Raw genomic sequence first — 55,557 nt, 5'->3', positions numbered from 1 at the left:
GCGCAACGTGCGCGGCGGCCCCCTCACCGACTGGTTCCTCGGCGGCCTCAACTACCAGATCGAGCACCACCTGTTCCCGAACATGCCGCGCCCGCACCTGCGGCTCGCCCAGCCCCTGGTGCGCGCCCACTGCCACCGGGCCGGCCTTCCGTACGCGGAAACCGGACTGATCGACTCCTACCGGCAGGCACTGAGCCACATGCACGAGGTCGGCGAACCCCTGCGGGCCGCGTCCCCGGACACCGTCGCCCGCACGGAGGCCGCGGTCTCCGGCCAGAACGCCTGAACCGGCACCGGGCGGAACCGTCGCGGCCCGGCGTACGTTGTCAGAAGCAGGAGCGGCAGCAGCCGCGGAGGAGGCGTCAAAGATGTCGAAGAGCGCGAAGGTCGCTACCGGTGGTGTCGTCGTGGGCATCGCCCTCATATGGTTCATCGGGTTCTGGCCCGCCCTGCTGGTCATGGTGGGTGTTCCCGTCGCCGCCTATCTGATGCTGGACAAGACCCAGCGCCGCAGGCTGCAGCGGATCACCCGCAAGGAGCTGGGCCGCTGACCTCCCGCACAGGCTCAAGCGGGACATCGATTCGGGCGAAGGGGAGCTCCGGCATGGGCGCAACGGTCGAGGCGGTCAGCAGCAACGGCACCTACTCGTTCACCAAGCCGAACCGCGACAGCATCACGCTGCTGGCCGGACTCGGGGTCGAGGGCGACGTCCACGCGGGAGTGACGGTCAAGCACCGCTCCCGGATGGCCCAGGACCCCACCCGGCCCAACCTGCGCCAGGTCCACCTCATCCACCGGGAACTCTTCGACGAGGTGCACGAGGAAGGCTTCGAGGTCGGGCCGGGCCAGCTCGGCGAGAACGTCACCACGCGCGGCATCGACCTCCTCGCCCTGCCCGTCGGCACACTGCTGCACCTCGGCGACGAAGCGGTGGTGGAGGTCACCGGGCTGCGCAACCCGTGCCTCCAGATCGACGACTTCCAGGGCGGACTGCTCAAGCAGGTCGTCGGCCGGGACGACGAAGGAACCATCGTGCACAAGGCCGGAATCATGAGCGTCGTCCGCACCGGCGGGACGATCCGGCCCGGCGACGCCATCGGCGTCGTGCTCCCCGCCGAACCGCACCGACCGCTCGAACGCGTCTGATTGCCACTGCGACCACCACTGCCGCAGTTGTTGCCACAGCCAGCCACAGCCACAGCCGTCGGCGCCGCGACCGGCCGTCCGTGTGCCGACGGCGTCAGGACGGTCGTACGGCCAGCTTGTCCAACGACTCCAGCAACCCGGGCAGTTCGGCGCCCCGACCCACCGGCAGGACCTCCCCCGGCTCCTCGTCCAGCAGCAGGAACGCGATGTCGTCCGTCCTGGCCACGAACGACCAGCCGGGCCCGTCGGCCCGCAGCGTCCGTGCCTCGACCGTGGCGAACGCCGACCGCACCCGGCCCGGTGGCGGCGGCTCGGCGACGTACCCGTGCAGTGCGTCGATGACCTTCCGCACCCCGGGGTGCAGCTCGCCCTCCGTGCCCTCGAACGACTCGGTGCCGCTCTCCTCGTCGAGCTGCCCGCGCCACGTCGCCCACTGCCGGCCGATCTCGTCGGCCCCCAGCCGCCGCTGCGCGGGCCCCCACTCCTCGGTGTCGGGCGGCGACAGCACCGGCCCCGCGCCCTCCACCCCGGCCTCCTCGGGCCCGGGGTCGTGCGGCGCGGGCACCCCGGGCGCGGAGACGGCGAGGGCGAGCGGCCAGCCCGGCAGCGCGGCCACCACCGAGCGCTCCGGCGGCGACAGGTCGTACTCCATGCCGCAGTCCCAGGACGCGATGGCCACCGCCACCAGCGACACGTCGTCGACGGCCACGGTCCAGCGGGCGCCGGCGCCGTCCTGACCGAAGACCAGCCCGTACCCCGTGCCGAGCGGCTCCAGACCGAGCGCCGCACACGCGGCGGGGAAGTCGTCGCCGAGCACGCTCGGGAACTGTGCAGGCGTCAGCAGGACCGCGGTGAGTACGAACAGCTCGTCGTCCCCGGCAGCTTCCGTCCCGGTCACGGCACCCTCCCCAGATGATCGGTCGTCGGCGCACCTTAACCAGCCGGTAACCGGATCGTCGAGCCCCTGGGCGGGCGGCGGACCTCCGCAGGTCGGGCCGAGGACCTCTCACGGCCCCCAGGGTCAGGCCGCGGGCAGCCCGAGCAGACTGCGGGCCACGCTCTGGGGAGGCTCGTCCCGCTCGCGGGCGAGCGCGATCACCGCCCGGCACGCCAGCTCCGTCACCCCGAACGACAGAGCCTCGGGCGAGACCCATCCGGCCGCTTCGTCACTGCGCGGCTCGTCGTCCTCCGCGCAGGCGGCCACATAGACGGCCGCCGCCTCAAAGAGGTTGTGCTGCCGCCGGGGTTCCGGCACCGCCCTGACCTCCTCCTGGCGCGGCGCCTGCAGCGACCGGACGAACCGCCTGATTCTGTTGAGCACCCGGATCACGTCCCCGTGAGCAGTGGATCGGCCGACTCTTCAAGTGTGCCCGACCACCGTAGAGTTGGGCCTCCGGCAACGCGGCAGCAGTGACGACGGGGCAGCCGCACGACACGGCAGAAGGGCGACGCGTGGTGAAGCGCTACGAGCGGCTCCGGCAGGTGCAGCAGCTCGACCCCGAGCGGGACTTCCTGCAGATCTACCGGATCACTTCCTCCTACGAGTTCCCGTGGGACTTCACCAGGGCCCTGGAGCTGGCCCTCTACCGCACCTATGCGGTCCCCGGCATCGGGCGCCTCCTCGCCGAGACCGCGGAGCTGACCGACCGCTCGCAGAAGCGCTACGACGACACCGCCCTCCTCCTGGACACCGTCGTCGAGCACGGCTTCGACAGCGAGGAGGGCCGCACCGCCGTCCGCCGCATCAACCGGATGCACCGCAGCTACGACATCAGCAACGACGACATGCGCTACGTCCTGTGCACGTTCGTCGTCACCCCCAAGCGGTGGATCGACGAGTACGGCTGGCGCAGGCTCTCCGACCACGAGGTGCGTGCCTCGGCGGCGTACTACCGCACCCTCGGCACCCACCTGGGCATCCGGGAACTCCCGCAGACGTACGAGGAGTTCGAGCGCTGCCTCGACCTCTATGAGGCGGACCACTTCGGCTGGGACGAGGGCGCCCGCAGAGTCTCCGACGCGACCCTCGACCTCATGGCCTCCTGGTACCCGGCGCCGCTGGCGCCCCTCGTCCGGGGCGCGGCCCGCGCCCTCCTCGACGACTCGCTGCTGCGGGCCTTCCGGTACGAGCGCCCGCATCCGCTGGCCCGTTCGGCGGTCCGGGGCGCCCTGCGGCTGCGCGCCCGCGCGGTACGTCTGCTGCCGCCGCGCAGCACCCCGCACTACGCCCGCCAGAACCCCGAGATCAAGGGGTATCCGAACGGCTACGAGGTCGCAGCCCTGGGCACCTTCCCGGTGCCCGGCGTGCGCGGCTGCCCGGTGCCCCACCCGCAACGCGGCACCTCGTAGCGGAATGACGGGCCCAGTCCTGGCCCGTCATTCCGCACGGGCCGCCAGTGCCAGGAACCTGCTGTCCTCGTCGACGTACGACAGCAGGCGCCAGCCCGATCCGGCCAGCAGCGGACGCAGACGGGGCTCGGCCCGCAGGTCGTCCTCGGTGATCTGCCGCCCCTGCCGCGCAGCGAGGGCGGCCCGGCCCACCGGGTGGAACAGGGCGAGCAGGCCGCCGGGGCGCACGGTGCGGGCCAGCTCGCGCAGGTTCTCCCCGGGGCGGGGGAGATGCGCGATCAGCCCCGCGGCGAACACCGCGTCCAGGGAGCCCGGCGCGACCGGCAGCCGTGCGACGTCGGCCTGCAGCAGCAGTGCGGCCGACCCGCGCCCCGCGCGGGCGGCCTCGTCCAGCATCTCCCGGGTCAGATCGGCGCCCAGCACCGTTCCGGTCGGCCCCACCGCCCTCCTCAGGTACGGCAGCGCCCGCCCCGTACCGCAGCCCGCGTCCAGCACGGCGTCGCCCGGCCGCAGCCTCAAAGAGGCGACGGCAGCCTCGTACGCGGGACCGTCGTCCGGGAAACGCGCGTCCCAACGGGCGGCGCGGACACCGAAGAACTCCTGAACCTGCATGTGGTCATCGGTCATGACCACATGATCTCCCGCATCCCGTCCGCCCGGGCTCGCGCGGACAGCGGTGGTGCACCGCAGCAGTGGCACGGCCTTCCGCGCGCACGTTCGGGCCCGCCCCGATCGAGCGTGGCAACCTTCCCGCCACATTGCGCCGGCTTTCGAAACCGGCGGCGGGATCGCACCCCGGCGGGGCTACCGTCCGGAATCCACGGGGCACACCGCACCGCACCGCAGCACCGCCGGAGCCGGAGAAAGCCACGGATGATCGAGCATCAGAGGGCCGCCGAGGGCAGCACCCAGTGGTACGACGCCGACGCGGGCCCACTCGTACGTCCCTACGCGCAGTCCGGCGTGCGCGCCGCCCCGGGCCTGGCGGGCGCGCCCCTCGACCTCGTCGCCCAAGTCACCGCCGTGACCGGCGCCGGTGAACCGGACCCCGCGCTGCTCGGTCGCGCCCACCACACCCTGCTCACGCTCTGCCGCACCGGCCCCCGGACCGTCGCGGAACTCGCCGTGGCGGCGGACCTGCCCACCGGTGTCGTACGCACCCTCCTGAACGACCTCCTCGCAGCGGGCCAGTTGGTGCTGAACGGTCCCGCGCGCCCCGCCGGCCCGCCCGCGGAACTGCCCCTGCAGGAAGTGATCGAAGGCCTGCGCGCCCTGTGAAGCCGCACCACCGCCTGGACGCGGTCCGGGGCGTCCGACCGGGTCCAGGCGGTGCGGATCCCGACCCCAGCCCGACTGCCGAAAGAAGTCCCCCATGTTTCCCGAGGTCCCCGAGGGCTCCGAGCAGAACGACGGCCCCGACAGCCCCGCCGCTCCCGACCGTGCCGTCGCTCCCGACCATGCCCCCGTCGACGACGCCGGAGCCGTCGAGGAGGAGGACAGCGCGCCCCTGGCGCTGAAGATACTGGTGGCGGGCGGTTTCGGAGTCGGCAAGACCACCCTGGTCGGCTCCGTCAGCGAGATACGCCCGCTGCGCACCGAGGAACTGCTCAGCGAGGCGGGGGAGTCGGTGGACGACACCGCCGGAGTCCACCGCAAGGCCGCGACGACCGTCGCCATGGACTTCGGCCGCATCACCATCCGGTCCGGGCTGTCGCTCTACCTGTTCGGCACCCCGGGTCAGGACCGCTTCTGGTTCCTGTGGGACGACCTCTCGCAGGGCGCGCTGGGCGCCGTCGTCATCGCCGACACCCGCAGGCTCGCCGACAGCTTCTTCGCGGTGGACTACTTCGAGGACCGCCGCATCCCCTTCGTCGTCGCGGTCAACTGCTTCGCCGGAGCGCAGTCCTACGGGGCGCGCGAAGTCTCCCAGGCACTCGACCTCGACCGGGGAACCCCCGTGGTGCTGTGCGACGCACGCGACCGCGACTCCGGCAAAGAGGTGCTGATCCGGCTGGTCGAGTACGCGGGGCGCGTGCACACGACGCGCATGCTCGACTCGATGGGCTGACCGGCTACTCCTCGCCGCCCCCGCCGTTCGCCGATTCCCGGGTGATCCGATCTGCTTGCCGCCACGCCGACAGTGGGTAAGGCTTGCGGGAGAACAGGGGACACGGGGAACGAATGAGCGGGGAGAGCCGAACCATGGCGCTGAACAAGGGACTTGACTGGCTGCTCGACGACCTGACGAACCGGATCCAGCACATCCGGCACGCACTGGTCCTTTCCAGCGACGGACTGGTGACCGGGGCGAGCGCAGGGCTGGAACGGGCGGACGCGGAGCATCTCGCCGCCGTCTCCTCGGGACTGCACAGCCTGGCGAAGGGATCGGGTCGGCACTTCCGGGCGGGCAAGGTGCGTCAGACGATGGTCGAATTCGACGACGGGCTCCTCTTCGTCACCGCGGCGGGCGAAGGCAGCTGTCTGTGTGTACTGAGCGCGGCCGAGGCCGACTTCGGCCAGGTCGCGTACGAGATGACGCTGCTGGTGAACAGGGTGGGCGAGCATCTCAAGGTGGCAGCGCGAAGCCCCGGTGCCTGACTGACCTGCGGAAATGCGCTCGGCCTGAGGGTTGTCCACAGGCCGAGCGCGATCCGGTCCCACCGGGCTACGGTCGTTACCGAGAGTGTTCATAACTCACGGGGAGGACCGTCATGGCCGTACAAGAAGTCCGGGAAGTGCAAGGAGTTCGGGAAGTACAAGCAGTCCAGGAAGTACAAGCAGTCCGGGAAGTTCAGGAACCTCGGCAGGTGCGGGGCGGGGCCGACCACCCCCGCCCCGCACGGCACCGTCACCGCCGTCCGCGCGGCACAGGAACTGGGACTCAGAAGAAGCGAGTTCGACCTCGCCGTGCAGCTCGGCCGCATCCGCACCGTCATGGCGGGCGAGGGCGGGCGGCGCGTCGCCCGTGAAGAGGTCGACAGGCTGCGGGAGTTGGAGGCGACCGCCACTCCGCTCAGGGAGCGGCTGCGGACGGCCGGCACCACCGAGGGGGCGGCCCTCCTGCACATCGGCAGGACCCGGTTCACCGGCCTCGCCCGCGCCGGATACCTCAGCCTGGCAAAGTTCTACCTCAACCGGTACCGGGCCGTCGTCTGGCTCTACCTCGTCGAGGAACTGACCGACTTCAAGGCCCGCCATCCCGAGCTGCTGACCGGCAACTACCCGGCGGCCATGCGCACCGCGCTCGACAGGGGAGAGGACCGGCGGGCCCGCAACTGGCGCAGCCGCCGGCTCGGCCAGCTGCTCGCACGGACCGAGAATCCGTGGGAACAGGCGGCGATCTTCAGCTCGCTCCTGGAGCAGGACGAGCTCGACCAGGTACTGGACGATCCGCGGGAAGCCGCCCGCATCGCCGGGCTCCGGTCCGGACTTGTCGCCGCCGAACCCCGCAGTCCCGCCGCCCGCGAGATCGTGCACCGCCTGCTCGTGGCGGACGAGGAGGACGAGATCAAGTGGATCAGGCTGAGCCTGGCCCTGTCACTGGAAGAGGCACGCGCACGTCTGCCCCTGCCCGGCCGGGCCACCACCGTGGCCGGTTCCTCCCGGGCCCGAGCTGCCGTTCCTGTCATGCCTGCTGTGCCTGCCGTGCGTCCCATGCCTGCTGTGCCTGCCCTGCGCACCTTGCTGTGTGCCTGGATGCCCGGCCTGAAGCGGCGGAGGCGGGCCGATGAGGCACACTGATCCACGTGTCGTCTCCTCGCCGTGTATGTCCCGTCTGCCGCCGCGAAATCGCTGTCGTCGCCGCGCGCTTCGCCCGCCACGACCCACCCGGCGCGCGTGGCACGACAGAGCTGATCTCCTGTCCTGGCTCGCGCAGCTCGGCGCCCCTCGGGTCGGCGCTGCAGCCGTCCCTGGACGGCTACGCGACACCGGAGTTCCCAGGTCAGCTGCCGCTGTTCTGACCGTCGAGGTAGGACCAGGCCCCGTCGACCCGCACGAACCTGCTCACCTCGTGCTGGCTGTCCGCGTGACCCTCGTGGACGAAATGGGCACGGAACTCCACGGTTCCCTCCTGGTGGAAGGCGGAGCCGTTCGCCGTGGACAGAATGTCGAGCCCCGTCCAGTGCTGCCCGGGGTCCAGATCCAGAGCGCTGGGCCGGGTCGTCGGATGCCAGGTCTGCAGCAGGTAGTCGGCGTTGAGGACGACGAACGCGCTGTAGCGCGAGCGCATCAGACGTTCGGCGGTCGGTGCCGCGGCGTCCCCGCGGTGGAATCGCCCGCAGCAGTCCCCGTAGGACTGCTCGCGCCCACAGGGGCAGGGGGCCGTGGCACTGGACTTCGTACGAGAACGAGGCATCTGGGACATGCCCCCATCCTCCCCCGACAGCGCCCCGCGTCTCGCACGCCCCCTCGCTCCCGCACGCCGGGGTCCGTCCGTCGGCCGCCGGGGCGCCGCTCAGAGCCCGCCGCGCAACTGCTCCCACTCCCGCCGGTCCCGCTTGGTCGGCCGCCCGGCGCCACGCTCCCGGACACCCGCACCGACGGCCTCCTTCGGCGGACGCGGGGCGCTCTTGTCCACGAAACACTCCGCGGCCGGCACCGCCCCCACCCGCTTGCGTACGAGCTGGGACACGATGACGACCCGCTCCCAGCCCTCCTGCCGCACCCGCACCTCGTCACCGACGCGCACCGACTGTGCCGGTTTGGCGCGCTCCCCGTTGATCCGTACGTGCCCGGCCCTGCAGGCGGCAGCAGCCGTCGACCGTGTCTTCATGAGCCGCACGGACCAGATCCAGCTGTCCACCCGTACGGTTCCCGCATCCGAAGCCATGCGGCCACCCTAATGCGACAGCGCCGCGCGCAGGGCGGTCAGGGAAGGCCGGGCCGCCGTGCGACAGGACGGCACCAGGTCCGCGAAGCTCAGGAACCCGTGCACCATGCCCTCCTGGACGTCCAGCCGGGCGGGGACGCCCGCGTCGCGCAGCTGCCTGGCGTACGAGATCCCCTCGTCCAGCAGCGGATCGTTGCCCGCCACCAGGACGTACGCGGCGGCGAGGCCCGAGAGGTCGTCGGCGTGCGCCACCGCACCGTACGGGATCGCCTCCTCGCGGGAGATCGTCCCGTAGTGGTGCCGGTTGAAGAACCTCATGGCGTCCGCGTCGAGGATCGGCGCCTCGGCGAAACGGGTGCGGGAAGGAGTCGGGTCCAGCGCGGTCGCCGGGTACCAGAGCAGTTGGAAGACCGGCTGCGGCAGGCCCCGGTCCCGTGCCATCAGGCAGACCGCCGCGGAGATCGACGCACCCGCGCTGTCCCCGGCGAGGGCGATGCGGCCAGGATCGCCGCCCCAGTCGGCCACGTACTCCCGCGCCCACGCGTACGCGGCGAAGCCGTCCTCCAGGGCGGCGGGGAAGGGATGCTCGGGGGACAGCCGGTAGTCGACCGAGATCACGAGGGAGCCGGTCTCCCGGGCCGTCGTCCGGCACAGGGCGTCGTGGCTGTCCAGGCCGCCGATCACGAAACCGCCGCCGTGACAGAAGACGGTGACGGGCAGCCCGGGGTCGAGCGAAGGATGATAGACGCGCACCGGAACCTCGCCGGCGGGGCCGGGGATGCTCGCGTTCACGACCTTGGGAAGTTCCGTCGTGACCGGCATGAGGGAGAGTGCGGCTGCCGCCCGCGCGCGGAAGTCCACGGGATCGAGGGACCAGTCCATCGGCGGAATCTGGTCGAGGAACTGCTGGAGTGCGGGTTCGATCGGCATGGCGTCGCTCCCTGACGGTCCGTCACTGATGCGGCGAATGTACGTGCCTCCTGCACGGAGGGGAAGGACCGTACGACAGTCAACTTCCATGGTGTGAAGGCCTTCTGGCCGGGCCACGGCTCGTCCGTCTGTTTCCCCCAGACGGCGAGCACGCGTGCACAGCGAGGACGCGCGCACGGCGAGGACGTGCACACGGCGGTGATCGGGCAGCTCACCGTTGAAATCCGGTGGCGGCTCCGGCCCCGGCCGGTGACGATCGCCGCATGCACCTCTTCCTGGCGACCGAACGACTCGCCCTGCGCCCCTTCACCGGGACCGACACGGACATCGACCACCTGCTGGCGCTCGACAACGACCCCGATGTCATGCGCTACATCAACGGCGGCCGGCCGACGACCCGCGAGGCGATCCGCACCCGGACGCTGCCCCGGCTCCTGCACGACCACCCCTGCCTCGGCACGCGCGGCTACTGGGCCGCCGAGGACAGGAGCACCGGGGCCTTCCTGGGCTGGTTCGAGTTCCGCCCGCTGGACGACCGCAGCGCCGCCGTGGTCGAACTCGGCTACCGGCTGGGCAAGGAGGCCTGGGGCAACGGTTATGCGACGGAGGGCTCACGTGCCCTGATCCACAAGGGGTTCACGGATCTGGGCGTGGCGCGGGTGACCGCCAACACCATGGCGGTCAACACGGGATCCCGCCGGGTGATGGAGAAGGCGGGCCTGACCTTCGTGCGGAACTACACCGACGACTGGCCCGAAGCCATCGAAGGCTCGGAGCACGGCGAGGTCGAGTACGAACTCACCCGCACGGAGTGGGAACGGCGTTCCTGACCGGGTCCAGGCACCGGTGCCTGGACCCGGTCAGGAACGCGGGTACCTGTGCCTGTACCGGCCAGGAACGCGTCCGGGCACCCGCCCGGAATGCGGAAGCGTGTCGGCGGATGCCTACTGGAAGCGGGGCCGGACACACTGGGGTTCCACACCGGCAGTTCCGAGCCCCCGCCGTTCTGCCCGCCGAGGAAGGTCCCACCATGATGCGCGTACGTACCGCCCCTGCCGTCGCCGCGGTCATCGTCGGCGGCAGTCTTCTGTCCGCCCCCGGCGCGTCGGCCGACCGCACACCCGAACCGGAGCGGTGCGCCGTCATCCAGCACGATCTCGACGCCTACCGCCGGGGCGAGGTCCAGTACTTCGTCGACCCGGAACCGGCCTGGCGGGCGGAGGCCGAGCGGCTCGGGTGCGACATCTGCGGTCTCTGAGTCCCTGCCCCCGCTCCGCGTCGATCCCTGCTCCGCGGCGACCTCTGCTCCGCGTCCGTCTCCGGGGCCCCGAGTCGCACGGGCCTTCGCTCAGGCCGGCAGCCGGTTGGGGTGGGACATCCGGCGGGCCGCCCGCAGCAGCCCCTGGATCTGCGGACCCGCCTGTTCGACCCCGGTCACGGGGGTGGGGAACGGCAGCCGTACGTCGCTGTGCGTGTGCGGGTACTCCAGGCGCAGCGTGAGGCCGTACCGGTCCATGGCCAGCGGCAGCGCGCGGGTCAGGGCGGCGGTCCGGGGCGCGGGCGCCAGGCGCAGCAGCAGCGGGATCAACTCGGCGTGCGAGTCCAGGAGATGGGTCAGCATCGCGGCCTCGCAGGGGGCGAGCGGGTCGGGGGAGGTGTGCTCCAGCGCGTCGAGGGTGACGTACGTGCGTCCGTCGGCGTCCTCGATGACGGCCTGCCCGAACTCCATGCAGGTGCTCTCGTCGGTCGCCGACGTGTCGTACGGGGCGGCGAGGAGGCCGGTGAGGGTGACGCGTGCGCGCACCCGGTCCCGTACCGGGGTGGGTGCGACGTCGGTGAACTCCAGCCGGACGGGGATGCGTTCGTGACCGGGGGAGTCGGGGTGGCCGGGGGAGGGGTGGGCGTCCCCGGTCGCCCCGACCGGTTCGTGGAGGTGGATGCGGCTCATCACTCCCGCACCGTCGAGCCTGCGCACCTCCGTGTGCACGCCGTCGCTGACGACCGTCATCGAGTGGGCGGCGGCCAGTACGGAGCGCACGCGTTCGGCGCTGGTCGGCTGCGGGGCGCGGGTGCGGGGCAGGCGCATGCGGAATCTCCATGAGGGCAGCGGTGAATCACCGGAGCGGGCAACTTAGGTAAGCCTAACCTAATGCATCTCTGGGGGGTATGAGGCGCCCCGTTTCGGCCGTAGTCGCGGGCGTCTGCACTCTGCCCCGCCCACCTCCGGCCCACCTCCGGCCCACCTCCGATGCGGCCCGGTGCTGCCCGGTGCTGGACGTCCCGGCGGAGCGATCGGGCTGACACCCGCTCCCATTCAGCCCGCCCCGCTGCCAGAGCGAAAAGCTATACCGGGCGGGAGCAACAGGTCTTGGACGGTGCCGACAACTGCGTGTGAGAGTGACGGAGTTCTCCCGAATTCCGGGCTGCGTGAAAGGTGTCACGTGAGTTCTCTCCGTCAGCGGATCATTCTCATCCTGCTTTGTACGACGCAATTCGTCGCCATTCTCGATTTCTCCATCACCACCGTGCCCCTGCCCGAAATTCAACGGGAGTTGGGTTTCGGGGCCGGAGGCATCCAATGGGTCGTCAACGCCTACGGCGTGGCCATCGCGGGATTCCTCCTGCTGGGCGGCAGGGCCGCCGACGTGGTCGGCAGAAGGCGCATCTTTGTCATGGGTCTGATCGTCTTCACCCTTGCCTCCCTGGTGGGCGGCTTTGCCTCCAGTCCCCTCATGCTGATCGTCACCAGGGCCTTGCAGGGGCTCGGCGCCGCACTCTTCTCACCGGCGGCCTTCTCCCTCCTGACCACCAGCCGTCCGCCGGGCAGGCAGCGGAACCGGGCGCTGGGGGCATGGGCCGCGGTGGCGGCGAGCGGATTGGCGGCCGGAGTGATTCTCGGTGGCTTCATCACCGACGCATGGGGATGGCGCTGGGTGTTGTGGCTCAACGTGCCCATCGGAATTCTGGTCGTGGCGCTGGCCCGTTTCCTGCCGGAGGGGAAGCCTTCGGCGCGCTCGGGGCCCGCACATCTGGATGTGGCCGGAGCACTGCTCGTCGCAGGCGGCGTCACCACACTCATTTACGCCTTCGCCAACAGTGAGCACATCGGCCTGGGGCACCCGGCCACCTTCGGCCTGATGGCAGTGGGAATTCTCCTGCTCGCGGTCTTCGTAAGGGTCGAGTCGAGGGCCGTCGAACCGCTGATGCCCTTGCGTCTTTTCCGGAAGCGCTCGGTGGGCGGTGCCAATCTCATTTCGCTGCTGGCCAATATCGGGCTGGGCCCCACTTTCATCATCGTCGCGCTGCACATGCAGATCGTGCTCGGCTTCACACCCCTCAGGACGGGTCTCGGGCTGCTCCCCATGGCCGTCGCGTTCCTGGTGTTCAGCGCGTGGGTGGGGCCGTCGCTGGTCGCCCGGTTCGCCACCAAACCGGTGATCGTCACGGGCCTTGTCCTGTTCACGGCGGGCCTGGTGCTGCTCGGGTTCTCGCTGCCGGGCGACGGGAGCTGGGCGGGCTCGGTCCTGCCGGGTGCGCTGCTTTCCGGGATCGGGTACGGGATCGCCTTCCCGGCGTGGACGGTCGCGGGCATCGACGAGGTCGACCCGGAGCACCACGGTCTGGCCGGTGGAATGCTGACGACCACTCAGGAGGTGGGTTCGGCCGTGGGGTTGGCGGTCGGTCTCGCGGTGGCCACCGCCGCGGTGACCGCCGGGCGGACAGTGGCGGAGGGATACGGCCGGGCGGTCCTCCTGGCAGGCGTCCTGGTGGCCGTCGGCACCGTGGTGTCCGTACTGCTCCTGCCGAACCGCCGTGGAGACGGCGCCACCACCGCCGAACCGGCATCCAAGGCCAAGGCCAAGGCCAAGGCCAAGTCCGGGCCCGTGTCCGGATCCGGACACGGATCCACGCGCGGACCTGCGTCCGGACCCGCTTCTGATCCCGCGCCCGGAGACCTTCCCGGGGCGGTCCCCGCCAAGGCCGACTGAAGCCGGCCGAGCGGGACCCTGCGCCGCGCCGCACCGCCGCAGCGAGCCGGTAGGTTACCGGCCATGACAGTTGACCTTCGGCAGTTCCGCTACTTCATCGGCGTCGCGGAAGAAGGCAACTTCACCAGGGCCTCCGTCCGGCTCAGAGTCGCCCAGCCGTCCCTCTCCCGGCAGATTCAGCAACTCGAACGGGCCCTCGGTCTCCAACTGTTGATCCGGCACCCGCACGGCGTCCGGCTGAGCCCCGCGGGTGCCGATTTCCTGGTGGACGCACGGGCCGCGGTGGCGGCTTTCGACGGAGCGGTCCGGGCGGCCAGGCTCGCGGCCCAGGGCAGGAGCGGGCGGCTCACCGTGGGATTCCTGGTGGCCGCCGGGCTCGACTTCGCACCGAACATCCTGCAGAAGTTCCAACGCGACGTCCCGGAGGTCCATGTGGAGGTCCGGGAGTTCGACTTCACCGACACCTCGGCCGGGCTGGCGGACCGCACCACCGACGCCGCCTTCATCCGCCTCCCGCAGGACGCCCCCGGCCTCGCCCACGTGGTGCTCGCCCGCGAGCGGCTGGTGGCCGCCGTGCCGATCGGCCACCGGCTCGCTCAGCGCGACGAGGTCATGGTCGACGACCTGCTGGACGAGGCACTGGTCGCCTCGCCGGTCAAGGGGCCCTGGCGGGACTTCTGGCTGCTCAACGACCGGCGCGGAGGCGCCGCCGAGCTGGTCGGCGCCGAAGCGGCCTCGTTCGAGAGCGAGTTGCAGGCGGTGGCGGCGGGAAGGGGCGTCAGCATCACGACCGAGGGAGCACGCCGCTTCTACAACAGACCCGATGTGAGGTTCGTCAGCATCGCCGACGCACCGGTGTCCACCGTCGCCCTGGCCTGGCGCTCCGACAACGAATCCGCCACTCTGCGGCAGTTCGTGGCGGTCGCCCAGGGGACGATCCGCCCGTGATCCCCCTCCGGGTTCTCCACCGGTAGAAGGCAGAAGTGGCAGTAACCACTCGAAAGGAGCAGGAACTACTCGAACCGCTCGGTGTCGCCCGCCCCACGGCGGACGATCTCCGCCTCGCCGCTCGAAAAGTCCACGACCGTGGTCGGTACGGTGCCGCAGTCGCCGGAGTCGATCACGGCATCCACCTCGTGGTCGAGGCGCTCCTTGATCTCCCAGCCCTGCGTCATCGGCTCCGCCTGGTCGGGCAGCAGCAGGGTGCTCGACAGCAGCGGCTCACCGAGCTCGGCGAGCAGGGCCTGCGCGGCGACATGGTCGGGGATGCGCACTCCGACCGTCTTCTTCTTCGGGTGCAGGAGCTGCCGCGGCACCTCCTTCGTCGCGGGCAGAATGAACGTGTAGCTGCCCGGCGTCGCGGCCTTGATGGCACGGAACACCTTGTTGTCGAGCTGCACGAACTGGCCCAGCTGGGCGAAGTCATGACACACGAGGGTGAAGTGGTGCCGGTCGTCGAGATTGCGGATCGACCGGATCCGGTTGATCCCGTCCCGGCTGCCGAGCTGACATCCCAGCGCGTAGCAGGAGTCCGTCGGGTACGCGACGAGCGCACCGGAACGGATGCTCTCGGCCACGCTCTTGATGGTCCGGGGCTGGGGGTTTTCGGGGTGCACATCGAAGTACTTCGCCATCCGCGGAGTCTAGGCGATCAGGACCCCCGCACCCGTCCGCCCGGCCGTGCAGTCACCTGTCGGCCCAGCCGTGCAGTCACCCGTCGGCCCGGCCGTGCAGTCACTTGTCGGCCCGGCCGTGCAGTCGCCCGTCGGCCCGGCCGTGCGGTCTCTCGTCGGCCCCGCCGTGCGGTCACCCGACCGGATCCTGCCCCACCCCCTCCGCACCGCCGCCGCCCATCGAGCTGACCATCGACAGATTGCTCACCAGCAGGCCGCCGTCGACCGGGAGCGTCACCCCGGTGACCCAGGACGCGTCCGCCGAAGCGAGGAAGGCGACGGCCGCGGCGATGTCGTCCGGCTCGCCGACACGCCCCAACGGGTAGTGCCCGGCGGCGCGTTCGAGCACGCCAGGACGGTCGTCCCAGACACTGGTGCGTACGGTGCCGGGCTCGACGAGATTGACGCGCACACCGCGCGGGGCGCACTCGACGGCCAGGGTGCGGGTCAGCGAGGCGAGTCCGGCCTTCGCGGCGCTGTACGCGTGGTTGCCGAAGTGCTGCTCCGCGTTGACCGAGCCGATGCTGACGATCGCACCCCGCCCGCCGGCCGCCGCCAGATGCGGGAGGCAGGCGCGGACACAGCGGTACGCGCCGTGCAGGGTGACCTCGAAGTCCTCGTACCAAGGGCCGTCCTCGGCCTTCTCGAAGCGGGAGGGGTCCGGATGGCACGAGTAGGCGTTGTTCACCAGGATGTCGAGACCGCCGAAGGACTCCACGGCCCTGTCCACGGCCGCCTCCACCGAAGCCCGGTCGACGACGTCGCACGGCTGGGCCACCGCGACCCCGCCACTGTCGCGGATGCCCTCGGCCACCTGTGCCGCACGGGACGCGTCCCGGTCCGTGACGAGCACCCGCGCGCCTTCTGCCGCCAACCGGCGGGCGATCGCAGCGCCGATGCCCTGACCGGCGCCGGTGACCAGTGCGGCGTATCCGTCGAATCGTGTCATGCGCACACCCTAGGGCCGCTGGGTCCGTCCTGGGCGGCGCCCGAACCACCCGCTGCAGCACGGGCGTTGACCGGCTCCGGTCCCTCCCGCCGAACCGGCCGCCCGTGGGATGCTGCCCGGCATGGGTGATCGTGAGCACCACATTTCAGCCGTACGCAGTAGTGAGGTACGCAGCAGCTACGACGCCGTGGCCGAGGAGTACGCGAACCGGCTGCACGAGGAACTCGACGGCAAGCCGCTGGACCGGGCGCTCCTCACCGCGCTCCTGGAACAGACGGAGCGGGGGGCCACGGTCGCCGACCTGGGCTGCGGGCCAGGACACGTGGCGGCCTGGCTCGCCGGGCACGGTGCGCGCACCGTGGGCATCGACCTGTCCGCAGGCATGGTCGAGGCCGGGCGGCGCAGGTTCCCCCAAGTGGAGTTCCGCGAAGGCGACCTCCGCGAACTCCCGGCCAAGGACGCCGAGTTCGCCTCGGCCGTTGCCCTCTACACGATCATCCACCTCGACCCCGGCGACCTGCCCCGTGCCTTCGACGAGATGTGCAGGACGCTGCGCCCCGCCGGTCTGCTCCTGCTCTCCTTCCACGTCGGCGAAGAGGTCCGGCACATGGACGAGTGGTGGGGGCACGGCGTGAACCTCGACTTCCGGTTCCTCGACCCCGCGCACATCGCCCCGCTCCTCGAAGCAGCCGGATTCACCGTCGAGATGCGGATGGAACGCACCCACTACGCCCACGAGGCCGAGACCCGCCGGTGCTACTTCCTGGCCCGCCGCCTGCCGCTCGGAGCCCCGGACGAGCAGCGCCCCGGACAGTCACCACGCTGACGGGCCACTCGTCGGCCCACCACGTCAGCCCGCCGTCCGTCGGCCCACCACTCGTCAGCCCGCCGTCCGCCGATCCACCACTCGTTCAGCCCGCCGTCCACCGGCCCGGCGCGCTTCAGCCCGCCACCTTCCGTCGATGGGCGCTCTCCTCCCACTCCCTTCCGATCCCGCGGATGAAGGCGGAGTACAGCCCCAGGTACCGGAAGGGTTTGATGAGGGCCATGTAGGCAGCGCCGGCAAGTCCGTTGGGCTTCACCAGGACGGCCATCTGTCCTCGGTAGCCGCCTGCCCCGTCCGGCACCCAGCCGATGTGCATCAGCCCGTGCACGGTCCCGTTGCCCATCTCGGCCACCCACTCGTCGTGTGTCTGGTAGACGGACGTGAACGGCTCCGACCGCAGGTCGGATCCCCGGGGGCCGTCGCGCAGATCCGCGGGCAGCCGCCCCCGCAGTGACGGCACCCGGCCCCCGACGCCCTTCTCGGGCCTGTCCCAGCCGAGCAGCTTCCCGAGCTTGTCCCGTACTGCGAAGAGCAGCCGCGACACGGGCGTGGAGACGTGTGCGGCCGGCTTCGAATCGTCGTCCTTGTGTGCGTCGGTGAACAGGTCCACCAGGTGTGCGAGATCGTCCGGGCCGCCCGGCGTCGGAAGCGCCCACACGTCCTCAAGCCGGAAGTCCGGCGCGATCGAATGAATCCGCCAGGGCCGCGAAGTGTGCGCGGTGGTGGGGAGTTTCATGACGGGACCCCTCTCTATACGGTGCCGTATAAAGCAACCTAGCACCATCTGTACGGCGGCGTATAGGCGGTGTGCGAAGCCGCATGGACCGGATCCCGGCCCGGGTGCCCGGCATCGGTCGGCCCGCCATGGGGCTCACGCGTTGTGTGTGACTCCTGCGGTACGACTACTCACCGTTACGGGTGGAAGTGGGTGTATCGGAGATTTGTACGTGGAAGGCTGCGACCGCACTATTCGTCCGCTTCCTCGGGGGCTTGCCCATATGCGTTTGTCCGCCGCCCTGTTGACCACCGTCGCCCTGGTCGCCGCCGTGCCGTCCGCGACCGCACAGACCGTTCGCGCAGCGCCCTCCGCCGAGGCGGCTCTGCCCGGTTACATCTGTTTCTGGCCCGAAGCCAATGAGACGGGCCCGGGCGGCGGCTGGTGCTCCAACGGCACCGGCTACGCCGAAGCCGCGCCCCATGTGAAACGGCACGCGAAGTCCTTCAGCAACCAGACCCAGGAAACCTTCTACGCCCTCCACTTCCCCCGCGATGGCGGCTGCCTCTACCGGACCGTCTACGGGGGCGACTACTCCGGCTACTGGGAGTGGTGGGACAAGCTGGACGGGGTCCAGCGCGGCAGGCCCACCGACTGCCAGCCCGGCTGAGCCGCCCGTCATGCCCGTGCCCGGCCGCACGAAGGGGCTCGTGCCCGACCGTACGAAGGGGCTGTTGCCCGGCTGCACGAAGAGGCCCGTGCCCGGCCGTACGAAGAAGTGCGTGCCCGCCCTGCTGCTGGCCGCCACTCTCGTACTGGGCGGCTGCGCCGCACCGGCACAGCGGATCGAACTCGGGCCCGACGACACGCTCAAGGCGGCCCAGCAGCTGATCACCGACCGCTGCATGACGGGCAGGGGCCTCGCCCCGCCCAGACCCGGAGCCGCCACCCCCTCACCCGCCGGGGCCCGCCGGATCTCCGACGCCCTCTTCGGGACCGGCCGCGCCGAACTCTCCCTCGCCCTCCCCAGCGGCCATGTGATCAGCCAGCACACCGACGGCTGCCTGGCCGCCGCGCAGCGCCGCCTGTACGGCGACCAACGGCGCTGGTTCCAGGTCTCGACCCGCGTCGCCAACCTCCGCTCCGCGGCACCCGCCGCGGACCGCACCGACTACCGACGGCTGCGCGAAGAAGCACTGCGCCGCGCGAGAACCCTCCTCACCGAAGCTGCACACACCCAGAAAGGCATCCGTACATGAAGCGCCTCCTCACCCTGCTCACCGCCACCCTGCTCGCCGCCGGCGGCGCGCTGGCCACGCCCGCCGCCGCGGCGCCCTGTGCCAGCGGCTCCTTCTGCGTCTGGCAGGACGCCAACTTCAGCGGCAGGGTCTTCTCCTCGTCCGGTGACGACGAGTGGTGGGAGAGCTGGATCGCCGACACGGACTCGTCGTGGGCCAACCACGCGATCTCGGGACCCGGCATCAAGGACCACGTCATCGTCTACGAGGACGCCATCCAGTGGCCGTCGGACGGCGGCGCCCGGACGATCTGCCTCGCCCCCGGCCAGGAGGTCGCCTCCAACGCGAACGCCAACGACCGCGGTGACGCACACGTCTGGGCGATGCAGTGCTGACGGAGCGGTCCCGGACGTAGGCGGACCGCTCTTGCCGAGGCCCCTGTTCACCGGCCGTGCGTCGGTGGACAGGGGCCTCTTCACTGACCGTTTTCAGCCATGCTTAGGTTAGGCTAACCTTCGGCGTGTGAATGTCGGTGAAGAACTCCTCCAGGCCGCGTCTCCCCGTGGCCACACCCTTTCCGCCACGGGCGTCACCGTGGCCTACGACGGCGTCGACGTCGTGCACGAGGCGTCCCTCGAACTGTCGGCAGGGCAGGTGACCGTACTGGTCGGGCCGAACGGCAGTGGGAAATCAACGCTGTTGCGGACCGTGGCACGGCTGCAGCGGGCCCGCAGCGCGGCGCTGACCCTCGACGAGGGGACGGACGGATTCGCACTGACCCCCCGTGAGTTCTCGCGGCACGTCGCGCTGCTGACCCAGGGGCGGCCCACGCCCAGCGGGCTCTCCGTGCGGGACGTCGTGGAGTTCGGGCGCTACCCCTACCGGGGACGCTGGGGCCGGGCCGATCCGGGCGGCCGGGCGGCCGTGGACCGGGCACTGGAGATGACCGGCGTCACCGAACTCGCCGAGCGGGGCGTCGAGCACCTCTCCGGCGGCCAGCTCCAGCGGGTGTGGCTCGCGAGCTGCCTCGCGCAGGAGACCGGCGTACTGCTCCTGGACGAGCCGACGACCTACCTCGACCTCCGCTACCAGGTGGAACTCCTGGACCTGATAAGGGATTTGGCGGACGACCATGGCATCGCCGTCGGCGTGGTGCTGCACGACCTGGACCAGGCGGCGGCCGTCGCCGACCGGATCGTGCTGCTCCGGGCAGGACGGGTGATCTCGGACGGAGAGCCCGCGGTCGTACTCGTACCCGAGCAGCTGACGGACACGTACGGCATCCGGATCGAGGTCTCCACCGACCCGCTGACGGGGCGGCTGCGCACTCGGGCGATCGGCCGGCACCACACGCGGCGGACCCCCGACGGCGTCCGCGTGCTGGACAGCGACGACGCGCAGGTCAGCACTCACGCATAGCACCCACGCAGAGGCCGGTGCCCGCAGGGCGGCACCGCGCCCCGCAAACACCACCCCCGCAAACCACTTGCAGGCCCCCCAGGCAGATCGCGCGCACCGCGCACACCGAAAGGCTCAGTACCACGCCATGAGACGACTCCTCCTCGCCGCCGCAGCGGCCACCGCCGCCGCCCTCACCCTGAGCGCCTGCGGCACGACCGAGCCCGCCGCGGACAAGGCGGAGAAGAAGCCCGCCGAGCGCATCTCCCTCACCGACGCCACCGGCAAGAAGGTGGAGCTGGACGGCCCCGCCAAGAAGGTCGTCGGAACCGAGTGGGACGTCGTCGAGCACCTGGTCTCGCTCGGCGTCGACCCGGTCGGCGTCGCCGACGTCAAGGGCTACACCGCCTGGGACAAGGCGGCCCCGCTGAAGAACGCGCCGAAGGACATCGGCACCCGCCGCGAGCCCAGCATGGACACCGTGGCCGCCCTCGCGCCCGACCTCATCATCGCCACCACGGACCTCCCGGCGGCCGCCGTCAAGCAGCTGAAGGAGTTCGCTCCGGTCCTGACCCTGACGGCGGCCGACGCCAAGGACCCCATCGGCACGATGACCAAGAACCTGGACATGATCGCCAAGGCGACAGGTGCCACGCAGAAGGCCGACAAGCTCAAGAAGGACTTCGACGCCAAGCTCGCCGCGGGCAAGCAGGAGTTGGAGAAGGCCGGGCACAAGGGCACGAAGTTCGCCTTCGCCGACGGCTACCTGACCGGCAACAAGGTCGACATCCGCGCCTTCACCAGCGGCTCGCTGATCGGTGCGGTCAACGACAGGCTCGGTCTGCAGAACCCCTGGAAGGTCAAGGGCGACCCGGCCTACGGCCTCGGTGGCACCGACGTCGAGGGCCTCACCAAGCTCGACAAGGACGCGGAGTTCGCGTACATCTCCAACGACACGGACCAGAGCAGCAACGTCTTCACCGGCGCGCTCAAGGACAACGCGGTGTGGAAGTCCCTGCCGTTCGTGACGGGCAACAAGGTGCACCGCCTGCCCGACGGCGTGTGGATGTTCGGCGGCACCATGTCGATGGAGCAGTACGTCGACTCCGTCGTCACCGCCCTGAAGAAGAAGTGACGACGGGACACGCGTAAACATCATGGCCGTCACCACCACCGCACCCCCCGCCCCCACCACGGCGGCGGTTTCCCGGAAGGGCGGCGCGGTAGCGGTGACGGCCGTGCTCGTCCTGCTGGTCGCCGTCCTCGCCGTCATCGACATCGCCCAGGGCACCGCCCACGTCGGCCCCGCCCAGGTCTGGAAGGCGCTCACCGGACAGGCCGACCAGGCGGACGCCTCCGTGATCGTCGCCTCCCGGCTGCCGCGCATGGTCGCCGGAATCCTCGTCGGCGCGGTACTCGGCATGGCGGGCGCCGCCCTCCAGGCCGTCAGCCGCAACGTACTCGCCTCACCCGACACCCTCGCGGTCAACGCGGGCTCCTACCTGGCGCTCGGAATCGCCGCCGCGACCGGCGTCTCGCTGCCGATGTTCGCCGCCTCGGGCGTCGCCTTCGCCGGCGGCCTGGCGGCAGCCGCGATCGTGCTCGGCATGTCAGGACTCGGCGCCGGCACCGTACGGCTGGTCCTGGCGGGCACCGCGCTCACCCTCGGCCTCACCGCCGTCACCGAGGGCCTGCTCCTGCTGTTCCCCGAGGAGACCCACGGGCTGTACGACTGGAACCAGGGCAGCATCGCCCAGAACGGTTTCAGCGGAGTGCTGTGGATGCTGCCCCTCGCCGTCGTCGGACTGACCGGGCTGCTGCTGATCGCCCGCCGGGTCGACGCCCTGGCACTGGGCGACGACGCCGCACGCGGCCTGGGAGTGCCCGTACGGGCCACCCGCGTGACCACCGTCGTACTGTCCGCGCTGCTGTCCGCCGCCGCCGTCACCCTCTGCGGGCCGATCGGCTTCGTCGGACTCTGTGCCCCGGCCGTCGTACGCGTCCTGGCCCGCTACCACCGGGGCTTCGCCCGTGCGCGCCAGAACGTGGCGGTGTCCGCGCTGACCGGCGTCGTCCTCGTACTCGGCTCGGACGTCGTGCTCCGCACCCTGATATCGGCGGACACCTCCACGTCCGTGCCGACCGGCGTGGTCACCAGCCTCGTCGGCGCCTGCTTCCTGATCGTCCTGGCGACCAGGGGCCGGGACCTGGGCGCCGAGTCCCCGCCCGACAAGCTCCGCATCCGCAGCCGGGCCTTCTTCCTCACCGTCGCCGTCACGCTGGTGGCGGTCCTGGTCGGGCTGATCATCGCGTCCGTACTGCTCGGCGACGCCAAGCTGTTGCTCGGCGACGTCGTGAACTGGGCGCAGGGCAACGCCGGCCGGGGTGTCTCCTACGTCCTCGACACCAGGGTGCCCCGGGTGCTCGCCGCCCTCCTCGCGGGCGCGGCCCTCGCCCTGGCCGGCACCCTCATCCAGGCCGTGACCCGCAACCCGCTCGCCGAACCCGGGGTCATGGGCGTCTCCGGCGGAGCCGCGCTCGGTGCGGTGATCCTGGTGACGACCGTGCCCCTGGCCGGGCCGACGGGCATGGCGGGCGCGGCCTTCGCAGGCGCCGCGCTCGCCTCCGTCATCGTCTTCGGACTCTCCGCGCGCGGCGGCTTCCAGCAGAACCGGCTGGTCCTGGTCGGCATGGGCGTCGCCACCGCGAGCACCGCGCTGATCAGCCTGTTCATCGTCCTGACCGACCCGTTCAACGCGACCAAGGCGCTGACCTGGCTGTCCGGTTCGACGTACGGGCGCACCCTGCCGGACCTGCTGCCGCTCGCCGTCGTGCTGGTGGCGGCACTCGCCCTGGCGGTCGTCCGGCGCACCGAGCTCGACCTCGTCTCGCTCGACGAGGACACCCCGCGGCTGCTCGGCCTCGGGCTCTCCCGCTCCCGCCTCGGCTTCCTCGCGGTCGGAGTCCTGCTGAGCGCGTCGGCCGTCGCCGCCGCCGGGACCATCGCCTTCGTCGGACTGGTCGCCCCGCACGCCGCACGCGCCCTGGTGGGCCGCCGGCACGTACGGGTGGTCCCGGTGTCGATCCTGCTGGGCGCGGTGCTGGTGGGCACGGCGGACGTGGTGGGCCGGACGGTGATCGCACCGGCCCAGCTCGGTGCGGGCCTGCTCACGGCGGTCATCGGCACGCCGTACTTCCTGTGGCTGCTGCTGCGTACCCGGGGGGCGAACAAGTAGGGGCAGAGCGCTCCGAAGCACGGACCGGGCGGGCGGCAGTGCACACCGAGGGGTGTGCACTGCCGCCCGCTCTCACATCTCGCCGCTCTCACATCTCGCCGCTCTCACATCTCGACGATCAGCTCCCGCAGCCCCCGCATGACGAAGTTCGGCCTGCGCTCCGGCTCCGCCGCCAGCCTCAGGCCCGGTGCCCGGACGAGCAACGCACGCATCGAGGAAGCCAGTTCGATACGGGCCAGGGGCGCGCCGATGCAGTAGTGGATGCCCGCGCTGAAGGAGATGTGGGGGTTCTCCGGCCTGGCCAGATCGAGTTGCTCCGGCCGGGCGAAGACCTCCGGATCGTGGTTGGCCGAGCCGAACAGCAGGGCGACCTCCGCACCCCGCCCGATCTTCACCCCGTCGATCTCGATGTCGTCGAGCACCCACCGCTCGAAGAGCTGCAGCGGGGTGTCGTACCGCATCAGCTCCTCCACCGCCGTGGGCACAAGACCCGCCGGGTCCGCCCGCAGCGCCGCCAGCTGCGCCGGATTGCGGAACAGTGCGTACCAGCCGTTCGTGGTGGCGTTCACGGTCGCCTCGTGACCGGCGTTCAGCAGCAGTACGCAGGTGGAGATCACCTCCTGCTCGCTGAGGCGTTCCCCGTCCTCGTGCGCGGCGATGAGACCGGAGAGCAGGTCGTCGCTGGGGTCCCTGCGTCGCAGGGAGATCAACTCCCGCAGGTACGAGGAGAACTCGACCGAGGCCCGCACCGCCCGCTCGGCCGTCTCGGGCGACGGGTTCAGCTCGTACATCCCGCAGATGTCCGCTGACCAGGGCCGCAACGGAGCCCGGTCCGATTCCGGGATGCCCAGCATGTGCGCGATGACGGCCACCGGCAGCGGCTCGGCGACGGACCCGAGCAGGTCGCCACCGCCCTCCGCGACCAGCCCCGCCACGAGCTCGGACGCCAACTGCTCGACGTACGGCACGAGTTGGGAGACCGTACGGGGTGTGAAGGCCTTGGAGACCAGGCGGCGGATCCGAGTGTGGTCCGGCGGCTCCAGGTCGAGCATGCCGTGGTCGTTGAGGACATGGAAGGGCTCGTTGCCGGGCGGCGGCGCGGTGCGGCCGAACTCCTCGTGCGAGAACCGGTGCTGGTACGAGCGGCCGAGGCGCCGGTCGCGCAGCAGCGCCGACACATCGGCATGGTGCGGCACCAGCCACTGCTGCGTCGGCTCGAACCAGTGCACCCGGCCGCGCTCGCGCAACTCGGCGTAGGCGGGAGTGGGGTCGGCAAGGAACTCGGGCGACCACGGGTCAAAAACGGCATCCATGGACGGACGCTAGCCGCCCGGCACCCGCCGTGACCAGGGGGGAGTGGGGAAAGCGCCCGCGCGCCCGCCGCCCCGGAGGCTACGAAACGGGCCCGCCCTCGGCAGGAGCGGGCGGGGCGAGCCAGAGTGCCTGGGAGTAGGCGCAGAGCTCGCCCTCGCGCGTCACGATCGCACTGCCCGCCATGTGCTTGCGACCCGAGTGCGAGATCGGCCAGCCGAAGGTCACATGGTCCGCACCGAGTACGACCGGCCGGACCACGGTCGTGGCGAGGTAGGCGGTCACCGTGTGGCGCGGCGCGTCGCCGAACAGCCGGCAGGCCCAGCCACCGGGACAGTCGAGAGCGCCCCACAGGTGCTCGGAGGCCAGTGTCGAACACCCCGCACCCAGCGCCGGATCCGGCCGCCAGGTGGTGGCCACCATGGACTCCTCGGCCAGCAGGGAGAAGTTCTGCCGCAGGCCCCGACCGGGCTCCCGGTCCATGCCGCATCCGAAGCAGTCACGCGTGCTGAAGGGGGAATCCGTCAGGGGATGTTCCTTCTCGGCCCTGAGCGCCTCGTCCCAGGACGGGATGCGCGGGGGCCCGGCAACGGGTTCGTGCACCTGGGCCGTCACGAGGGCGCCGTCGCCGTCGGCCAGCTCGTACCCGCCCCTGGCCGAGGCGCGCACCGTCACGGGGGAGCCGAGCGGAACCGGCCGCCGGAAGCTCACCTTGACCGACGCGTCGGCCGCGAAGTTCCGTGCGAGGAGCCCCGCCGCGTAACCGCCGAACCCCACACCGGGAAAGCCGTACGCGTGCTGCGGAACGACCAACTCGGTCGATTTCACGGGGAGTTCCTGCATGGTGGGTCGCTCCTGGGGTGACGGCATCCGTGCGGCTCGGCATGATCGGGTCGAAGGCGGAAGACCATCACGCCTGCCGGATCGACGTCAACCACCTGCGGGTCCGGCCGACTTGGGCCCGGCGGGCGGGCCGGAGCCGTACGACGAGTCCCGGCAGGGCCACGACGAGCCCCGGCCGGGAGCCCGTACGACGAGTCCTGGGGAGAGCCGCGTCACCGGCGTCAGACGACGGTGCGGCCCAGAGCGGCGGCCAGCCGGTCGAGGGGCGAGGCGCCCGCGGGCACCGGCTGCGGCGGGCCGAAGGATCCGCCTGCGGTACGGGGGAGACCGCTGTAGATCTCCGCCACCACGGGAAGGGCTGCTTCGGCGAGAGGGTCCACGCCGTCGAAGGGGCGCCCGACGGCCCGGGCCAGATCCCACCCGTGCAGCAGCATCTCGATCGTCAGCTGCTCGACGAGGCGGCGCCCGGGGGCGGGCCCGTACCGCTGTTCGAGCATGCCGGGGCGGCGGAATGCCGACCGTGCGGCCCGGGAGGCGGCCCGGAACGCGGCCACGTGATCGTCCCCGAGATGGTCGGCGGCGAAGTCGGAACGGGGCGCGCCGTCGGCGAGTGAGGACCACAGCAGGTTCTCCCACACCAGGTGGTCGAGCAGGGTGCGCACGTCCCATTCGGCACACGGCGTCGGGCGGCCGAACTGACTCGGCCGCACTGCCTCGACCAGGGTGTGCACGGCGTCCAGGGTCGCTTCGCAGGCGTGCAGCACACCGGTGGGCCCCCATGCGTGCTGCCCGGTGTCGTAGATCTCGCCGAGGTCCGCCGCCCGCGCCCCGGGGGCGGGGTTGGCCCGCAGCGCCGCCCGCAGCCAACGACCGGCTGCCGCCAGGCTCGGCGGCGCGGGCCGGCCGTTGATGACGCACAGCAGCTGCCAGTACCGCTCGACGTGGGGCTGGGAGGCGGCGTCGAGCTGTTCCAGGAGCAGGAGTCTGGCCCGTACGCCGTCCACGAGCGTCCCGTCCGAAGGCACCGGCTGGGTCGGGAGCCACATGGCGACGATGGCGGCGACCACGGGGTCGGCGGCCGGTGAGTCCGGGGCGATCCCCTGCTGTCGCGCGGCCGTGACCTGCTGGAGCCAGTGGGCCGTGACCCGTACCGCGTCCTGTGTGGCGGCTTCTCCGCCTTCGCCCGCGGGATGGTCGGCCGCATGGCGGGCCATGCGGCGCAGACCGGCGCGCAGGGCCGGGTCCCGGACGAGTCCGCCCAGTTCGAGCCAGGCGTCGACCTGTGCGTCCGTGGGGTCGGCGGGGAGGTCGGGAGTGGCCGCCAGGAGGCCCTGCCGGTAGGCGGGAACGTCCAGTTCGCCCAGTGCCTCGGTGACGAAGTCGTGGATGACGGTGCGGCGTTCGGCGGCGGACATGCGCGCCAGTTCGGTCATGGTGGTGAGTCCTTCGGCGGTGGTGTCGCGGCGGGTGACGGAGCGCAGCACGGCCTGCTGCGTGCGCAGGGTGCGGATCTGCGCCTCCAGCGCGTCGGCATGGGCCGCGGCCACCTGAGCCAGGGAGCCCTCCCGTTCCAGTACGTCCCGGACGGCCGCCAGCCCCAGACCGAGCCCTCGCAGCGTCTGCGCCCATTGCAGACGGGCCAGGGCCTCGGTGCCGTAGAGCCGGTACCCGGCAGGTGTCCGGTGGGCCGGGTGCACCACTCCGATGTCGGACCAGTGCCGGATCAGCTTCACCGTCAGCCCGGTCTTCCTGGCCACCTCGCCGATGCTCCAGAACGTGTTGTCGTCGACGTGCATGCACTCCACCCTTGGGTCTCCCACGGTGGGAGAGTCAACTGCCCGACGTGAAGATCCGGTCCAGGTGGTGGTGGAGCACCGCGACGGCGGATCCCTGCTTCCGCTGGCCCACCAGGATGCTGGTGCCCATGGCCGCGGCCATGGCGAGCAGGCTGACGGCCTCCGTGCGCGCGTCGGCGCCGGGGTCGGCCAGCCCGGCTTCCTGGGCCTGTTCGAGCAGACCGGTGAGGGCGTTCTCGGCGGCGTCGGGGTTCTCGATGAAGGGCTGGGCGGCGAGCGCCCCGTCGGTCACGGACAGGATCGCGTAGGAGCTGTAGAGGAGGTGGAAGGTGCGGCTCTCCTCGTCCGTCGGGAGAGAGGCGAGCAGCAGGGCCTCGACGGTCGCGCGCGGACCCGGGTCGGGGCCCGCGGCGGCGAGGCGGGCACCCACGCGGGCCGTGAAGCGGTCGGTGAGGTGCTGGAGCCCGTGGAAGAGCAGCTTCTCCTTGGTCTGGAAGTAGTACTGCACGAGGCGGAGCGACACTCCGGCCTCGGCCGCCACGTCGCGCATGCCGACGGCGTGCAGTCCGCGCCGTCCGGCGACCCGGATGAGCGCTTCGGCGATCTGGGTGCGGCGTTCCTCGTGGTCGACGCGCTTCGGCATGTGCTCCAGTCTCCGCCCGGTGGTGTGGGCCCGCTGTCCGGTCCGTTTCCCGTGCGTCGGTCGTACCGGCGCATCGTCATGGTACAGCCGTATCAACGTCATGGTACGTTCGTATCACGAAGAATGGATCTTCCCGGAGGTTGCCCCGTGCCCGAGAGCCCGACCCGCCCGCGCCGTGACATCGGCCGCTACGTCAACGACGCCCTGCGCGACCGCTACTTCGCGGCCTGCGACGCCGTCTTCGCGATGGGTGCACCGGCCCGCTCCGAGACGGACGTGGAGACCAGCTTCGGCACCACGCACGTCTACCGGTACGGGCCCGCCGACCCGGCCGCCGAGTCCCGCACCCCGGTCGTCCTCGTGCACGGCGCCGGCGGCTGCTCCGCCCAGTGGTACCCCAACACCCGCGCGCTCAGCGCCGAACGCACCGTCTACGCCCTGGACACCCCCGGTGACGCCGGCCGCAGCGTCCACCGCGAACCCATGTGGCAGCCCGAGCGCGCGGCCCAGTGGATGGACGAGGCGCTCGACGCACTCGGCCTCGACCGGGTCCACCTCGTCGGCTCCTCCTACGGGGGCTGGCTGGTCATCAACCAGGTCCACCGGCGGCCCGGCAGGATCGCCTCGGTCACCGCCCTCGACCCCGGCGGCCTGGAGAAGGTGGGCCTGCGCTTCTTCGCCTGGGTCTTCGCCGGCCTCTTCGCCACGTTCGCGCCCAGGGCGCTGCGCCCGCGCCTGGCCGCCTGGCTGGATCAGCCCGTCCTCGCCGTCCCCGAACTGCGCACGATGATCCGGGCCGGCGTCCGCGCCTTCCGGATACGCCGCCCTGCCCCACTGCCGCTGACGGACGACGAACTGGGCTCGATCCGGCGGCCGTTCTACCTGGTCATGGGCAGGCGCAGCCTGCTCGTACACCCGCAACGGCAGCTCGAACGCGTACCGAGGGTGATCCCCGGCGCCCGCGCCGAGATCGTCGCGGCCACCGGACACGGGCCGCAGATCGACCACCCCGACCTGGTCAACACCCGGATGCTCGGCTTCATGGACGATGTCGATGCCCTGAGCGCCGGACGTGACAGCGTTCCTCACCCGTAACCCGTAACCCACCATCCGTAGCCCGCAATCCGTGACCCGTGGCGGGGCGGTCCACCCGGCGGGCTCATGCGGGGCGGCCCGCAGCCGGGCGGCCGTCCTCGGCGTGGCTGCGCAGCCGCGGGCGGCAGCGCCGGACGGTGTCCCGGCGGGCCGTCCTGAGTCTGCGCATCGTGGTGTGGCAGCGGCGGCTCCACTCGGCGCGGGGGAGCCCGGCGCGCTGACCGCCCCCGGAGATCAGGGCGTTGACCGGGGCATGCGGGTCGGCGGCGATCCCCTTGGCCACCAGGACCCCGACCACCAGCGGCGTCAGGGCCACCGCGAGCGCCGAACCGGCGGTGGTCACGCGGCGCAGGTGCGGGCGGTTTGCGGCGGGTGCGGCGGCCGGGGTGGGTGTGGTCATGCCCGTATTCCAGCAGCGCGGGCCGGGCGGGGAATCGGTGCGGATACTCAGGCAGTTGGGCGTGAGGTACTCAGATTCACGGGCAGTGTGCTGTGTGCCGACAATCGGCCGAGCAGGGGAATTCGGACAAGGACGCAACCATCGCGCCGCCCCCCGACTCGCACGGTACGGCCGTCGGCCGCCCAAGGCCCCCTGCGGGCAGCCGCTCATCGACCGGCGGCGACCGCCTTGAGTACGGCCGCCACGAGCGGACCCGCGGACTCGCCGCCCCGGCCGCCGCGCTGCATCACGGCAGCCGCGGCGAGGTCACCGTGCCAGGCCGCGAACCAGCCGTTCGGCTTCTCCTGCCCGATCACCTCCGCGGACCCGGTCTTCGCCCCGATGTCCCCGCGCAGTCCCCGCATGGATCCGGCCGCCGAACCGGACGTCGCCGTCGTACGCAGCAAATCCCTCAGCTGCTCGTGCGCGGCGGCGTCGAGCGGCCGTCGCGCCGCGGCGAGCGTGCGGTGGTCGAGGGCGGGCGGGACGAAATACGGCTGTGCGAACCGTCCCGTCCGGGCGGTGGAGATCACCGACGCCATGGTCAGCGGGTTCATCCTCACCTGACCCTGGCCGATCAGCGCGGCGGCCTTCGACGCGGCGTGCTCCACGGGCACGGACCCGGCGAACGCGGGGACGCCGACCGACCAGCGCGCGCCGATCCCGAAGACGTCCCTGGCCTGCCGGGACAGGTCCTCGTCGGCGACCCTGCCCGCCTGCGTGATGAAGGCGGTGTTGCACGACGCGGCGAAGCTGCTGCGGAACGTGCCGCCGGGGATGTCGAAGTCGTCGACGTTGTGGAACTGCCAGCCGCCGTACGACGCGGTCTTCGGGCACGGATGCGGCTCGTCCGAAGCGGCCAGCCGCTTCTCCAGCAGCAGTGACCCGGTGACCATCTTCATCGTCGAGCCGGGCGCGAGGCGTCCCTCCAGGGCCGTGTTCGGGCCGCCCTTACGGGAGTTGGCGACCGCGAGGATCTCACCGCTCGACGGCCTGAGCACCACGATCGAGGCGTCGGCGCGCAGCGCGACCTCGCGCTCGGCCGCCTTCTGCACGCCCGCGTCGAGAGTGGTCCGCAGCCGCCCGGGCGCGCCCTCGGCGACCGACAGGAGCGCCGCGTCGCCCGGCGGTTCCGCGTCCGCGCTCGTCGCCGCCGGCGGCTCGACGCGCAGCTCGACACCTGGCCTGCCGCCGGCCGTCCTGCCGAACGTCTGCCGCAGGCCGTCCACGACCGGGACGAGCGACGGGAACGCCCGCGCGTCCAGGGCCCGCCCGTCACGGTCCACCGCGTCGACCGGCGCGGTCCCCGTCTCCCGTACCGCCAGCCGCTTCCCCTTGCCCAGCCGGGGATGCAGCACCCGAGGCTCCCAGTGGACGACCGCCCGTCCGTCCCCGGCCCGCCGCACCACAGTGAGTGCGGAGTCGTACGTCAGGGGCGCGCGAGCCCCCTCGTACACGAACTGGGCCCGCACCGAGAACGGGACCCGTGCACCGGCCGGTGTCCCTGCCCGGAGGTCCTGCGCCGCGAGGTGGGCACGCTCCTCGAAGTCGCGCAGCGCGGCGTGGGCAGTCTCCGTGTCGTCGGTCCGTTCCGCCGCCTCGGCGACGTCGCCCCCGGCCCATGCGCCGAGGAACGCGTCGGCCGCGGACCGGACCTCCGACGCGGTCGGCGGCCCGGTCCGCGGGGTCTGTTCGCCGCCGAACGCCGCCCAGGTGCCGAGCCCCGCACCAGCCAGTCCGAGGGATGCCAGGCCCGCGACCCGGACGTACCGTCTCCTGCGGGTGTTGCGCCGCTCGCCGCCCACGGGGCCTCCGCCCTGCCGCTGGTTGATCCCGACGCCTCACAGTAGGACGGCCGAACCCCCGCCCCCCTGTCGGAATGAGCCGTTCAGGGGCCGCCTCCTACGCGTGAGCGCACCACCCGGACGGGACGATTCAGCTCTCCGGAGGGATGCGCGCAGCGGTCTCCCTGGCGAACCAGCCCGCCTCCTCGGCCAGTTCGTCCCCCTCCGCCTCGACCAGCTGCAGCAGCCGCAGCAGGTCGTGAGCCTCGGGCAGCGTGAACAGGGCCAGCCGCGGTCCAGCATCCTCAACAGGGAGGCGATCGGGCATCTCAGCGATTTCGGAAAGATCCATGACCAGTACAACGCCACACCGACCGGCGGGACACGAAACGCACACCGATGGCCCGCCCCCGGGTCGCGAGCGTACGGGAGGGCGCCCGTCCGCCCCGGCAGGGACCACCCGGAAACGGCGCCGGGCGGACCCAGTGCCGACTGGATCCGCCCGATCGATGCAGAGGGTGCCGTCATCGGCCCGCCCTGCCGTGCCGCACGCCTCAGATCGTGGACGTGTCGATCACGAAGCGGTAGCGCACGTCGCTGGCCAGGACCCGCTCGTACGCCTCGTTGATCCGGTCGGCGTCGATCAGCTCGATCTCCGCGCCCAGGCCGTGCTCGGCGCAGAAGTCCAGCATCTCCTGGGTCTCCCGGATGCCGCCGATGCCGGAGCCCGCGAGGGTCTTGCGGCCGCCGATGACCGAGAAGAGGTTGAGCGAGACGGGCTCCTCGGGGGCGCCGACGTTCACCATGGCGCCGTCCGTCCGCAGCAGGCTCAGGTACTTGTCCAGCGGAAGCGGCGCGGAGACGGTCGAGACGATCAGGTCGAAGCTCGCCGCGAGCTGCTCGAAGGTCGAGTCGTCGCTGGTCGCGTAGTAGTGGTCGGCGCCCAGCTTCAGGCCGTCGTCCTTCTTGCGCAGGGTCTGCGACAGCACGGTGACCTCGGCGCCCATCGCGTGCGCGATCTTGACGGCCATGTGGCCGAGACCGCCGAGGCCGACGACGGCGACCTTCTTGCCGGGGCCCGCGTTCCAGTGGGCGAGCGGCGAGTACGTGGTGATGCCCGCGCACAGGAGCGGCGCGGCGACGTCCAGGGAGAGGCCGTCGGGGATGCGGACCGTGAAGGCCTCGTCCACGACGATGTGCGTGGAGTAGCCGCCGTAGGTGGGCTCGCCGTTCTTGTCGAGGGCGTTGTACGTGCCGATGTTGCCCTTGAGGCAGTACTGCTCAAGGCCGGCTTCGCAGTTCACGCACTCGCGGCAGGAGTCGACCATGCAGCCGACCCCGACGCGGTCACCGACGGCGAACTTGGTGACGGCGGGACCGACCTCGGTGACTTCGCCGGCGATCTCGTGGCCCGGAACCATCGGGAAGATGCCCTCGCCCCAGCCGTCGCGCGCCTGGTGGATGTCCGAGTGACAGATGCCGGCGTACTTGATGTCGATCAGTACGTCGGACTCGCCCACCGGGCGGCGCTCAATGGTGGTCCGCTCCAGGGGGGCCTTGGCGGACGGTGCGGCGTAAGCGGAAACGGTCGTGGTGCTGGTCGTTGCGGTCATGCCGTCAACGGTGCCAGCCGGATGGACATCCACCCAGGTCACCGTCTTGCCTACGTCCAGTGGTCCTACTACTGGCGGGGACAGTCTCCTGCGCGTACGACCCTGGATACTGGACGGCATGGACGACCAGCCGACCCCTCTCCCCGCCCCCGAGCCCCTCGACGGCCGCGCCGAGCTCAGTGAGTTCCTGCGCACCCGCAGGGCCCGGCTGCAGCCGGAGGACGTCGGCCTGCCGAACTTCGGGCGCCACCGGCGGGTGCCGGGACTGCGCCGCGAGGAGCTCGCGCAGCTCGCGGGGGTGTCCGTCGCGTACTACACCCGTCTTGAGCAGGGAAACGGCCGCAACGTCTCGGGCGAGGTCCTCGACGCGATCGCCCGCGCCCTGCGCCTCACGGACGCCGAGCACTCCCACCTGACGCACCTGGCCAAGCCCAAGCACCACAAGAAGAAGCGCCCGGCCCGCCCCCAGCACGCACGCCCCGCGCTGCACCACCTCATGGACGCGATGGACGGCGTGCCCGCCTACGTGGTGGGCCGCCGCTCGGACATCCTCGGCTGGAACCGCATGGCCGCAGCCCTCTTCGGCGACTGGGCCGCGCTGCCTCCCGAAGAGCGGAACTGGGCACGCATCTGCTTCCTGCACCCCGAGGCGCGCGAGCTGTTCGTGGACTGGGAACAGAAGGCGTCGGACATGGTGAGCTTCCTGCGGATGGACGCGGGCTGCTTCCCGAACGACCCGCTGCTCTCGGCCCTGGTCGGCGAACTCTCCGTGAAGAGCGAGGAGTTCCGCTCCCTGTGGGCCAGGCACGACGTCCGGGAGAAGGGCCACGGCGTCAAGCGCATCCGCCACCCCCTGGTGGGCGACCTGACCCTGTCGTACGAGACCCTGCGGCTGCCCGACGACCACGACCAGTCGCTCGTGACGTACCACGCGGAGCCGGACTCGGCGTCGGCCCAGGGGCTGCGGCTGCTCGCCAGCTGGGGAGCGGACGCGACGCGCGCCGGGGCGTCCGGCACGGGAAACTAGCGCGCCGCGTCCACGGGCCGCCGGTTCAGGACGCACGCCGCCGGCGGAGGAGACGGTCCAGGGAGAGTGCGCCCGGGCCGGTGAAGACGAGCAGCAGGAACGCCCAGGCGTAGAACGCGGCAGTCTCGCCGCCGTTGTCCAGGGGCAGCACACCCTGGGACGCGTGGGTGTCGAAGTACGCGTACGCCATCGCTCCGGAACAGAGCAGGGCCGCCGTACGCGACCCCAGGCCGAGCATCACCAGCGTGCCGCCCACGAGCTCGATGACAGCGGCGTACCAGAGGGGCCAGGAACCGAAGGCGACGGTGTCGATCTGCGGCCCGGCTGCCGGGCCGATCAGGCCGAAGAGCGCGCCGAAACCGTGGCAGGCGAGAAGGAGCCCGACGACGACACGGAAGAGGGAGAGGACGTACGGGCCGGCCGTCTCGGCCCGCCGGACTTTCGGAGCGGACTGCTCCGCGAAGTGCGCGAGAGATGTGGGAAGCACGGGGTGTCTCCTTCGTTCGACGTGGTGGCTCGACGTGGTGGTTCGAAGGGGTGGAGCGAGCAGACACTGCTCCGACCTCACCCTCTCCCGAGCCACCCGCGCCGCGCGTCGTACGGCTGTCGGCTCGTGGCGTACTCCCGGGGCAGTACCGACGGCAGGTCAGCCCGGTGGGAGCGACGGGCTCTGCGGGAAGGCGTCGCTCCGGCGCCCGCGCAGCTGCGCGGCCCGATTCCGTACGGGACGTGTGCGAGCCGCGGCTGCTTGGCCACCTCCTGCGGCGTGAACCGCCCGGGGCCGAACCGGTCCGGTTCGGGCCAGTGCTCGGGGTTCAGACGTATCGCCCAGAAGGGGCGGAAGAGCGTCGTCCCGGCGGGGATGTCGTACGGGCCCAGGGCCAGGTCCTCGGTCGTCTCGCGTGCGCCGTGCGGTGCGGGCGGGAACAGCCGCGTCGATTCCTTGAGCACCATGTCCAGGTGCGTGAGCCGCCGCAGATCGCCGTAGTCGGGTACGGCGCGCCCGCCGAGCACCTGGTCCGGTTCGGCGGCGACGCGGTCGGCCGCGCCCGGTAGTTGGAAGCGTACGACGGGTCCGTACGCGTCGTGCAGGAGCGACTGGTAGGGGTGGCAGCCCGCGCGCGGCCGCGACGGCGCCCCGCCCGCCGTCCTCCTGGTGCCGGGGCCCGTCCCCGGGCCCGGGGACGGGGAGGGGGAGGGGGAGGGGGATGCGCATGACGGTGCCTCCTGTCCGGAGGCTGTCCACGGGGCAGTGGGTCCGGGGCTGCCCACGCGGCCGCGACCGGTACGGAGGCGGGCCGCGGGCAGGCCCTTGTCAGCTCTCCACGGCACCGCGTCCACAGGCCGAGTAGCTGTTGCCGCGGAAGGAACGGTCGGGCTCGCTGTCGGGGGCGAGCAGCCCGGAGGCCGTCGCCCGGTTGACCGCTTCGATGCGGGAGGTGGCGTCCAGCTTCTTGAAGATGTTGCGCAGGTGGCGCTTGACGGTTCCCTCCATGATGCCCAGCCGGTTCGCGATCTGACCGTTCGTCAGACCCGTGGCCACGTGGACCAGCAGCTCGACCTCGCGCGCCGACAGGCTTCCGGTCACCGCCCGGTCGGCCGGCGGAGCGGCGGTCAGACTCTGGCTGGGAACCGCCAGCGTCACGTGCGTGGGATGGGCGACGGCCTCCTGGATCGCCGAGACCAAGGACTGGTTGCTCACCCCCTTGTGCACATAGCCACCGGCACCGGCGCTCAGCATCTCCTGGATCAGCCGAGGGTCGTCGTGCATGCTGACGACGAGGACGCGCAGGTGAGGCAGGTGTTGCCGCAGTTGCGCGATGGTGGACGGGGCGTGACTGCCGGGCATCTCCACGTCCAGCAGCAGGACGTCGGGCCTGTGCCGCTCCGCCATCTCGACGATGGCCGCGCCGTCCCCGGTCTCCGCGACCACGGTGAACGCGTCCGTCTGGTCCAGGACCCTGCCGACCGCCGAGCGCAGGAGCGCGTGGTCGTCGGCGAGCATGACGCGGACGGGATTCGTCCGTGACGACGTCTCCGCGGTACGGCTGTTGGGGACGAAGAAGCTGATGCGGGTGCCGCGCCCCGGAATGCTGGCGATCAGCAGCCGGCCGCCGAGGAGCCCCGTCCGCTCCGTCATCGAGGCCAGGCCGTTCGTCCTGCCCACGGTCCGGGTGTGGTCCACGTTGAAGCCCAGCCCGTCGTCCTCGACATGGCCGTGGATCTCCTGAGGGGCGATATTGACCGTGATGGCGATCTTGCCCGCCTGGGCGTGCAGCAGAGAGTTGCGGAGGCACTCGCGAATGACCAGGAACAATTCGTTGAGGGTGTCCGGAGACGCCCAGGACTCATCGCCGTTGACCTCCACCTGCACCATGGACTCGTCGAGCTCCATGGACCGGGAGAACGCGGTGATCGCGCTCTCCAGAGAACCGGATTTCGATTCCTGGCGCAGTCCCGTGACCATGTGGCGCACCGACCCCATGGTCTCGTCGAGGGTCCGCTGCACCAGCGCGAGTTCGGTGCGCAGACCCTGCTGCGCGACCGCGGCGAGAGAGACGCACGTCTCCACCTGACGCAGGGCGACGCTGAGGTGATTGCCGAGCCGGTCGTGGATGTCGCGGGCCAGCGAGCGCCGGCAGGCGGACTCGACGGCCCGCACTTCGTTGAGGAGCCGGCTGTCGTATCTCGTACTGCTGTCCTCGACGCGGTCCCAGACCGCGTTCTCCAACGCCGTCGCACAGGCCAGGATCTGAGTGGCACCGGCCTTTCCGGCGGCCACCGCCTGCTCCAGCGTTCCCAGGACCAACCCGGTGAGGGCCCGCCCGGCGCGCAGGAAGTACATGGGATGGATACCGTGCCGCACACGGGGCTTGTTGATGTCCCGCAGCGGTGGGGAGGCCAGGTGGGGCGTTCCGTTGTTCGCGGCGGAAGGATATCGGGCGCACTCGGTGATGATGCCGTACGCCAGTGCCGCGCTCTCCTCCCAGATGTCGTCCTCCGAGAGCGGGTTCTGCGAACGGTGTAACGCCGCACGGTATTCCGACAAAATAGTGGGCGCGCACTCCGATATGAATGCGCTGAGCTCATTGTCGTCCGTCGACAACTTTTCAGCGGTCATTGTTGAGAGCCCTTCCTGGTGGAACAAGTGACGAGGCATCCGCCTGCTCGCCGAACGAGCGGCGACCGTGTGTGGGGGTCCCTGTGGGGCTGGCCGTGGGGGTCGGGGTCCGTCGCAGGTGGATGAAGTCGGCGCCGGGGGTCTGTGGCCGGAGGTGCGGCTGGGCCGGCCCAGGACCTTGGGGCCGGGTCCCGGTGCACGACGTCGTCCGCGTGGTGGGAGGAGTGGTCGGCCACAGGGGTGCTCCTGCGCGAAAGTAAAGATCTTGCAGTTGTGCTGGACGCTACCTGCGGCGCGACGTGTGCAGAAGTCCCCTTCCGGACAGCGTCGGTTGGACCGGGTTGACTTTACGCCGTGCCGAGGGGATTCGCCGCACGGGAATGGCCTCCTTTCAGGATCGCAACGCCCTGTCCACCAAAGGACCGGCCGCCCCGACATATCCAGCGGGGTCGAGCAGTTCGGCGAGTTCCGCGTGGCTCAGGTGCCGGCGCAAGTCCGCCGCCTCGCCGAGCACTTCCCCCAGCGTCCGCCCGCTCCGTACCGCCTCCTGGGAGCAAGCCGTGAGCAACTGTCGCGCGGCAGCGCGGCCGAGCAGCGGGGCGAGCACGGCCGCCAACCGCTCCGACACTATCTGACCACCCGTCAGGGACAGGTTGGCGGCCATGCGTTCCGTCGAGACCGCCAACCCCTCGACCAGTTCGACGGCGGTGTGCGCGGCCCCGCCGGTGAGCCGCAGGCACTCCCGGAGCGGCTGCCACTCGGCGTGCCAGGCGCCGGCCGAACGCTCGTCCTCGGTGAGCATGGTCTGGGTGAGGACGCCGGCCAGCGCCGGAACCTGAAGCGCCGCGCTGCGGATCAACGTGGAGAGCACCGGGTTGCGCTTGTGCGGCATGGCCGAGGAAGCACCGCGCCCCGCCGGACCCGGCTCGGCCAACTCGGCGACCTCGGTCCTGGCGAGCGACTGCACGTCCACGGCGACCTTGCCGAGCGCTCCGGCACAGAAGGCGAGCGCCGCGGCCAGATCGGCGACGGGCGTGCGCAGCACGTGCCAGGGCAGAACGGGCCGGGCCAGCCCGGTCTCCTCGGCGAACGCCGCGGTCAGCCGGTCGAGATGGGCCCCCGTGTCCAGCGGGCCGGCGTCGCGTGCGGCGCTCTCAAGACCCGCGTACTCCAGGTATCCGGCGAGCGTGCCCGCGGCGCCGCCGAGGGACACCGGCAGCTCCCGGCGCACCCGCTCCAGCCGGACGTCCGCGTCCCGGACCAGCCGGAGCCACCCGGCCGCCTTGAGACCGAACGTGGTGGGCACGGCGTGCAGCGCGAGGGTGCGTCCCGCCATGACGGTGTCCCGGTGCGTGGCGGCCAGCGTGGCCAGAGCGGCTGCCGTCCGCCCCAGATCATCCCGGATCAGGGCCACCGTCCGGTTCGCCACCAACATCATTGCGGTGTCGAACACATCCTGGCTGGTGGACCCCCGGTGCACGAACTCGGCGGCGCCCTCGTCCTGTTCGGCCACCAGGAGGGTGAAGGCCCGCACCAGACCGACGACCGGATTGGCCGTCTCCCGGGCGCCGATGGCCAGGGCCCGCAGGTCCAGCCGGTCCGCCCGGGCCGCCTTCGTGATCACCGCGGCGGCCCGGTCGGGCACGGTGCCCAGCCGAGCCTGTGCGCGCGCCAGCGCCGCCTCCGCGTCCAGCATCGCCTGGAGCCAGGCCAGGTCGCCCGTCGCGGCCTCGGCGGGCGTACCCGCTCGGACCGGGGACAGCAGGCCGGTGTCGAGATCGGTGTGTGCAGTGGATGCCGTAGGTCTGGTCATGGGGCGGTCGCCTCTCTGAACTCGGTCTCGAAACCCATGCTCTCCGTGCCGGAGCCGGGCAGCGGCGGCAGGGCCAGCACCGCACGCGCGATCGCGTCGGAGTCGCCGAGGGTCACCGAGTCCACGCCGGGACGGATGCCCGCCGCCGTCACCCAGTGCACCCCCTCGGTCGGTATTCCGTACGCGAACCGCCGCGGATGCGGACGGCCCCGTGCGTCGACGAGCCGGTAGGGGCGCTCGGTCACCGCGATCCCACCAGTCTCCAGCAAGGGCCCGGCGGCGGCACTGACGCGGTACGGGGCGCACTGGCCGTCGGCCAACAGCTCGCGCAGCAACGGGTCCCGGGTGCGCGCCAGATCGGTCTCCGGCAGCCGGGCCTCGATCAGCACCTGTGCGTACACCTCGACCCCGGGGACGTCGGACCCGGCCACGAACGCGCCCCGCCCGGCGTCCGGTGCCATCCGCACGCCCGGCCCGAGGACGTCCAGCACCCCGGCCTCGATCAACGCGGCCATCTCCTCGATGCGGGAGGCGGGCGGGCCGATCGACAGGAAGGCGTTGAGCGGCGTGTACCAGCCCTGCAGCTCCTCCCGGTGGGAAGCGCCCTCCAGACCTCCGTGGTCGACGATCAACCGGACCTCGTTGCGCAGGTCGCGCAGCACGTCGAGCGCCGCCTTGAGCGGACCGCTGACATTGCCGGCGCGTGCCGCGGCGACATCGTCGCGCAGATGGTCCACCAGCCAGAGGCGGAAGTCCCCCGGGCCCGCGAACCGCTGCCCCTCGTACGGCCGGACGATCCGCTCCCAGCTCCACCTGTCGGCCACCGGGACGGCGTACGCGTCCAGCAGCCCGTGCCGGGCCTGTGCGGTCCCGGTGTCCAGGTACCGGCGGACGAAGGACTCCCGCACCTCGCCCCGCCCGGCAGCGGCCAGCAGGGTCCCGTAGTAGACGCTCTCGACCTCCTTGGAGATCAGCGGCCACACATGGGACCGGAAACCAGGTGGCTCACCGTTGCGCACGCGCTTGCGCAGGCCTGCAATGGTCTCCTCGGTGAGCAGCCGGGGGGAGTAGCGTCCGTGGGCGCCCTTCTCGTTCTCGCCGCGGGAGTGGTGCGGGACACCGCGGCGCGAACCGGCGTACAGCCGTGGCTCGTTCCCCGACGGGTGGTACGTCAAGCGGCCCCCGACGCGCTCGTACCTGCCGTCCCGGCCCTGGGTGAGCAACGCCATGTGGTCGAAGAAGTTGAGCCCCAGGCCCCGCAGCAGGACCGGACGGCCGGGCTCGGCGACGGAGAGATCCACGTCCGCGGGGTTGGCCGGCGGAATGTGGTGGAGGCCCAGGCGGCGGGCGGACGCGCCGAGTTCGCTCTCCTGACCGGCGGGCCCGGTGTCCACATGCCCCTGCGCCAGGACGACCGCGTGCAGACCGGTCAGCCGGGTGCCGTCCTCCAGGAGCAGCCGCTGCGGGCCCTCGTCGCCGTACAGCCCGATCGCGCGCGTGCGATGGGCGACGACCGTCACGCGTTCGGGGGCGCCCGCCACGATCCGCTCGTAGGCGTGCTCCAGGTAGTGGCCGTAGAAGGCCCTGGTCGGGTACGAATCCGGGCCCAGCCGGCGTGCTTCGGCCAGGGCGGCGCCGCTGTGCCCGGCAGCGCGGGCCTCGGCCGGGCTCAGCAGGGCGAGCGCCGACGCCCAGTCGTGCAGGCTGGGCCCCGCCTCGATCGGACCGTCGATCCGGACGCTGTCGTCGGTGTACACGGTGATCTGCGAAGCGACCGTGTTCATCAGCAGGTGCTGGGACTGCGTCGTGCGCCAGACCCGGCCCGCACCCGGCCGGTACGGATCGATCACGTGCACGACGACGCACCGGCCCGCGCCCGACACCCGCTCGTTCGCGCAGAGCCTTTCGAGCACCGAAAGGCCCCGGGGTCCGGCGCCCACGAGGGCGACCGCCAGTGCCGGATCGTTGCCGGTACGGACCGCCCGCGCCTCGGCGTCCGCGCGGGGGAGGGCGCCGAGGGCCGGGGATGCGGAACGGGCGACGGCCTTGCCGATCAAGGACATGACAGCTCCAGCGCCATGAGAACCCGCCTTTCGTTACGGATCGTTACGGAGAGAACTGCCGGGCTTCGGGCCGTGCGCACAGACGCCGGGACGCCTGGCGGAACCGTTGCGCATCCGGCTACGCCGGCACGCCCTGCGGGAACCTGAAGAAGCCGTTCGGGTCGTAGGCCCGCTTCACCGAACGTAGCCGGGCCAGGTTGCCGCCGTAGTACGACTGCTGCCAGTCCGCCAGCGCAGGGTCGGGGTAGTTGACGTAGGTCCGGCCGTTGGAGTGCGGGTCCATCGCGGCGAAGCCGCTGTCGACCCAGCTCAGCGCACGCGCCAGCGCCTCCGGCTCGGGCTGCGGCGTACCCAGTGCGACGTTGAAGACGGCGAAGTGCTCCGCGTCCCGGTGCACATAGGCGGTGTCCCCCGGAGCGACCTTGTTGGCGTTCCCGCCCAGCGACAGGAAGCCCAGGTACCGGAACTGACCGGCCGTACGGTCGGCGTCGAAGGCGGCGAGCATGTCCGCGACGCCCGATCCGGGAACGGACGCGCTGAACATCCGGCTGCGGTGCCGCACGAACTGGTCGCGCGGCAACTGCGCCTCCGGGTTGCTGCCGGAGATGTGGCACTGCTCGACCGTCCTGGTCTCGCAGCCGAACAGCCGCATCATCGCCTTGTCGTACGCCCGTTCCTTGACCTCCGAGGTCGTGGGAGGGCTGCCGATCGCGGACGTCAGGGCGGCGATCTGCGCCTCCAGCTCCGCCTGTCCGCCGAAGTGCGCGCCATTGATGATCAGGGTGGGCACCTTGCCGGGCGCCGCGTCCCGCAGCACCACGCCGGCCCGCGAGCTGAGGCCCACGGGAGCCGCCGTCGCCCAGTCCTGCCAGACGGTGAACGCCTTCTGCGCCTGGTCCCACGGCCACGTCAGGTCGAAGGTGACCACGTGCGTCTCCTTCGTCGGCGCCATCTCGAAGTCGGTGACGACGCCGAAGTTGCCGCCACCGCCGCCGCGCAGCGCCCACAGCAGATCCGCGTCCTGCTGCTCCGACGCCGTGACGATGCGCCCGTCGGCGAGCACGACCTGCGCGGAGATCAGCCGGTCCGAGGCGGGCCCGTACTTCCGGAACTGCCACCCCATGCCGCCGCCGGTGACGAAACCGCCGGGACTGACGCTCGGGCAGAATCCGGCCGGCACGGTGAGACCGAGCGGCGACAGCGCGGCCACGGCGTCCACCGTCTGGATGCCCGGCCCCACACGGACCGTCGGCGCGGTCGCCCGCACCGTGTTCAGCCGGGTCAGATTGATGACCAGACCCTCGGACGTCGACCAGCCCGTGAAGCTGTGACCGCCGCTGCGCACCGCACAGGGGATGCCGCCCTCCCGGGCGAAGTTCACACAGGCGCGCACGTCCTCCGCCGTTTCGCAGTACGCCACCGCCTGCGGACGGACGTGGTCGAACTGGGCGGTCGCCAGCTGCTTGGCCTTGTCGTAACCGGCGTCGCCCGGCAGGACCAGGTCCCCCCGCAGGGCATCGCGCAACTGCCCCCAGACGGGGCCGCTGCGCACCCGGGTCCGGGCACCGGCCGTGCTCCCGAGCGCGGGCCCGGACATGACGAGCCCGGACGTGACGAGCCCGGCACCGGCGCTCGTCGCGAGAAACGTTCTCCTGTTGATCATTGCCTTTCCCCTCGTGAGTGCTGTCCGCGGCACGTGGTGCCGCGGCGGTCCTGTGTGCATGGCGGACCACGGTGCCGGGCGAAGCCCGGCACCGGGATGCTCCTCTTGACGTCGAGCGCGGCCCGTCGCCGCTCAGGGCAACCGGACGACCTGGGCCGCGTAGCTGAGTCCTGACCCGAAACCGACCAGGAGGGCGGCGCCGCCTCCTGGGTCGTGGCCCTCGGCCCGGAGCCGTTCGAGGGCCAACGGGATCGAGGCCGCGCTGGTGTTGGCCATGTCCACCACGTCCCGCGCCACGACGACCTGCTCGGGCAGCTTCAGCGACGCGACGATGGCCTCGATGATGCGGAGATTCGCCTGGTGGGGCACGAAGGCGACGAGGTCGTCCGCAGCCACCTCGGCCTGGTCCATGGCCCGCCTGGCCACCGCGGGGATCTGAGTGACGGCCCAGCGGTACACGCGTGGACCGTCCATGACCATGAAGGGACGTGTGCCGGGGGAGCCGTCACCGTCCAGCCAGGAATCGTGCTGTGCGATCAGCCCGGCCCGGGAACCGTCGCTGCCCCACACCACAGGACCGATGTCCGCGGGGTCGTCGCTCGGCCCCACCACCGCGGCCCCCGCCCCGTCACCGAACAGGAAGGCGGTGGACCGGTCCTTCGGGTCGATCAGGTCCGACATCCGTTCGGCCCCGATCACCAGCACGTACTCGGCCGTGCCGGCGACGATCATGTCCCGGGCCAGGGCCAGACCGGTGCTGAAGCCGGCACAGGCGGACATCACGTCGAAGGCGGCCCCTTCGATGTCCAGACCGTGTGCCACCCGCGCCGCCGCGGCGGGCGTCTGGTACAGGTACGACATGGTCGCCAGCAGGACGACGGAGACCTGCCGCGCATCGATGCCCGCCTCCACCAGGGCCTTCGCCGCCGCCTGCTGGGCCATGAAGGGGATGGTCTCCTCGGGCCCGGCGAAGCGCCGCGTGCGGATGCCGGAATGGCGCCGGATCCACTCGTCACTGGAGTCGATGGGCCCGCTGATCTCTTCGTTCGTGACCACGGCGGCCGGCCGGTAGGCGCCCACGCTCAGGATGCGGGCTCCCGTCGGTGCAGCCGGTGCCGTTGTTCCGTGCGTCATGACCCTCTCCCTTCTCTGGCCACCGTCACCTGGCTCGGTGCGCGGAACGCCAGCGACGTCAGGTACGGCGGACGGGGCGGCCCCGCCCAGCGCAGATCGGGAAGTCTCCGTACCGCCTGCCGGAGGACCGTCTGCACCTCGGCACGGGCCAGCTCCGCACCCGGGCAGCGGTGCAGCCCGATGCCGAAGGTCAGATGGCCCCGTACGTTGTCGCGCGCCGGGCAGAGCTTCTCCGGCTCGGTGAACACCTCCGGGTCCGAGCCGGTACTCGTCAGGAGCAGCAGCAACTCCGCCCCCTCGGGCAGGTCCACGCCGCCCAGGGTCACCGGCCGGGACGCCACCCTGCGCCACGCCGTCAGCGGGGCGTCGCGCCGCAGCACCTCTTCCGACCAGGCCGGGATCAGCCCCGGCTCGTCGGCCAACTGCTGCCAGGTGCCCTCGTCCTGCAGCGCCCGCAGGAAGGCGGAGCAGACGAACTGGCCGGTCGTGGCGTGCCCGGCCACCAGCATCGTGTACAGCACCGAGGCCGCCTGCTCGGTGGCCAGGGGTGTTCCGTCAGGCAGGCGGTGCCGGCGCAGGGCCGCCAGGACGGAGCCCTCCGGCACGTCGTCGCGCTGGACGGTGTCGGTGAGCCACCGGTAGAAGTCGGCCGCCTCGTCGGCCAGGGCGGGCTGCTTCGCGGGATCGGGCCGCCCCCAGAACAGTTCGATGGACGCCGCGGTCCAGTCGTACAGCGTGTCCACGCCCGGCGCTCCGTCGATGCCCAGGACGTGGAGCAGCACCCGGATGGGCACGCTGCGGGCGAGGGTGCGGCTGATGTCGGCCTGCCCGGCGCGTGCCAACTCCGCTTCCAGGCAGTCGAGTTCCTCGGAGACGATCCGTTCGATGTCCGGGAGGGCGGAGCGTACCCGGGCGGAGCTCAGCAGCCGCAGGGAGAGGGCGCGCAGTCCGGTGTGGCTCTCCTCGCTGTTGTTGAAAAGGGCCGGCGGCAGGGCGAAATCGGCCCTGGCCAGTGCGCGCAGGGACGGCATGCGGAGCCGGGTGACGGCGTCGAGAGTGTTGTCGTTGCGGAACGATTCTGGGTCCAGCAGTACACGCCGCACATCCTCGTAGCGGCTGACCAGCCATAGGTGTGTCAACTCGTCGTAATGGACGGAGTGTTCTTCCCTCAGATTCTGGTAGACGGGGTAGGGGCAGGCCGCGAACTCCTCCTGGAGGAGGTCGAACCGCGGTGGGGCGGACGAGTGGGGGGAGAGGTTCATATCGTTTCCACGGTCCTGCCGCGCTTGAGCCGGTTGCGGCAGTCCAGGACGTACGCCGCCTCGACGCACAGCAGGTCGTAGTCGATTCCTTCGTGGTCGGTGAGCAGGACCACCGCGTCCGCGTTGCGGAACTCGGTGCCGGAGGCGTCCACGCGGTGCACGCCGGTGGGTACGGGGAAGTTCCCGGGCACCCACGGGTCGACGGCCCGTACCTCGGCCCCCAGGGACAGCAGGAGTTCGGCGACGCGGAGGGCGGGCGACTCCCGGCAGTCGGAGACGTTCGCCTTGTAGGCGAGCCCGAGCAGGAGCACCGTCGAGCCGTTGACGGCCTTGCCCTGCCGGTTGAGCCCCTCGGACAGCCGCTGGACCACCTGCGCCGGACGGCGGCTGGCGATCTTCCGGGCCAGCGACCAGAACTGCAGCTCCTCACCGGTCTTCTGGCGGAGCCGCCAGGACAGGTACTCCGGATCGATGGGCAGGCAGTGACCGCCGACCCCGGGTCCCGGCGTGAACTTCATGAAGCCGAAGGGCTTGGTGGCGGCGGCCTCCAGGGATTCCCACACATCGATGTCCAGGGCGTGGGCCGCGTCGGCCAGTTCGTTGACGAGGGCGATGTTCACCGCCCGGAAGGTGTTCTCGATCAGCTTGGTGAACTCCCCCTCCTTCGTGCCGGACAGCGGCACGGTCCTCTCCACCAGAGGGGTGTAGAAGTCCTGGAGGGCGGCCAGCGACCGGGAACCGGTCCCGCTCACGATCTTCGGGGTGTTGACGAAGCCCCACTTCGGATTGCCGGGGTCGATGCGCTCCGGACTGAATCCGAGGTAGAAGTCCTCCTCGGCGGTGAGCCCGGACGCCTCCTCCAGGAGCGGGCGCACCACACCGTCGGTGGTCCCGGGGTACGTGGTGGACTCCACGATCACGGTGGCCCCGCGGTTGAGGTACTTGGCGATGGTGCCCGCCGCCTCCTCGACGAAGCCGAGATCCGGTGCGCCGTCCCGCAAGGGGGTCGGCACCGTGATGACCGCGACATCGAAGTCCTGCAGGACTGCGGGGTCGCAGGTGGGAATGTAGCGGCCGGTTTCGATCACTTTGCACAGCTGTGCGTCGGGGATGTCCTCGATGTACGACTGTCCGGTGGCGAGTTTCTCTGTACGTTCTTGGTCGATTTCCAGGCCGAAGACGGTGTGACCCGTCTCCGCCGCTCTGACGGCCAGTGGAAGTCCCACATATCCCTGGCCTATGACGACGACCTTCACGATGATCTCCCACGCTTCTACGAAGTGAATGAGTCCAGCACTTCCACTGGCCAGCCCATTTCGTCGAACCAGCGGCCACCGATGTCCCGGTTGATTGGAAATGCTTGGTTGCGCACCCCTGAGAAGAGGACCTGGTTGTTTCGCCGCAAAATATCGTCACCAAGCTCTTCGAGGGCTGCGGCGCGTGCCTTTGGATCGGCAATGCAGTCCGCCTCGTGCACCACGTCGACGAATTCGAGCGCGTCGTCGATCGAAGCGTTGTAATTGCGCACCCAGGAGCCCGGCAGGAACCGGTGCTCCTGCTTGGCCTCCATGAGCTGGCGTACTGCCTTGAACCCGACCCGTACGAGATCCCGGCGGCTCAACCACTTCGTCTCGTAGTTGATGCGATTGATGAGCGAGGCGCGCTCCATGCCCCTGCGGTGCTCTTCGGCCGTGCGGTAGAACACCCGATAGCCGTGTTCCTCCGGCTTCTCGAAGAAGGTGGAAGCCGGGTCGAGGAAGGGGATCATCGGGCAGAGCATGGGATTGACGCGCATGCCCTGGAACTTGGTGAGGAGATGCTGGCAGTACTCGACCGTCTCCATGACCGAGCGTTCGTCCTGCTCCGGCATGCCGATGAAGTACCACACGTCGATCTGATGGATTCCGATGTCCAGCGCGCGGTAGATCCAGTCCTCCATCTCCTCGTTGGTGAAGATGCCACGGCCGGCGAGTTTGGCAACCCGGAAGTCGTGGCTCTCCGGCGAGAGCGTGATGGAAGTGTGCAGATTGGCCGCAGCCATGCGCTTCAGGGTGTGTTCGGACGTCAGCCGGAACTGCTCGTAACTGATCGACTTGAACTGCGATTCCGCCACCCGGTCGAGGAAGTACTCCATTCCCTGGCGGGTTTCATTGTAGGAGCCCACCGAGTAGAAGTGATAGTTGTCGGCGCCTTCGACTTTGTTCAGGGTGTCGAATTCATAGGCGACCTCCTCCGGAGCCTTCCGCGACATGGAGGGCTTGCGTTTGAAGATGCGCCGGAAAGCCTCCCGGGAGCCGCCGCACCAGCCGCAGTTGTACGCGCAGCCGGCGTTCTGCGTGGAGAGCACCTCACGGATGCCCGCCCCCACCGAGTCGTCCGGCCCGGTCGTCCAGTCCACGCCGCAGGAGAACGTGGCGGGCAGGTGCGAGAAGTCGTTGTCGTGCACCTCCCCGTCGCGCGACTTCCACATCAGGTTGGGAATGCCGCGGAAGTCGGTACTGCCGAGCCGCACGGCCTCCATGAGCGCCGCGGTCGGCTCGTGGGTGTCGTAGCCGCGCATCACCAGGTCGATCTGCGGCATGCGGACCAGCTCGTCGGCGTAGTACGTCGAGGACGTACCGCCGAAGAGGATCAGGATCTCCGGACGTGCGGCCTTGATCCGCTCGGCGATCTCCAGGCTGCCCTGGACGTGCACCATCCAGTGCAGGTCGATTCCCACCACCGGAGCGTCGATCGCCTCGATGACGCGGTCGATCGGGAGCTGCGGGTAACGCAGCAGCAGCGAGCTCAGGTTGAGCAGCTTCACGTCGTTGCCGCGGTCGCCGAGGAAGCGCTGAAGGGTCTTGAAGCCGATCGGGAAGTACTCGTACAGCGGTGTGATGGGCACGTCGCCCGACGTGCCGAGGAAGGGGAAGTAGATGTCCCTGCGGTCCCGGAAGTCGAACACGGCCGGGGCGTGCAGGAAGAGGATGTCGGCCCGCAGCGAGGGCAGGGAGACGGGGGCGGGGGACACGGGCGTCCCGGCCGGCGAGGTGGAGGACACGGTCTACCGCTTCCCGGGGGAGGTACCGGGAGCGACGGCCGCGGGCCCGGCGAGCGAATCGGCGAGGATCCTGCGCCGTACCTTCCAGGAACCGGTGAAGGGGATCTCCTCCCAGCGGAGTTCGCGGACGGGAACCTCGGCGATCCCCAGCCGCCCGGCCACCTGCTTCCACCGGGTACGGTCCAACGCCGAGCCGTCGCGCACGCACACGGCGGCGGCCAGACCGTCCGGGGCGGGCTTCACGAGCACCGCCTCGCACAGCTCGGGAAGCGCCTCCAGCAGCGCGTCCTCGACCTCCAGCAGACTGATGTGTCCTTCGGCCTGGTCCACCACCCGGTCGAGCAGCTCCAGCTCCCCGTCGGAGGTGAGCCGGCCGACGTCCTGCATGGCCCACCAGGCGTCGCGCGCCGGTGCGGGACTGCCGACGTAGCCCAGGCTCAGCCCTGCGGTGCGTACCTCGATGCCACCGGTGGTGCCCGGCGGGACGGGCGTACCGTCGCCGTCGACCACCCGCACCTCGGAGAGCCCGGGAACGGGCCTGCCGACGTTGCGGCTCGATATCGTGCCCAGGTCGCCGCGGGTGATGACGCGCATCGTGGTGGGACCGCTCTCGGTCTGCCCGTAGCCCTGGAGGTAGACCGCCTCCGGCTGGTCGGAGGCGCCGAGGAGTGCGCGGACGGTCCGCGGGTGGATCGCGTCGAAAGTGCTCACGAACCGCCGGACCCGGCCGAAGGGACGCTCCGGGTCGTCCGCCAGCGCCTCCCAGCGCAGCAGCAGGTTGGGATGGGATTCCACGCTCACCGGCCGGTGGGTGAGGAGCAGCTCCCGGATGTGTTCGATGCCGGGGTCGGCGGCGGCCACCAGCGGGGTGCCCATGATCAGGTTGCCGAGCAGCGCGGAGGACGCCCGGATGTGCGTGGGCGAGACGCAGCGGAAGGAGACGTCGGTCTGCGGTCCGGTCTGCTGGGCGACGCGCAGGGTGGGAGCGGCGTGTGCGTACAGCCCGGCGGTGGACTGCACGATCAGCTTGGGCAGGCCGGTGGTGCCGGAGGAGTGGGTGATGATCGCTCCGTCGCCGTCCGCGCGGCGGTGCGGACGGTGGGCCTCTCCCGCGACCAGCGGGCGGATCCAGTCCGCCGCACTGCCGTCGACCGACCGGACGGACGCGGTGAGGCGCTCGACGTCTCCACTGAAGGGGGCGAGACGTTCGGCGCCGTGGGCGTCGGTGAGGAGTACGGGCTCCTCCAGCTTCTTCAGCAGGGCCACCAGTTCCCTGGCGCCCATGCGCGCCGAGAGCAGTGCCGGAACCGCGCCGATGCGGATCGCGGCGGCGGCCAGGGCCTGCACGTCGATGTGGTCGCGCTTGATCACCGCCACGCGCGTCCCGGGCCTGACCCCCGCGGTCCACAGCCGGTCGGCGAAGTCACGGACGAATTCGGCGAGTCCGGCGTGATCGAGGGCTTCCTTGCCCGTGCCCGCCCAGGGAGCGTCGGCGATCAGCGGAGTGTCGGGGTGCTGCTCGGCCGCGTGGAGGACGGCCTCGCTCAGATTAACGTTCGTCGTTGGGTTCACGCTCGTCGTCCTTCGGTGAGGAGGCGATGCAGGGGGGTGGTTCCTCGGTGCGGCGGACCGCTCGCCGGTCGGCCAGGGCCACGGCGATCCGGCCGGCCAGAGCGGCGGAGTTGAGCAGCACGGCGCGATTGGCGACCGCGCTGCGCTCGCCCGTGGCCGCGCCGATGTGCTTCATGAGGTAGGGCGTCAGGGAAGGGCCGCGGACACCGTCGCGTTCCGCCGCGTCCAGTGCCTCCTGGATCACCCGGTCGTGCTCGGTGACGTCCAGCGCCGCGTCGTGCGGGATCGGCGCGGCCACCAGCAGGCTGCCCGTGCCACCGAGCTGCCAGTGGAACTCGGCCGCCGCGGCGACCTGTTCGTCCTTGTCCATCCGGTGCGGTACGGGGAAGCCGCTGGTCGGGCAGTAGAAGGCGGGGAACTGGTCGCAGCCGTGCCCGATCACCGGGACGCCCTGGGTTTCGAGGTACTCCAGGGTGGCTCCGACGTCCAGGATGCTCTTCACCCCGCCGGACACGACCACGGCGCTGCTGCGGGTCAGCTCGATCAGGTCGGCCGAGACGTCGAACGACTCGGCGGCGCCCCGGTGCACGCCGCCCAGGCCGCCGCAGGCGACGACCTCGACACCGGTCAGGTCGGCGACGGCGAGGGTGGCGGCGAAGGTGGTCGCGCCGAGGCCGCCACCGCTCAGCACCGGGCCGAGGTCGCGGTTGCCGACCTTGGGCACCCGCACGGCGGTGGCGATGCGCTCGGCGGTCTCCGGATCCAGGCCCACCCGGACGCTCCCGTCGACCACGGCGACCATGGCGGGCACCGCACCGGATTCCCGTACCGCGCCTTCCGCGGCGGAGGCCGTCTCCAGGTTCTGCGGGTGGGGCAGGCCGTGGGCGATGACGGAGGACTCCAGCGCGACGACGGGGCGGCCCGAAGCCAGCGCGTCGCGGACCTCGGGTGCGAGAACGATCGGGTCGGGGAGAGTCGCGGGGCTCATGTGGTCACCTTTCGCATGATCTGGGTGGCGGTGCCGCGGCAGCGCAGGTCGCCGCCCTGGAACAGGCGCACCGCGACGGTCGCGTGACGGCGCGTCAGTTCCGTCGCCTCCGCCTCGACGCGGACCGGGCCGACCGCCAGCGGTGCGAGGAATTCCAGAGTGAGTTCGCCGGTCAGGAAGTCCCGGTCGTCGGGCATCAGGGTGAGCATGACCAGGCCGGCGTACTGGTCGATGAGTGCGGCGATGTAGCCGCCGAAGATCGTGTTCTCCCGTACGGCGAACTCGGCGGTGCAGACGAAGTCCACGGTGACCCAACCCGGGCCCCACCGGTCGCAGTTCGGCAGCCGGAGCCGGTCGATGCACGGGGGAGCCGGGGCGGTTCCGGCCACGATCAGATCGAGAAGCGCACGGCGGGCAGTCTTCCCGCCTGCTTCGGGGAAGCCCTCGGGAGGCTTCACGCCAAGGCCAAGGACAGTGCTGTCCACCATTCTCCTACCTGTGTCGAGACCACACACACGGTGTCGTCGGGGAGGGATGTACGAGACGCCGCCGCCGTCGGCGAGCACAGTGCGGTGCGGTGTCCTCGTGGCACCAGCGGCAGCGAGCGGGGCCGGAATCCGTGCCCCGACGAGGAGGAAGTCGCCTTGTAGACAGCCTCCTTCGCGGCGAACAGACGGGTGGGGTCGAGCCAGGAGGGCTCGGTGCGCAGGGCGGCGAGCTCCTGCTCCGTGCACAGCAGCCGCATGGCCCCCGGAGGCACCTGGCCGCGGCGTTCCAGGTCCACACCGACTCCGGTGACACGGCGGCTCGCGGGCCCTCCGTGCCATGCGACGGCCACGGCGTAGCGGCCGCGGTGGGTGAGGGACACCTGCGTGCCGGGGGGTGCCTGGGGGGCGCCGGACTCCGCTGTTCCGAGCGCTCCCGGAGCCACCCCCAGGGCATGCAGCGCGGTACGCAACGCCCGCCGCCCGCCCGCCCGTTCGGCCGCGCGAGGCCAGGTCGGGCAGACGTCGGCGCCGCTGTCCACGGGGGCCGCCAACGGCGGTCCGCCGAAGGGCAGCACACAGATGGCCAGCCGCCCTCCGGCGAACTCGCACACCCGCACCGCTGGTCCCCTCGAACGCCGGCGGCCCCCCGTGGTCATCCGGTCAGCCGGCCTTGCTCTGGCCGGGCTTGGGCAACTTGGCGATCAGGGCCGCGGACACCAGGAACACCGCGACCATGACGACAAGACCCACCGAGAACCCGTTGCCGAGCTGTCCGGCGGTCGCCTCCTCCAGGCTGTCGCCGGGAATCGCGCCGAGCACCGCCATACCGATGACCGCGATGCCCACGGCGCCGCCGACCTGCTGGCCCGTGGACAGCAGCCCCGACGCGGCACCGGCCTCCGACGACTGGATACCGGCCAGCACCGTCGACAGCAGCGGAGCCAGCACGAGTCCCAGGCCGCAACCGGTCACGAAGATCGGCGGAATGATCCACAGCGACAGCGTCCAGTCGTGGACGAGCAGCACCGGGATGATCATGAGAGCACTGCCGGCCGCGGACGCCAGCGCTCCCCAGAGCGCCACCTTCCGGCCGCCGTGCCGCGCGATCAGCCCCTTCGACCGGGTCGAGGTGATGAAGGAACCGACGGAGTACGTGACCATCGACAGCCCGGCCTCCAACGCGGACTCTCCCAGGCCGTACTGCAGGAGGTAGGAGAAGTACAGGAAGAAGGAGTACAGGGCGCTGAAGAAGACGAAGTACAGCGTCACGCCGAGCCGGAAGACCCGGTCCCGCCACAGTCCCGGGGGCAGCAGCGGTGTGTTCCCGCGCTTGGCGATCCGTCCCTGCTGGACCAGGAAGCCCCAGGCCAGCGGCACGGTCGCGGCCAGCAGGAGCCAGGACCAGAGCGGCCAGCCGTGGTCCCGTCCGACGGTGAGCGGCGTCATCAGCGCCACGAGCAGGGCGCTGAGCAGGAGGGCGCTGGAGACACTGGTCCTTCCGGCGTTCTCGTTGCGGGCCACGGGCACCAGCTTCTGCGCCAGCACCAGGGCGACCAGCCCGATGGGAACGTTGATCAGGAACACGGCGCGCCAGCTGGAACCCGCGATGTCCAGGGAGATCAGCACACCCGCGAGGACCGGGCCCGCGATGGTTCCCATACTGATGACGGCGCCCAGGGCGGCGAAACCGCCGGCCCTGCGCTCCGGCGACAGCACCGTCTGAATGGTGGCGAGCACCTGGGGGTAGAGCAGTCCCGCGCTGAGCCCCTGGACGACGCGGGCGCCGATCAGCAGCTCGGGCGTCGGAGCCAGACCGCAGGCCAGCGAGGCGAGGGTGAAAAGTAACAGCCCGGTGCTGAAGATCGCCCTGCGCCCGGCGAGGTCGCCGAGCCTGCCGCCGGTGACGAGGAGCGTCGCGTACCCGATCTGGTAGCCGGCGACGATGAGCTGGATGTCCGCGAGGCTGGCTCCCAGGTCGTCCTGGATCGCGGGCGCGGCGGTGTTCACGATGGACACATCGGCCAGCACCATGAACGCCGCGGTGAGCACGAGGGCCACGGCGCGGCTGGCGGACTTGTCCGCGTCAGCCGTTGACGAGGGGGACGTCGACGGCGACGTAACCCTTTCTGACATGAATCTCTCCTGGTGGAACGTAGGGGTCTAGGGGGGTGGTCTGCGGGGGACGGGGGAGACCCGGTGGTGGAGTCGTTACACGGGCGTCGCCGCCTTCCGGCCCGTCTCCTCGGCGAGGATCGCCGCGGCCCGGTCGCGCATCTGACGGCGCAGCAGTTTGCCCGCCGGGTTGCGCGGAATGTGCTCGACCGGCAGGAACCTGCTGGGCCGCTTGTAGCTGGCGAGCTCGCGGACTGCCAGGCCGAGGAGTTCCTGCTCGTCGAAGGAGTCGGCGTCGACGGGCTGCACGAATGCCCAGGGGGTGTGCCCCCAGGCCTCGGACGGCGCGGCGACCACCGCCACGTCGGTGACGTTCGAGGAGAGCCGCAGCACCCGTTCGATCTCGGCGGGGTACACGTTCTGCCCGCCGCGCAGGATCAGGTCGGTCCGACGGTCGACGGTCCAGAGCCGTCCGTCCTCCTCCACGTAGCCCAGGTCGCCGGTGTGCAGCCAGCCGTCCCTGAGCGTCTCCGCCGTGGCCTCGGGGCGGCGCCAGTACTCGCGCATCGTGCCTTCTCCGCGCAGGCAGATCTCGCCCACCTCGCCGACCCCGGCGGGCCGGCCGTCCTTGGTGCGGACCTCGGCGTCCACGCCCAGCATGGCCACGCCGGCGCACCGGGCACCGGCGTGCCGGGGAGGCTCGGAGAGCCTGCCGGAGCGGCTGGTGACGACCGGTCCACCGCCTTCGGTGAGTCCGTACGTGTTGAGCAGCGGCCGCCCGAGCCTGGCCACCGCCAGGTTGTGCAGGCTCTCCGGCATGGGCTCGGCGGTGTGGATGATCAGGTCGACACTGCTGAGGTCCGCGGTCTGAAGGGCCTTCGTCTGCACCAGCAGCCGGATCATGCTCGGCACCATCAGGACGTGCGCGACCCGCCACTCTTCCAGCGCCCTCAGACACGACTGCGGCGTGAACCGGTCGAGCACACAGACGGTGCCGCCGGCGGCGAGGTAGTCCAGCGCGATGACCATGCTGCCGTGGAAGAGCGGGCTGGCGTTCAGATACACCGTGCCCGTCGGCGGCCGGACGTCCCCGAGCCAGGACATCGCCTGCGCCTGGAGGGAACGGTGCGTGGTCAGCACGCCCTTGGGATGCCCCGTGGTCGCCGAGGTGTGCAGGATGGCGAAGGCGTCGTCGAGCCCCGCCGGGCGCAGCCGCGGAGTGCCGTCCCACCCGGCGACGGCGTCCGGCACGTCCTCGATCGGCCATGTCTCCAGGGCCGGGGCGAGCCCGGCGAGGCGCCCGACGCTCGTCCTCTGGGCGATGGCCAGCTCTGGTTCGACGTAGTCCAGGATGTACGAGACCTCGGAGTCGGCGAGATCGGCGTTCACCGGGACCACCACCGTGTTGGCCGCGGCGCAGGCAAGGTAGGTGACCAGGACCTCCAGGCGGTTCTGGCTCATCGTCAGCACACGGGCACCCTCGGACACCTGGCGGACGATCCGGCCGGCCAGGGCGTGCACTTCCGCCTGCAGCTGACGCCAGGTCAGTTCCCGGTGGGCGTCGCGCAGGGCGACCGCGTCGGGGGCCAGCGCGACCTGACGGGTGAGGATGCGTTCGAGCCACATGTCAGCCGGCCTCCTTCGCCAGCAGCTGATCGATGCCCTTCAGGGTGTTGGTCAGGGCGAGCTCGTCGTCGTCGAGCGGACGCCCGGCCTCCTCCTCGCAGCGCAGTGCGATACGGATCACCTCGCCCGAGTTGATGCCCGCGGTGTGGAACTCGTCCGCGTCACCGACCCGTTCCAGCATCAGCGGGTTGTCCAGGCAGCCCGCCACCAGTTCGCGTGCGTTCACATGCGTTCCTTCCAGGGTCGTGCGCTGACACCGGCCAGCGCCCAGAGCGGCACCGGCTCGCCGTCCGCACGGATGATCAACGGGGCCGCGTCGTCCACGGCGCAGGGCAGCAGCCTGTTGAAACGCCCGCCGCGGCAGGCTTCGCGGAACGAGTCGTCCGCGCCGGTCCGGCCGATCAGATGGGCGAAGACCGGATCGAGGACCTTCCAGCGTCCGTCCTCCTCCACCTCGCACCAGGTGTGGTCACCGCCGACGAGCCCGAGGATGTATCCCCGCCGGGTCCGCGCGGTCAGCCCGGCCGCGCGCAGCTGCGCGGCGATCAGCCGGCTGGCCACCACGCAGTCGGCCATGCCCAGTTCCCACGCCCGCTCCGGGTCCGCGCGCAGGGCCTCGGCGACGGCCTGGTACGCGACGGCCCCGCTGCCCAGCGCGTCGAGGACGCGGTCGTAGGCCGACCGGACACGCGGGTCACGGGCCTGGTCCTCGGTACCGGACAGCCGCACCACGACGCGGTACCCGCTGTCCTGGTAACCCCGGTCCGCCAGGCCCGGGGTTACCGCGCCCGCATGGCCCGGGGTTGCCGCGCCCGCATGGCCCGGGGTTGCCGCGCCCGC

The 55,557-nt window shown here is 71.2% G+C and carries 58 protein-coding genes (2 of these 58 running past the window's edge); 22 read left to right on the top strand and 36 right to left on the bottom strand.

Annotated features, from left to right (window positions below; translation table 11 throughout):
* From ACH4SP_RS27870 to ACH4SP_RS27860, 3 genes are all read left to right on the top strand, one after another.
* Window positions 1-286, top strand: partial view of a fatty acid desaturase family protein gene (locus ACH4SP_RS27870; protein WP_398418586.1) — the 3' end only. 809 nt of this gene lie to the left of the window's left edge; the window shows 286 of its 1,095 coding nt (coding positions 810-1,095); its start codon lies off the left edge, out of view; the stop codon is at window positions 284-286.
* Between the two features lie 82 nt (window positions 287-368).
* Complete coding sequence (locus ACH4SP_RS27865; protein WP_362418994.1) at window positions 369-551, top strand: hypothetical protein; 183 nt, start codon at window positions 369-371, stop codon at window positions 549-551.
* A 53-nt stretch (window positions 552-604) separates the two neighbouring features.
* Window positions 605-1,147 carry an MOSC domain-containing protein gene (locus ACH4SP_RS27860; protein WP_398418583.1) on the top strand — a complete coding sequence of 181 codons (543 nt, stop codon included), beginning with the start codon at window positions 605-607 and terminating at the stop codon, window positions 1,145-1,147.
* Window positions 1,148-1,241: 94 nt separating this feature from the next.
* Here the strand turns inward: ACH4SP_RS27860 and ACH4SP_RS27855 are convergent, their stop codons facing one another.
* Window positions 1,242-2,045 carry a hypothetical protein gene (locus tag ACH4SP_RS27855; RefSeq protein WP_398418581.1) on the bottom strand — a complete coding sequence of 268 codons (804 nt, stop codon included), beginning with the start codon at window positions 2,043-2,045 and terminating at the stop codon, window positions 1,242-1,244.
* A gap of 123 nt (window positions 2,046-2,168) precedes the next feature.
* Entirely contained in the window at window positions 2,169-2,435 is a 267-nt protein-coding gene (locus ACH4SP_RS27850; protein ID WP_398419136.1) for a hypothetical protein, read from the bottom strand.
* A gap of 164 nt (window positions 2,436-2,599) precedes the next feature.
* On the opposite strand from ACH4SP_RS27850, the gene ACH4SP_RS27845 reads away from it, so the two are divergent.
* Window positions 2,600-3,496: an oxygenase MpaB family protein gene (locus tag ACH4SP_RS27845; RefSeq protein WP_398418579.1), complete on the top strand. Its 897-nt coding sequence runs from the start codon at window positions 2,600-2,602 to the stop codon at window positions 3,494-3,496.
* A 27-nt stretch (window positions 3,497-3,523) separates the two neighbouring features.
* On the opposite strand, the gene ACH4SP_RS27840 is transcribed toward ACH4SP_RS27845, so the two are convergent.
* Complete coding sequence (locus ACH4SP_RS27840) at window positions 3,524-4,123, bottom strand: class I SAM-dependent methyltransferase (protein WP_398418577.1); 600 nt, start codon at window positions 4,121-4,123, stop codon at window positions 3,524-3,526.
* Window positions 4,124-4,369: 246 nt separating this feature from the next.
* On the opposite strand from ACH4SP_RS27840, the gene ACH4SP_RS27835 reads away from it, so the two are divergent.
* The 5 genes from ACH4SP_RS27835 to ACH4SP_RS27815 all read left to right on the top strand — a co-directional run bounded on the left by ACH4SP_RS27835 (window position 4,370) and on the right by ACH4SP_RS27815 (window position 7,458).
* The gene (locus ACH4SP_RS27835; protein ID WP_398418576.1) at window positions 4,370-4,774 is read left to right on the top strand and encodes a DUF742 domain-containing protein; all 405 of its coding nucleotides are present in this window, start codon (window positions 4,370-4,372) and stop codon (window positions 4,772-4,774) included.
* A gap of 94 nt (window positions 4,775-4,868) precedes the next feature.
* Complete coding sequence (locus tag ACH4SP_RS27830; protein ID WP_398418574.1) at window positions 4,869-5,564, top strand: GTP-binding protein; 696 nt, start codon at window positions 4,869-4,871, stop codon at window positions 5,562-5,564.
* A 134-nt stretch (window positions 5,565-5,698) separates the two neighbouring features.
* Window positions 5,699-6,094: a roadblock/LC7 domain-containing protein gene (locus tag ACH4SP_RS27825; RefSeq protein ID WP_398418572.1), complete on the top strand. Its 396-nt coding sequence runs from the start codon at window positions 5,699-5,701 to the stop codon at window positions 6,092-6,094.
* Entirely contained in the window at window positions 6,095-7,237 is a 1,143-nt protein-coding gene (locus tag ACH4SP_RS27820) for a DUF6397 family protein (protein WP_398419134.1), read from the top strand.
* A 5-nt stretch (window positions 7,238-7,242) separates the two neighbouring features.
* A complete protein-coding gene (locus ACH4SP_RS27815; protein ID WP_398418570.1) occupies window positions 7,243-7,458 on the top strand; it encodes a hypothetical protein in 216 nt (71 codons plus the stop codon).
* Here the strand turns inward: ACH4SP_RS27815 and ACH4SP_RS27810 are convergent.
* The 3 genes from ACH4SP_RS27810 to ACH4SP_RS27800 all read right to left on the bottom strand — a co-directional run bounded on the left by ACH4SP_RS27810 (window position 7,440) and on the right by ACH4SP_RS27800 (window position 9,257).
* The gene (locus ACH4SP_RS27810) at window positions 7,440-7,853 is read right to left on the bottom strand and encodes a YchJ family protein (protein ID WP_398419132.1); all 414 of its coding nucleotides are present in this window, start codon (window positions 7,851-7,853) and stop codon (window positions 7,440-7,442) included. The genes ACH4SP_RS27815 and ACH4SP_RS27810 overlap by 19 nt on opposite strands.
* A 99-nt stretch (window positions 7,854-7,952) precedes the next feature.
* A complete protein-coding gene (locus ACH4SP_RS27805) occupies window positions 7,953-8,327 on the bottom strand; it encodes an RNA-binding S4 domain-containing protein (protein ID WP_398418569.1) in 375 nt (124 codons plus the stop codon).
* Window positions 8,328-8,336: 9 nt separating this feature from the next.
* The gene (locus ACH4SP_RS27800) at window positions 8,337-9,257 is read right to left on the bottom strand and encodes an alpha/beta hydrolase (protein WP_398418567.1); all 921 of its coding nucleotides are present in this window, start codon (window positions 9,255-9,257) and stop codon (window positions 8,337-8,339) included.
* Between the two features lie 263 nt (window positions 9,258-9,520).
* Between ACH4SP_RS27800 and ACH4SP_RS27795 the strand changes: the two genes are divergently transcribed.
* Complete coding sequence (locus ACH4SP_RS27795; RefSeq protein WP_398418566.1) at window positions 9,521-10,087, top strand: GNAT family N-acetyltransferase; 567 nt, start codon at window positions 9,521-9,523, stop codon at window positions 10,085-10,087.
* A 200-nt stretch (window positions 10,088-10,287) separates the two neighbouring features.
* Window positions 10,288-10,515 carry a hypothetical protein gene (locus tag ACH4SP_RS27790; protein WP_398418565.1) on the top strand — a complete coding sequence of 76 codons (228 nt, stop codon included), beginning with the start codon at window positions 10,288-10,290 and terminating at the stop codon, window positions 10,513-10,515.
* A 90-nt stretch (window positions 10,516-10,605) separates the two neighbouring features.
* On the opposite strand, the gene ACH4SP_RS27785 is transcribed toward ACH4SP_RS27790, so the two are convergent.
* Entirely contained in the window at window positions 10,606-11,343 is a 738-nt protein-coding gene (locus ACH4SP_RS27785; protein ID WP_398418563.1) for a DUF2470 domain-containing protein, read from the bottom strand.
* Between the two features lie 355 nt (window positions 11,344-11,698).
* Between ACH4SP_RS27785 and ACH4SP_RS27780 the strand changes: the two genes are divergently transcribed.
* Entirely contained in the window at window positions 11,699-13,246 is a 1,548-nt protein-coding gene (locus ACH4SP_RS27780; RefSeq protein ID WP_398418562.1) for an MFS transporter, read from the top strand.
* Between the two features lie 63 nt (window positions 13,247-13,309).
* Window positions 13,310-14,194 carry a LysR family transcriptional regulator gene (locus ACH4SP_RS27775; protein ID WP_398418561.1) on the top strand — a complete coding sequence of 295 codons (885 nt, stop codon included), beginning with the start codon at window positions 13,310-13,312 and terminating at the stop codon, window positions 14,192-14,194.
* A gap of 65 nt (window positions 14,195-14,259) precedes the next feature.
* Here ACH4SP_RS27775 and ACH4SP_RS27770 read toward each other — a convergent pair whose 3' ends face one another.
* Complete coding sequence (locus ACH4SP_RS27770) at window positions 14,260-14,880, bottom strand: L-threonylcarbamoyladenylate synthase (protein WP_398418560.1); 621 nt, start codon at window positions 14,878-14,880, stop codon at window positions 14,260-14,262.
* A gap of 172 nt (window positions 14,881-15,052) precedes the next feature.
* Window positions 15,053-15,868, bottom strand: a complete 816-nt coding sequence (locus ACH4SP_RS27765; RefSeq protein WP_398418559.1) for an SDR family NAD(P)-dependent oxidoreductase — start codon at window positions 15,866-15,868, stop codon at window positions 15,053-15,055.
* A 121-nt stretch (window positions 15,869-15,989) separates the two neighbouring features.
* On the opposite strand from ACH4SP_RS27765, the gene ACH4SP_RS27760 reads away from it, so the two are divergent.
* Complete coding sequence (locus ACH4SP_RS27760; RefSeq protein WP_398418558.1) at window positions 15,990-16,694, top strand: class I SAM-dependent DNA methyltransferase; 705 nt, start codon at window positions 15,990-15,992, stop codon at window positions 16,692-16,694.
* Between the two features lie 115 nt (window positions 16,695-16,809).
* Here the strand turns inward: ACH4SP_RS27760 and ACH4SP_RS27755 are convergent, their stop codons facing one another.
* Window positions 16,810-17,430, bottom strand: coding sequence for a DUF2867 domain-containing protein (locus tag ACH4SP_RS27755; RefSeq protein ID WP_398418556.1), 621 nt, complete (start codon window positions 17,428-17,430; stop codon window positions 16,810-16,812).
* Between the two features lie 262 nt (window positions 17,431-17,692).
* Between ACH4SP_RS27755 and ACH4SP_RS27750 the strand changes: the two genes are divergently transcribed.
* The 6 genes from ACH4SP_RS27750 (at window position 17,693) to ACH4SP_RS27725 (ending at window position 23,281) form a co-directional block, all read left to right on the top strand.
* Window positions 17,693-18,079, top strand: coding sequence for a hypothetical protein (locus ACH4SP_RS27750; protein WP_398418554.1), 387 nt, complete (start codon window positions 17,693-17,695; stop codon window positions 18,077-18,079).
* 40 nt (window positions 18,080-18,119) lie between these two features.
* The gene (locus ACH4SP_RS27745; RefSeq protein ID WP_398418553.1) at window positions 18,120-18,668 is read left to right on the top strand and encodes a hypothetical protein; all 549 of its coding nucleotides are present in this window, start codon (window positions 18,120-18,122) and stop codon (window positions 18,666-18,668) included.
* Window positions 18,665-19,042, top strand: a complete 378-nt coding sequence (locus ACH4SP_RS27740; RefSeq protein WP_398418551.1) for a peptidase inhibitor family I36 protein — start codon at window positions 18,665-18,667, stop codon at window positions 19,040-19,042. The genes ACH4SP_RS27745 and ACH4SP_RS27740 overlap by 4 nt, the downstream gene beginning before the upstream one ends.
* 127 nt (window positions 19,043-19,169) lie before the next feature.
* Complete coding sequence (locus ACH4SP_RS27735) at window positions 19,170-20,066, top strand: ABC transporter ATP-binding protein (RefSeq protein WP_398418549.1); 897 nt, start codon at window positions 19,170-19,172, stop codon at window positions 20,064-20,066.
* Between the two features lie 127 nt (window positions 20,067-20,193).
* The gene (locus ACH4SP_RS27730; protein ID WP_398418547.1) at window positions 20,194-21,180 is read left to right on the top strand and encodes an ABC transporter substrate-binding protein; all 987 of its coding nucleotides are present in this window, start codon (window positions 20,194-20,196) and stop codon (window positions 21,178-21,180) included.
* Window positions 21,181-21,202: 22 nt separating this feature from the next.
* Window positions 21,203-23,281: an iron ABC transporter permease gene (locus tag ACH4SP_RS27725; protein WP_398418545.1), complete on the top strand. Its 2,079-nt coding sequence runs from the start codon at window positions 21,203-21,205 to the stop codon at window positions 23,279-23,281.
* A gap of 104 nt (window positions 23,282-23,385) precedes the next feature.
* Here the strand turns inward: ACH4SP_RS27725 and ACH4SP_RS27720 are convergent, their stop codons facing one another.
* The 4 genes from ACH4SP_RS27720 to ACH4SP_RS27705 form a co-directional block, all read right to left on the bottom strand.
* A complete protein-coding gene (locus tag ACH4SP_RS27720; RefSeq protein WP_398418544.1) occupies window positions 23,386-24,594 on the bottom strand; it encodes a cytochrome P450 in 1,209 nt (402 codons plus the stop codon).
* Between the two features lie 79 nt (window positions 24,595-24,673).
* A complete protein-coding gene (locus ACH4SP_RS27715) occupies window positions 24,674-25,435 on the bottom strand; it encodes a hypothetical protein (RefSeq protein WP_398418542.1) in 762 nt (253 codons plus the stop codon).
* Window positions 25,436-25,656: 221 nt separating this feature from the next.
* Window positions 25,657-27,231 (bottom strand): TIGR03086 family metal-binding protein, encoded by a 1,575-nt coding sequence (locus tag ACH4SP_RS27710; protein ID WP_398418540.1) that lies wholly within the window; start codon window positions 27,229-27,231, stop codon window positions 25,657-25,659.
* 34 nt (window positions 27,232-27,265) lie between these two features.
* Window positions 27,266-27,874, bottom strand: a complete 609-nt coding sequence (locus ACH4SP_RS27705; protein ID WP_398418538.1) for a TetR/AcrR family transcriptional regulator — start codon at window positions 27,872-27,874, stop codon at window positions 27,266-27,268.
* A 147-nt stretch (window positions 27,875-28,021) separates the two neighbouring features.
* On the opposite strand from ACH4SP_RS27705, the gene ACH4SP_RS27700 reads away from it, so the two are divergent.
* On the top strand, window positions 28,022-28,969 hold the full coding sequence (locus tag ACH4SP_RS27700; protein WP_398418536.1) for an alpha/beta fold hydrolase: 948 nt from the start codon (window positions 28,022-28,024) through the stop codon (window positions 28,967-28,969).
* A gap of 64 nt (window positions 28,970-29,033) precedes the next feature.
* Here the strand turns inward: ACH4SP_RS27700 and ACH4SP_RS27695 are convergent, their stop codons facing one another.
* The 4 genes from ACH4SP_RS27695 to ACH4SP_RS27680 all read right to left on the bottom strand — a co-directional run bounded on the left by ACH4SP_RS27695 (window position 29,034) and on the right by ACH4SP_RS27680 (window position 32,805).
* Window positions 29,034-29,369 (bottom strand): hypothetical protein, encoded by a 336-nt coding sequence (locus ACH4SP_RS27695; RefSeq protein ID WP_398418534.1) that lies wholly within the window; start codon window positions 29,367-29,369, stop codon window positions 29,034-29,036.
* A 206-nt stretch (window positions 29,370-29,575) separates the two neighbouring features.
* A complete protein-coding gene (locus ACH4SP_RS27690) occupies window positions 29,576-31,213 on the bottom strand; it encodes a penicillin-binding transpeptidase domain-containing protein (RefSeq protein ID WP_398418532.1) in 1,638 nt (545 codons plus the stop codon).
* 130 nt (window positions 31,214-31,343) lie between these two features.
* Entirely contained in the window at window positions 31,344-31,520 is a 177-nt protein-coding gene (locus ACH4SP_RS27685) for a DUF6417 family protein (RefSeq protein WP_398418531.1), read from the bottom strand.
* Window positions 31,521-31,746: 226 nt separating this feature from the next.
* Window positions 31,747-32,805, bottom strand: a complete 1,059-nt coding sequence (locus tag ACH4SP_RS27680; RefSeq protein ID WP_398418529.1) for an NAD(P)-dependent alcohol dehydrogenase — start codon at window positions 32,803-32,805, stop codon at window positions 31,747-31,749.
* 118 nt (window positions 32,806-32,923) lie between these two features.
* Here ACH4SP_RS27680 and ACH4SP_RS27675 point away from each other — a divergent pair, with 118 nt between their 5' ends.
* Window positions 32,924-33,832, top strand: a complete 909-nt coding sequence (locus ACH4SP_RS27675) for a helix-turn-helix domain-containing protein (protein WP_398418528.1) — start codon at window positions 32,924-32,926, stop codon at window positions 33,830-33,832.
* A 25-nt stretch (window positions 33,833-33,857) separates the two neighbouring features.
* Here the strand turns inward: ACH4SP_RS27675 and ACH4SP_RS27670 are convergent, their stop codons facing one another.
* From ACH4SP_RS27670 to ACH4SP_RS27585, 18 genes are all read right to left on the bottom strand, one after another.
* The gene (locus ACH4SP_RS27670) at window positions 33,858-34,319 is read right to left on the bottom strand and encodes a DoxX family protein (protein ID WP_398418526.1); all 462 of its coding nucleotides are present in this window, start codon (window positions 34,317-34,319) and stop codon (window positions 33,858-33,860) included.
* A gap of 77 nt (window positions 34,320-34,396) precedes the next feature.
* Entirely contained in the window at window positions 34,397-35,164 is a 768-nt protein-coding gene (locus ACH4SP_RS27665; RefSeq protein WP_398418524.1) for a cytochrome P450, read from the bottom strand.
* On the bottom strand, window positions 35,148-36,881 hold the full coding sequence (locus ACH4SP_RS27660) for a response regulator (protein WP_398418522.1): 1,734 nt from the start codon (window positions 36,879-36,881) through the stop codon (window positions 35,148-35,150). The genes ACH4SP_RS27665 and ACH4SP_RS27660 overlap by 17 nt, the downstream gene beginning before the upstream one ends.
* 463 nt (window positions 36,882-37,344) lie before the next feature.
* Window positions 37,345-38,766 (bottom strand): lyase family protein, encoded by a 1,422-nt coding sequence (locus ACH4SP_RS27655; protein WP_398418520.1) that lies wholly within the window; start codon window positions 38,764-38,766, stop codon window positions 37,345-37,347.
* Complete coding sequence (locus tag ACH4SP_RS27650) at window positions 38,763-40,829, bottom strand: FAD/NAD(P)-binding protein (RefSeq protein WP_398418518.1); 2,067 nt, start codon at window positions 40,827-40,829, stop codon at window positions 38,763-38,765. The genes ACH4SP_RS27655 and ACH4SP_RS27650 overlap by 4 nt, the downstream gene beginning before the upstream one ends.
* Window positions 40,830-40,947: 118 nt before the next feature.
* On the bottom strand, window positions 40,948-42,492 hold the full coding sequence (locus tag ACH4SP_RS27645) for an FAD-binding oxidoreductase (protein ID WP_398418517.1): 1,545 nt from the start codon (window positions 42,490-42,492) through the stop codon (window positions 40,948-40,950).
* Window positions 42,493-42,624: 132 nt separating this feature from the next.
* Entirely contained in the window at window positions 42,625-43,626 is a 1,002-nt protein-coding gene (locus ACH4SP_RS27640) for a beta-ketoacyl-ACP synthase III (protein WP_398418515.1), read from the bottom strand.
* Window positions 43,623-44,888, bottom strand: coding sequence for a cytochrome P450 (locus ACH4SP_RS27635; protein WP_398418513.1), 1,266 nt, complete (start codon window positions 44,886-44,888; stop codon window positions 43,623-43,625). Before ACH4SP_RS27635 ends, ACH4SP_RS27640 begins: the two co-directional genes overlap by 4 nt.
* Entirely contained in the window at window positions 44,885-46,144 is a 1,260-nt protein-coding gene (locus ACH4SP_RS27630) for a nucleotide sugar dehydrogenase (RefSeq protein ID WP_398418511.1), read from the bottom strand. The genes ACH4SP_RS27635 and ACH4SP_RS27630 overlap by 4 nt, the downstream gene beginning before the upstream one ends.
* A gap of 17 nt (window positions 46,145-46,161) precedes the next feature.
* Window positions 46,162-47,835 (bottom strand): B12-binding domain-containing radical SAM protein, encoded by a 1,674-nt coding sequence (locus tag ACH4SP_RS27625; protein ID WP_398418509.1) that lies wholly within the window; start codon window positions 47,833-47,835, stop codon window positions 46,162-46,164.
* Window positions 47,836-47,934: 99 nt separating this feature from the next.
* Window positions 47,935-49,503: a class I adenylate-forming enzyme family protein gene (locus ACH4SP_RS27620; RefSeq protein ID WP_398418507.1), complete on the bottom strand. Its 1,569-nt coding sequence runs from the start codon at window positions 49,501-49,503 to the stop codon at window positions 47,935-47,937.
* Window positions 49,481-50,491, bottom strand: coding sequence for a pseudouridine-5'-phosphate glycosidase (locus tag ACH4SP_RS27615; RefSeq protein WP_398418505.1), 1,011 nt, complete (start codon window positions 50,489-50,491; stop codon window positions 49,481-49,483). The genes ACH4SP_RS27620 and ACH4SP_RS27615 overlap by 23 nt, the downstream gene beginning before the upstream one ends.
* Complete coding sequence (locus ACH4SP_RS27610; RefSeq protein WP_398418504.1) at window positions 50,488-50,949, bottom strand: PaaI family thioesterase; 462 nt, start codon at window positions 50,947-50,949, stop codon at window positions 50,488-50,490. The genes ACH4SP_RS27615 and ACH4SP_RS27610 overlap by 4 nt, the downstream gene beginning before the upstream one ends.
* Window positions 50,946-51,596: a 4'-phosphopantetheinyl transferase superfamily protein gene (locus ACH4SP_RS27605; RefSeq protein ID WP_398418502.1), complete on the bottom strand. Its 651-nt coding sequence runs from the start codon at window positions 51,594-51,596 to the stop codon at window positions 50,946-50,948. Before ACH4SP_RS27605 ends, ACH4SP_RS27610 begins: the two co-directional genes overlap by 4 nt.
* A gap of 43 nt (window positions 51,597-51,639) precedes the next feature.
* On the bottom strand, window positions 51,640-53,112 hold the full coding sequence (locus ACH4SP_RS27600) for an MFS transporter (RefSeq protein WP_398418499.1): 1,473 nt from the start codon (window positions 53,110-53,112) through the stop codon (window positions 51,640-51,642).
* 75 nt (window positions 53,113-53,187) lie between these two features.
* Window positions 53,188-54,717, bottom strand: a complete 1,530-nt coding sequence (locus ACH4SP_RS27595) for a class I adenylate-forming enzyme family protein (protein WP_398418497.1) — start codon at window positions 54,715-54,717, stop codon at window positions 53,188-53,190.
* 1 nt (window position 54,718) lies between these two features.
* Window positions 54,719-54,943 (bottom strand): hypothetical protein, encoded by a 225-nt coding sequence (locus ACH4SP_RS27590; RefSeq protein WP_398418495.1) that lies wholly within the window; start codon window positions 54,941-54,943, stop codon window positions 54,719-54,721.
* Window positions 54,940-55,557 carry the 3' portion of a transglutaminase domain-containing protein gene (locus tag ACH4SP_RS27585; protein WP_398418493.1) on the bottom strand. The gene runs 495 nt beyond the window's last position, so the window shows 618 of its 1,113 coding nt (coding positions 496-1,113); its start codon lies off the right edge, out of view; the stop codon is at window positions 54,940-54,942. Before ACH4SP_RS27585 ends, ACH4SP_RS27590 begins: the two co-directional genes overlap by 4 nt.

The sequence above is a fragment of the Streptomyces sp. NPDC021093 genome (assembly GCF_044333135.1).
Lineage (GTDB): Bacteria > Actinomycetota > Actinomycetes > Streptomycetales > Streptomycetaceae > Streptomyces.
The sequence above is the reverse complement of the archived record's forward strand: the minus strand, read 5'-3'. Positions and strand labels throughout refer to the sequence as shown.

Coding starts and splice junctions, on each gene's coding strand:
- ACH4SP_RS27865 (WP_362418994.1), top strand. CDS start 369: ATGTCGAAGAGCGCGAAGGTCGCTACCGGTGGTGTCGTCGTGGGCATC.
- ACH4SP_RS27860 (WP_398418583.1), top strand. CDS start 605: ATGGGCGCAACGGTCGAGGCGGTCAGCAGCAACGGCACCTACTCGTTC.
- ACH4SP_RS27840 (WP_398418577.1), bottom strand. CDS start 4,123: ATGACCGATGACCACATGCAGGTTCAGGAGTTCTTCGGTGTCCGCGCC.
- ACH4SP_RS27835 (WP_398418576.1), top strand. CDS start 4,370: ATGATCGAGCATCAGAGGGCCGCCGAGGGCAGCACCCAGTGGTACGAC.
- ACH4SP_RS27830 (WP_398418574.1), top strand. CDS start 4,869: ATGTTTCCCGAGGTCCCCGAGGGCTCCGAGCAGAACGACGGCCCCGAC.
- ACH4SP_RS27825 (WP_398418572.1), top strand. CDS start 5,699: ATGGCGCTGAACAAGGGACTTGACTGGCTGCTCGACGACCTGACGAAC.
- ACH4SP_RS27810 (WP_398419132.1), bottom strand. CDS start 7,853: ATGCCTCGTTCTCGTACGAAGTCCAGTGCCACGGCCCCCTGCCCCTGT.
- ACH4SP_RS27805 (WP_398418569.1), bottom strand. CDS start 8,327: ATGGCTTCGGATGCGGGAACCGTACGGGTGGACAGCTGGATCTGGTCC.
- ACH4SP_RS27800 (WP_398418567.1), bottom strand. CDS start 9,257: ATGCCGATCGAACCCGCACTCCAGCAGTTCCTCGACCAGATTCCGCCG.
- ACH4SP_RS27795 (WP_398418566.1), top strand. CDS start 9,521: ATGCACCTCTTCCTGGCGACCGAACGACTCGCCCTGCGCCCCTTCACC.
- ACH4SP_RS27790 (WP_398418565.1), top strand. CDS start 10,288: ATGATGCGCGTACGTACCGCCCCTGCCGTCGCCGCGGTCATCGTCGGC.
- ACH4SP_RS27785 (WP_398418563.1), bottom strand. CDS start 11,343: ATGCGCCTGCCCCGCACCCGCGCCCCGCAGCCGACCAGCGCCGAACGC.
- ACH4SP_RS27775 (WP_398418561.1), top strand. CDS start 13,310: ATGACAGTTGACCTTCGGCAGTTCCGCTACTTCATCGGCGTCGCGGAA.
- ACH4SP_RS27770 (WP_398418560.1), bottom strand. CDS start 14,880: ATGGCGAAGTACTTCGATGTGCACCCCGAAAACCCCCAGCCCCGGACC.
- ACH4SP_RS27765 (WP_398418559.1), bottom strand. CDS start 15,868: ATGACACGATTCGACGGATACGCCGCACTGGTCACCGGCGCCGGTCAG.
- ACH4SP_RS27760 (WP_398418558.1), top strand. CDS start 15,990: ATGGGTGATCGTGAGCACCACATTTCAGCCGTACGCAGTAGTGAGGTA.
- ACH4SP_RS27755 (WP_398418556.1), bottom strand. CDS start 17,430: ATGAAACTCCCCACCACCGCGCACACTTCGCGGCCCTGGCGGATTCAT.
- ACH4SP_RS27750 (WP_398418554.1), top strand. CDS start 17,693: ATGCGTTTGTCCGCCGCCCTGTTGACCACCGTCGCCCTGGTCGCCGCC.
- ACH4SP_RS27740 (WP_398418551.1), top strand. CDS start 18,665: ATGAAGCGCCTCCTCACCCTGCTCACCGCCACCCTGCTCGCCGCCGGC.
- ACH4SP_RS27730 (WP_398418547.1), top strand. CDS start 20,194: ATGAGACGACTCCTCCTCGCCGCCGCAGCGGCCACCGCCGCCGCCCTC.
- ACH4SP_RS27725 (WP_398418545.1), top strand. CDS start 21,203: ATGGCCGTCACCACCACCGCACCCCCCGCCCCCACCACGGCGGCGGTT.
- ACH4SP_RS27720 (WP_398418544.1), bottom strand. CDS start 24,594: ATGGATGCCGTTTTTGACCCGTGGTCGCCCGAGTTCCTTGCCGACCCC.
- ACH4SP_RS27715 (WP_398418542.1), bottom strand. CDS start 25,435: ATGCAGGAACTCCCCGTGAAATCGACCGAGTTGGTCGTTCCGCAGCAC.
- ACH4SP_RS27710 (WP_398418540.1), bottom strand. CDS start 27,231: ATGCACGTCGACGACAACACGTTCTGGAGCATCGGCGAGGTGGCCAGG.
- ACH4SP_RS27705 (WP_398418538.1), bottom strand. CDS start 27,874: ATGCCGAAGCGCGTCGACCACGAGGAACGCCGCACCCAGATCGCCGAA.
- ACH4SP_RS27695 (WP_398418534.1), bottom strand. CDS start 29,369: ATGACCACACCCACCCCGGCCGCCGCACCCGCCGCAAACCGCCCGCAC.
- ACH4SP_RS27685 (WP_398418531.1), bottom strand. CDS start 31,520: ATGCCCGATCGCCTCCCTGTTGAGGATGCTGGACCGCGGCTGGCCCTG.
- ACH4SP_RS27680 (WP_398418529.1), bottom strand. CDS start 32,805: ATGACCGCAACGACCAGCACCACGACCGTTTCCGCTTACGCCGCACCG.
- ACH4SP_RS27675 (WP_398418528.1), top strand. CDS start 32,924: ATGGACGACCAGCCGACCCCTCTCCCCGCCCCCGAGCCCCTCGACGGC.
- ACH4SP_RS27655 (WP_398418520.1), bottom strand. CDS start 38,766: ATGACCAGACCTACGGCATCCACTGCACACACCGATCTCGACACCGGC.
- ACH4SP_RS27650 (WP_398418518.1), bottom strand. CDS start 40,829: ATGTCCTTGATCGGCAAGGCCGTCGCCCGTTCCGCATCCCCGGCCCTC.
- ACH4SP_RS27645 (WP_398418517.1), bottom strand. CDS start 42,492: ATGATCAACAGGAGAACGTTTCTCGCGACGAGCGCCGGTGCCGGGCTC.
- ACH4SP_RS27640 (WP_398418515.1), bottom strand. CDS start 43,626: ATGACGCACGGAACAACGGCACCGGCTGCACCGACGGGAGCCCGCATC.
- ACH4SP_RS27635 (WP_398418513.1), bottom strand. CDS start 44,888: ATGAACCTCTCCCCCCACTCGTCCGCCCCACCGCGGTTCGACCTCCTC.
- ACH4SP_RS27615 (WP_398418505.1), bottom strand. CDS start 50,491: ATGAGCCCCGCGACTCTCCCCGACCCGATCGTTCTCGCACCCGAGGTC.
- ACH4SP_RS27600 (WP_398418499.1), bottom strand. CDS start 53,112: ATGTCAGAAAGGGTTACGTCGCCGTCGACGTCCCCCTCGTCAACGGCT.
- ACH4SP_RS27595 (WP_398418497.1), bottom strand. CDS start 54,717: ATGTGGCTCGAACGCATCCTCACCCGTCAGGTCGCGCTGGCCCCCGAC.